This window comes from Acidihalobacter sp., assembly GCF_037381185.1.
GTDB lineage: Bacteria > Pseudomonadota > Gammaproteobacteria > DSM-5130 > Acidihalobacteraceae > Acidihalobacter_A.
On the sequence record NZ_JARRQY010000015.1, the window covers coordinates 1 to 52709 of the forward strand.

Consider the following 52709-nt stretch of genomic DNA (forward strand, 5'->3'; position numbering starts at 1 on the left):
CAGGACGATCCCTTGGCGAAGAACGTTGCCGCTTCGCGTAAAAAATTGCGTTCCTTCTTCACCCGAACCAACTCGCGCTTGAGCGCAGCCAGCTCCTGGTCACAGGTTATGCCGGAGCCTCCAAACGCCTGACCGGATGCCTTATCGGCCTCACGCTTCCACCGACTTAGCGGGTTCGGGTTCATGCCGATCTCCAAGGCGATCTGGCGGCAACTCACACCGGATTGGCGGGTCAGGGCCACCGCTTCACGCTTGAACTCCGGGCTGAACTTCCTTCTCTTGGACATAGACACTCCTTCGGCACAGTGTGCACTCTTTCAAAAGAGTCCGCGGTATCGGGGTAGATACCCCCACAGCAAGGTCCTCAAAGCGGACGCTATGCTAACATTCGCCGCGTCGTGCGCTGCACCGCCAGTGGGCCCCGATAAAGAACCTGTTGTCGCTCAGAGGAATAACATGGCAGAGATGTCCGGGCTGGAGCGTGAAGTCGCCGCTCTCATCGTCGACTCGCTCAATCTTGAAGATGTCAGCGTCGAGGAAATCGACCCCGAACAGCCGCTGTTTCGCGACGGCCTGGGCCTGGACTCCATCGACGCGCTGGAACTCGCGCTGGCAATCTCGAAGCGCTACGGCTTCCAGCTCAAGTCGGACGACAGCCAGAACCAGCAGATATTCGCCTCCCTGCGCGCCCTCTCCCAGCACATCGAGCAGAACCGGCGCGACTGACGCGAGTACACTCGATGCGACTCTGGCCGTTGCTGCTGGTTGCCTACGCACTCACTGCGCATCTCAGCGTCACCTATGACTATCCGCTTCCCGCGGCCCTGCTGCTGACGACCCTGCTCGCGTTGAGCTTGCTGCAGGCACTGCGCACGCGCGATACCGGCAGCCTGCTGTTCTTGGGCATCTACGGGCTCGCCACGCTGGCGATGTTCGAATTCGCCGGCCTCTACGGCATGCTCTTCCTGCCCCCGGTCGCCATCAACCTTGCCGCCGCGATGTTCTTCGGCCGCACGCTGCTGCCTGGACGGACCGACCTGATCACCCGCATCGCCCTGCACGTACGCGCCGCCCCTTCCGAACGCGCACTGCGCTATACCCGCCGCGTCAGCTGGTCGTGGATGTGGTTCTGCCTGATCATGGCGCTGCTGTCGGCCGTGCTGGCGGTGGACGCTCCACTGGAAGTCTGGTCACTGTTCGCCAATTTCCTCAACTATGTGCTGTTGGCGTTGTTTTTCCTGGCCGAAGTGGCACTGCGCCGCGTTGTGCTGCGCGACGAACCCGAATCAGGCCTGCGCGACACCCTGCGTGCCATGCGCCAAATGGATTTGCGGCGAGTGTTCATGGAGCCCATTGACACAACCAAACGTCATGTCAATGACCCCTGACGCAGACAGTCTGCCCCTGCTCGCCGCTGCCGATTCCGATTCGCCGCTGGCCTGGTACAAGGGCCGCCTCATTGGCCGCCGCGAATATCTCGGCCACGTGGCCCGAACCGCGGCCCGCCTCCCCGAACGCGGCTACGCCGTGAACCTGTGCGCCGACCGTTACCATTTCATGGTGGCGCTCTCCGCGCTGCAACTGCGCGGACAGGTGTGTCTGCTGCCGCCCAGCCATGCCCCGCAGGTGATCGACGAGATCGCCACCGATTACGACGCCTATTGCCTGAGCGACCATTCAAGCGACATCGTCTGCCCGGAACAGCACCGCCTCGACCTGTCCGACATCGCTCCGCCGGAGGCCGACGACGAGCGTCCCCTTGTGCCGTCAGCGCAGGCCGGCATCGTCCTATTCACCTCGGGTAGCAGCGGCAAGGCCCAGCCCAGCCCAAAGAGCTGGCAGCGGCTCGCCGCCGGCGCTCGGCTCGACATGCGGCGCTTCGGTCTGGACGAACAGCGCCATCAGCTGGTCGCCACGGTCCCGCCACAGCATATGTTCGGCCTGGAGTTCAGCATTCTCCAGCCACTGCTCGGCCCCTGCGTAGTGCACAGCGGTCGCCCCTTCTACCCCGAGGACGTCCGCGGCGCGCTGACCGAGATGCAGGAGCCGCGCGTACTGCTGACCACGCCACTACACCTGCACGCCTGCGCCGAAGCGGAGCTGCAGTGGCCCGAAACAGCCTTTATCATCAGCTCCACCACCCACCTGGAGCCCGCGCTCGCGGCCCGTACCGAAGACGTCTTCGGCTGCCCGGTCTACGAAGTCTACGGCAGCAGCGAGACCGGCGCGGTCGCCAGCCGGCGCCCCGCCCGCGAAACCTCATGGAACGTCCTGGATGGCATCACCGTCGATACCGTGGCGGACGAACTGCTGCGCGTGGACGGACCGCAACTGGAGGCCCCGCACGTCATGGGCGATTACGTCACCCTGCATCAGGACGGGCGCTTCGAACTGCGCGGACGCAAGAGCGAGTTGGTCAACATCGCCGGCAAGCGAATCGACCTGGGCGACCTCAACAGTCGTCTGCAGGGCATAGAAGGCGTGGAAGACGGTGTCTTCCTGGTGCCCGACGAAGATCATCGTCCGCGCTTGAGCGCGGTTGTCGTCGCTCCGAGCCTGAGCGAAGCGCAGATCCTCCAGGCACTCGCGCGCGCGCTGGACCCGGTGTTCCTGCCGCGCCCGCTGCTCAAGGTCGACGCGCTGCCGCGCAACGCCACCGGCAAGCTGCCGAGGCAGGCGCTGCTCGACCTCCTCGCCCAGCATAGAAACGCCTGAAACCCTGCTTGCGGCCGGCGTCCGCAGCCCGGATACTGCGGCATTCCCCTGCCCCGACCGACTTCATGCAGCGTAGCCCCACAGCCACCCGCGGCCTCCTCTTCGCTCTCAGCGCCGCCGCGCTCAACGGCAGCATCGGCGTGCTCAGCAAAAGCCTCATGGCCGCCGGCCTCGGCGCGGCCGCCATCGCTTTCTACAAAAGTCTCATCGGCGGCCTCGCGCTCGTAGCGTTCGTGCGCGGCGCAGGCACACCCAGCGCCTCGCTGCGCACCGCTGCGGTGTGCGCCCTGTTCGGCATCTTCGTGCTGTTCTTCTGCGAAACCCAGGCCTACCGCTACGAAATCGCCGCCAACGTGGTTCTCGCACTCATGGCCAGCGCCGCGCTCACGGCCCTGCTGCTCGGCTGGGTGCTGCTGGGCGACCGCCCCGGCCTCCACCACTGGTTCGCGCTTGCGCTGGGCTGCACCGGCCTCGCCGTATTGCTCGGCGTCGCCACGCCGGGAAGCTGGGTCGGCATTGGCTTCGCCGCGCTCGCCGGCGCCGGCTACGGGCTGTTTTCGGTACTCGCCAAACGCCTCCAACTGGGCGGCGGACTCGCCGTCACCCGGCGTCTGCTGCTGTTCGGTGCGCTTTATCTGAGCGTGCCGTACCTGGCCGACGGAGCTCCGCTGCCGCACCTGGATCCGGCCGGCTGGCTGCTGCTCGGAGGACTCGCGCTGCTGCCCTCGATCGGCGGTTTCTACTGCACCACGCAGGCCATCGTCCACGCGCCGCCCGCGCAGGTGCAGATGGTCGAGCTGAGCGAACCCCTGTTCGCCGCGCTGTTCGCCGCCATCTGGCTGCACGAGCGCCCCACCTACGCAACCTGGATAGGCGGCGCACTCATCCTGCTCGCCCTGCTGGTCATGCAGCGCGGCAGTACGCCGGCCGCCTGCACCGAGGAAGTCTGACTCCATGCCCGAATTGCCCGAAGTCGAGACCACGCGCCGAGGCATCGAGCCGTATCTTCTCGGCCACCGCGTGGAGCGCGTGGTGGTGCGCGACCCGCGGCTGCGCTGGCCGATACCCGCCGAACTGCCGGACACGCTGCGCGGACAATGCATCGAAGCCGTGGAACGCCGAGCCAAGTACCTGCTGCTGCGCACACGCGCCGGCACCGCGATCCTGCATCTGGGCATGTCCGGCAGCCTGCGGGTGTTGCCTGCGCAGACCCCTGCCGAACGCCACGATCACGTCGACATCGTGCTCGACAGCGGACTGACCCTGCGCCTGCGCGATCCGCGCCGCTTCGGCGCCGTGCTGTGGACGGGAGAGGACCCGCTGCGCCACCCGCTGCTGGCCAAACTCGGCCCCGAGCCGCTGACGGACGCCTTCGACGGCGAGCGTATCTACCGCCTCTCGCGTGGGCGGCGCGGGCCGGTGAAGAACTTCATCATGGACAACCACGTCGTCGTCGGGCTGGGCAACATCTACGCTAACGAAGCGCTGTTTCGCGCCCGCATCCATCCTTCACGGGCGGCCGGAAGAATCGCCAGGGAACGCTATGCGAAACTGGCCGAAACGGCCAAGACGGTACTCACCGAAGCCATCGCCGCCGGTGGCACCACGCTGCGCGACTTCACCCGCGAGGACGGCAATCCGGGCTACTTCCGCATCGAGCTGAAGGTCTACGGCCATGCCGGAGAACCCTGTCCGGAGTGCGGCGCGACGATCCGCCAGACGGTGATCGGACAGCGTTCGAGCTACTACTGCCCGCATTGCCAGCGCTGAATGCGCCGACCGGCGTACCTCAGCCCTGCGCCATCAGCACTTCGTACTTGTCCATCAGCTGCTCGCGCGTCTCCTCGTGCTCGGGATCCACTAAAATGCAGTCGACGGGGCAGACTTCCTTGCACTGCGGCGTGTCGTAGTGTCCCACGCATTCGGTGCACAGCTTGGGATCGATGACGTAGATCTCCTCGCCGGGGGAAATCGCCTCGTTCGGGCACTCCGGCTCGCACACGTCGCAGTTGATGCATTCGTCGGTGATGAAAAGGGCCATGTCTGACTCGAGAATAACTGAGTAAAGGAGTCTGGATTTTACCGCAGCCGGCTGCGCAGCGCAGCCTCTACGCCGGGCGCGACGAAGCCTGAAACGTCACCGCCCAGGCGGGCGATCTCACGCACCAGACTGGAGGAGATGAAGCCGTAGGCCTCGTCCGGCGTCAGGAAGATGCTCTCGACCTCGGGCGCAAGCTTGCGGTTCATACTGGAGAGCTGGAACTCATGCTCGAAATCCGACACCGCGCGCAGCCCGCGCAAGATCAGGTTGGCTCCCTGTTCACGCGCAAATTCCACCAGAAGGCCGCGAAATCCCACCACTTCGACACCTGGCAGATCCTTCAACACCTCGCGCGCCATCGCCACGCGCTCATCCAGGTTGAAGGTCGTGCCCTTGGCCGGATTCTCCGCCACCGCCACCACCAGACGGTCGAACAGCCGGCAGCCACGTCGCACCAGATCGGTATGGCCATTGGTGATCGGATCGAACGTACCCGGATAGACGACGCTGAGTTTCATGGAATCCATTCCCTCCCGAAAGGAGCGGGAAAGATTGCCGTAAAGCCCGCCAAAGGGCAAATGTCCCCGCCGCTATCCGGTGCGCGGCGCCCCCACACCCAACAGGTATTGCTCGAAATCGTCGGCAGGCAAGGGTTTCGAAAACAGGTAACCCTGACCGTAGTCACACCCGATATCCGCCAGCCGGCGCCGCTGCACCTCGGTCTCCACGCCTTCGGCCACGACCTGGAGACCGAGCTTGTGGGCCATGCTCACGATGGCCTCGGACAGCGCCAGATCATGGGAATCGTGCTCCAGATTGTGGACGAACGACCGGTCGATCTTCAGGTAGTCGATGTCGAAACGCTTGAGGTAGGACAACGCCGAATAGCCGGTACCGAAATCGTCGATGGCGACCTGAATGCCCGCATCGCGAAAGGCCAGCAGCTTGTCGGTCACGGTCGGCAGGGCGTTGAGCAGCAGTCCCTCGGTGATCTCGACGCTGATGCAGCTCTCGCTGACGCCAAGCGTCTGCAAATGACCCAGCCAATCCGAGACCAACGGGGTGTCGCTATGGAACTGCACCGGCGACATGTTCACCGATACCTGCAGATCGTGGCTACCCAGTCCCGCCCAACGCTTGGCCCAGCGGGCCGCTTCGCGGAACACCCAATCGCCGATCGACAGAATCAGGCCGGTTTCCTCAGCCAGCGGAATGAATTCCTGTGGGTCGATGATGCCCAGTTCGGGATGTTCCCAGCGCAGCAATGCCTCGGCCTTTACCACCCGCCCGCCGACCAACTCGAGGATCGGCTGGAAATAAACGGAGAACTGCCGCTCCTGCAGCGCACCGCGCAGGTCGTTGACCAGGCGCAGGCGGTATCGCGCGGACTCCTGTAGCGCCGGCGTGAAGTAGCTCAGGCGGTTACGCCCCGCGTTCTTGGCCGCGTACATGGCCTGGTCCGCATTGCGCAGCAACTGCTCGATATCGGCCGAATCCTGCGGATACAAGGTGATGCCAATGCTGGCCGTCACGTAAGCAAAGTCGGTCTCGAACACATAGGGTTCGGCCAGCGCCGCGATGACCTGAAGGGCGACGCGCTCGACATCGCTGGTGTCGGCGAGTTGGGTCAGGATCACCGTGAACTCGTCGCCGCCAAGGCGCGCCACGGTATCGGACTCGCGGACGCAGCGGCTGATGCGCGCCGCCGCCTCGACCAGCAAGCGGTCGCCAATCTGATGCCCCAGCGTGTCGTTCACCTCCTTGAAGCGGTCCAGATCGATGAACAGCAGCGCCAGCAGCGACCGTTCGCGATGGGACTTGCGCAGTTCCTGCTCCAGGCGGTCATGAAACATGTAGCGGTTGGGCAGGTCGGTCAGGAAGTCGAAGTTGGCCTGGCGCCAGATCAGCTCGTCAGAGCGCACCTTGTCGGTAATGTCCGAACTCAGCGCTACATAGCGCAGCACCTCGCCGTTGGAGTCGCGCACCGTGTTCAGCGTGAGCCACTCGGGAAAGATTTAGCCGTTTTTGCGCCGATTCCATATCTGCCCCTGCCAGAAGCCGGTCTTATTCACATCCTCCCACAGCTCGCGGTAAAACTCCTCGCCGTGTCTGCCCGAGCGCAGAAAGGCGGGATCCTTGCCGCGAATTTCATCGATCTCGTTTCCCGTGACCCGGGTGAACGCCGGATTGATGGCGACCACGCGATTCTGCGCATCCGTGACCAGCATCGCCTCGCTGCTGCCGCGGTAGATCAGCGAGGCCAGGTTGCGCTCCTCCTCGGCACGATGGCGCTCCAGCGCGATGCCGACCAGGTTCGCCGCATCCTCGATAAGCGCGATCTGCTGCGCGTCGGGCTTTGCCGGATGGCGGTAATAGATGGCGAAAGTACCAAGCACCAGACCGGCCGCCGAGCGGATGGGCTCCGACCAGGACGCCGCCAGACCCGCCCTGGCGGCGAGCACTCGGAAGGACTCCGGCCAGAACGGATGCGTGGCGATTTCCTCGGCTACGGTGCGCTCACCGGTATAGGCCGCCGTGCCGCAGGACCCGACGCCGGGGCCGATCTCCAGCCCGTTCACCCCCTCGTTGTAATAGGCCGGCAGGCTTGGCGCCGCACCGGTCTTCAGGTGTCTTCGCTCCTCGTCAAGCACCAGGATCGAACACACCATCGCCGAATCGGTCGCCTCTACGCTGTGAATGACCTCGTTCATGACATTCTGCAGCTCCGCCCCCCTGGCTACGGCCTCCAGCGCACGGCGGCGCATGCGATCGCGCACCTCGGCCTGCTTGCGCAGCGTGATGTCCTCGATCAGCACAACCAGATAGGCCAGGCTGCCGTCGGCATTGCGCACGCCGCGAGCGGCCAGATAGACGTTCACCACGCCGCCGTCCTTGCGCAGGAACCGTTTCTCGAAATTGAATTCGTTGATCTCGCCGCGCAGCAGGCGCCCGAATATCTCTCCGTTGTCGGCAAGATCGTCCGGATGCGTGATCTCAGCCCAGGTGCGCGCCATGAGTTCCTCGCGCGTGTAGCCGAGCATCCCGCACAGGGCGTCATTCACCTCCATCCAGCTCTTGTCGGGCAGGGTCGCCGCCATGCCCACCATCGAACGCTCGAAATAGGCGCGAAAGTGCCGCTCGCTGGTCTGCAGCGCCTCCAGCGCTTCGCGGCGCTGACGCTCGCGGTCGAAATTATCCAGCGCGAAACCGATGTCGCCGCACATTTCCTCGAACAGGGTGACGGTCTGGACATCGAAGAAATCCTCGGCCGTATGGTAGACGCCGAGCACGGCATACGACCTTCCGCCGCGTGTGATCGGAAACGCCCCCCCGCTGTTCCAACCGAAGCGCTGCTCCTGTTCGCGCCACGAATCGGTGATCGGGCTGCGCATGTAGTGATTGACATAAACCGCGTGATTCTCGCGGAAGGCGGTGGCGGAGGGTCCGCGTCCTTCGGGTAGATCTTCCCGGATGGAGATACGTATGCCATCGAGATACTCGATGCCGCTGCCGTAGGACTCCACAGGAACGATGAGGTCCGTGTCCGCCCCGTGAACACCGACCCAGGCCATACGCGCGCCGCCGAACTTGACCGCCACCCGGCAGATCAGCGGAAACAACTCCGCCTCGTCGCTCATACGGACAATGGCCTGGTTGACCTCGCTAAGCGCCTTGTAGATCTGGGTCAGGCGCTGCAAGTCATTCTGAGACTCAAGATCAGGACCGTTCACTTGCCCGGCCAAATTGGTTCCCCCTCAATCGCACCGTAGGACGGCGCGCACAGACAGTTTCCCTGTTTTGCCTGTATGTGCAAGTCGGGCGTGCACTCCGGGGCTGCCAAGTATCCGCCCGAAGCGTCTGTTACGGTTCAGAGAGACGCTTCGTGCCGCATCAGACTGGGGCCTGGCCCGCCCGTCAGTCGTCCCCTGGCGCCCCGGCGGCCGGCACCGCCAGCGAATGGAACCTCTCGCCCATCGCCACGAACGTACGGAAGCGCCGTACATTCGCGTCCTCGAAGAACAACCGCCGCGTCATGGCCTCGAAATGATTCATGCCCCGGGCCAGTACCACAAGCACGCAATCCCCCTCGCCGGTGACGTAGTAGCACTACTGCACCAGCGGCTCCTTCATCGCCTTGCTCCGAAACGCGTCGACCCGATCAGCGCGCTCGCGCTCCAGTTCGACGATGACGATGAACGTCATACCCAAGCCGACCGCCGCGGGGTCGATCTCGATCACGTCGCGCAGGAGGTACTGGCTTTCATCACGGAAGAACCGGAGGTGGCGACGTGAACGACAGACTGCTTTCCGACAGCGAGCTTACAGCGCTGGTCCGGCTGCTCCATTGGCTGCACCAACACCCGGAAACCGGATTCGAGGTCGGCAAGGCGGCGGCCCCGGTGACCGGAATCGACGGATATTCATAAGACCTTGACCGCAACTACGCCGTCGGCCGCGCCGACGGCGTGTCACGCAGCACCTACCGCACGCTGTAACACGCCACCGAGACAGGCCTCGCCGCCGCCCGGCATGATGCTGACGCTGGAACCGAACCTGACGCTCGCGCCTGATCGAAGCATGGTGCACGAGGAAAACATCGTCCTCCACGAGGACGGCGCGCATCTGCTGAGCCGGCGTGCCCCGCCTAAGCTGCCGGAGATCATCTAGGATCTGTTCACACTTTCGAGCAATCGGAGGAACATCTGGTCACCCGCATCAGTCCGGACTCCATACGCGAAGCTCTGCTGCGAGTGGGAAAGCCCGCCGCCGGCGACGGGACCTTCGCTTCCTGCACCAACCTGCGCACGCTCGTCGTCCTGCAGGCCGACGAAGACGCACAATCCCCGCGCTTTCCAACAACCAGGCGCTGGCGTGGCACATCCTGCGCTTGGCCGGCGTGCCCGCCCCACGGTCGGGAGTGGGTACACTCATGGCAGGCCAAGGCAACGCGCACACCGACCACAGACGCCCTCGACACGGGTTTCCGGGCTTTGCGAAATCAGCTTGCACCAACGGCTTCCGTTTACTATCAACATGCAACGGAACCCGAACCACCCACGAACACAAGCAACAATGGCGGGTAGAGTCCCTGACAAACCATTGAAACAACCATATAGCCACATAAGGGACGAATATGCTTTGGGTATTGCTGTTATCGGCGGTTATCCTGGTGGCGGTTGCCGTGTTAACCGGCCTCAAAGGCAAACGTCCCGGCGGCAAGGGTGACGACCATCCCTACACGCAAACCTCCGCCTTGTTCACACCGGCGGAGCGCTCCTTTCTCGGCGTACTCGATCAAGCGGTGGGCGAGCAGTACCGCATTTTCGGCAAGGTCCGCGTCGCAGACGTCATCCAACCTCGAAAGGGCCTGGACAAAGGCAAGCGCCAGGAAGCGTTCAACAGGATTCGGTCGAAACACTTCGACTTTCTGCTCTGCGCCAAAAGCGACCTGTCGATACTGTGCGCCATCGAACTCGACGACAAATCGCACAAGCAGCGCAAACGTCAGGAGCGCGACCGTTTCCTGATCAATGCCTGCCGCGCTGCGGGCGTGCCTCTCCTGCAGGTCCCCGCACAGCACGGCTACACAGTCCACGAGTTGAGGACCCGGATTTACGATTCCCTGGAAAGCGTAACTCTGAAAGGATCGGAACAGCAGCCCAAAGCAAGCGCGAAGGAGCCGACCGTAGTAGGTTTTCCCACAGATCCAGATTTTGGGGTCACGGCTGCCTCGTCGGAACCCGACCCATCCGTATCGGAACTGCAATTCGGCGGCATTCTCGGCATGTCTGCGATCGCTGCAACCGACAAGCTATCGCAACTTGAGCCCACCCCCAGGCCCAGCGCACCAAAGACCGATAAGGGTTCCGAAGCATCACCGGCTCGATCCGCGGCAGCACCGACCTGTCCGAAGTACGGATCTCCGATGGTGCGACGCCGTGTTAAGAGTGGAAGCAGGGCGGGTTTGGTGTTCTGGGGTTGCAGTACGTATCCAAAGTGCCGTGGGGCGCTGCGCGAAAGTTCCGGCAAGTCGCCAGCGTAGCCATTTATTCAGCGTGTCCTCAGAGAATAAGTTCTATATCCAGCTCCGAAGTTCATTTGCAAGATCGCACCAGAGCTTATTTCCATTTACTTCATATGATTTTTATAGCCTCCAGTTTTCTGTTGTCTCCTGAGGCTTGACCATAAGGACGACTATCATCCTGCCCCGCCAGCCTACGCAGGTTGACACGCTACAGCGCATGCTGGATCTGCCACCCGGCTGCGTTCACGGACTTAGCCCAACGCCGCCAAACACTTTGTGGCCCAATGCCGCGTACATGCTGGGTGAAAGCAAAACAAACCATGACCGCCTTGTCCTGGGGCTGCTGTCCCAACAGCCTGCAAACCAGACGCTTGGTGAACTCTCTCTGACATACGGAAGCGAAAACACCCGCGCACTAGCGCAGTTGACGGACAGGATGAGGGGCTGGGAACCGTATGGAGTGGCTGGCGTAGGGGCAACCGCAGATGTCTATGCCAGACGCATGGAAAACTTGAAGAAGGCGGTTGAGGCGTACCAACACGCGTCCGTAGAGTATCACCGCATCTCACGATCGAGAGCGACGTCTGGTATCGCCAAGGGAGCGGCCCAGATGCGCTTGAGCGAGGCCAAGGCCAATCTGAACCGACGCTTCCGAATCGAACTCAACACGATCAAGTCGCGCTTACCAAAACGCCAGCGACGCACGCTGCGTGCCAATGATGAACGCATGTTTGAACGCATCCGGCGCACAGGTCGGATGTCCCGACTCGATTTTGGGTCCAGTGTCGAGGGCACCGATCTGGTTCGTTTCGCGCGACACGCAAAGTTCCTTGGAAACGGACTAGCGGTCATCGACTTTGGAAGTCGCGTCGGGGATATTTATGCGGGCTACAAAGAAGGTGGCAACTGGGAAAGAGAGATGTTCATTCAATCGAGTGGCTTTGCATTGAGTGTAGGCGTAGGCATCGCGGTGACGGACGCTGGGATGGGCGCCCTAGGAGCCTTGGGAGTTGCTGTCGCGGCGACCCCTCTGGGCTGGGTTCTTCTGGTCGTAGGTGGGCTTGCGGTGGCAGGTGTGGCCGCGGCAAGTTCTGTCGGCATGGACCGGCTGGCCGGGCAGCATGCCGGCAGCGTCTATGACATGATCATGCGTTGGCTGTCCAGTTTATGAGCAACGACGACATAACGAACCTGTTCGGGCTTTCCTTGCTCGCGCTGTTCGTCGCAATGATCCTGTGGGTCGTATTCGGTCAGGTCACCGTCAGGCGCTTACGCAAGAACGTCGAAACCAAGGGTCAGCTGGGTTTCGAATACATCAGCGGGGGTGACATTGTGAATGTCGCGCAGACCCTGGCTTGGCCACGGCGGCTTGCCCGGCTAAGCAGCAAAGGTAAAGTAAGCCTGCTGCCCGACGTCGACCTGCTCTACAGGCACACAACCACACTGGACCGCATTATTGCACGGCTGTTTTATTGGTCGCTCATAACCGCCGTCGTGGGAGCATTCGCCTGCATGTTCCTCTGGTGGCTGATTTCCTGACAGCAGGCACTCAGAGGGCAGCTGACCCTATCACTCCATCCCCAGCAGCAATCAGACCAATCAAGAGCAAAACCCGCGACCTCGCTCTCTTATTGGTCTTACGTCACTCCAACAGCTAATGAATTGCTAACTGAAGCAAAATTAGCAATTGATAGTCTGTGGAGATACCTCTAACGCCACCAAGCTTTGAATCATTGTTTTCAAAGTTATCTGCGGACGATGCGGCGACTCCTGACCTCAAACTGAACTATAAATGGTGCAATTGGTAAAGCCTGGCGACCTATTATGGCTCGGGCGCCGAGCATGGCGGCCCTGGACCGCAGGTCCCTGCGGTCAGGGTCGAGCGCCGACCGAGGCGCAGGAAGCGGGTCTAGCACCATTCGTGATCTGCCTCATCGATGGGCTGACATCTATATAAAATTTTGTATAATCCTTCAATGAAGACGTCCAAGCCCGTCGAATTTCGAGGCAGCGCACTGGACGACCTGCGGGCCTTCCCTCCTGATGCGAAGCGAGAGGCCGGCCACCAGCTCGATCAGGTACAAAACGGGCGAGACCCTGACGACTGGAAACCGATGCCCTCGATCGGAAGAGGGGTTCGGGAGATTCGCATCCGCGATGCAGCCGGTGCGTTCCGGGTAGTCTACGTCGCCAAGCTGGCCGATGCCGTATACGTGTTGCATTGCTTCCAGAAGAAGACGCAGAAGACGGCCAAGGACGACGTGGACCTGGCGGGGCGGCGGTATCGCGATCTGTTGAAGGAGTTAGGACGATGAACAACGAACGTTATGCCAGCGTGTGGGATGCCCTTGAGGATACCCCCGAGGCGGCCGAGAACATGAAGCTGCGCTCGGCGCTCATGATGGCGCTGAAGAAGCACATTGAAGCCGCCGGGCTCAGTCAGGCGCAGGCCGCCAAGCTGTTTGGCGTCACTCAGCCGCGTGTGTCCGACCTCATGCGCGGCAAGATCAACCTGTTCGGTCTCGATGCGCTGGTCAACATGGTCACAGCGGCCGGCATGCATGTCGAACTGCGAATAAAAGACGCGGCGTGACGGCAATAACCCCCGGGGAGTAGTTTCCGCTGCGAGAACCAAGATGTCCGAAAAACAGCCCGGCGCCATTCAAATGCTTTTCAGACTGGCGACCTTTGGTTGGCTCGCTTTCGCATAGGACGCATATCTGCAAATGGCTTTGCCCGGTTCAGTTCTGGCGTTGTTCGCGGGGGTAAGCTTCGTATACGCGGCCCGCATATCAGCACCCGAGAAAGATTTACCCCGGCTGTTTGGATGGAACGATGATCCGGTCACTCATGCGTTTATGCGGATGCCGGTCTATGCGTCCTTCTTTATCAGCCCGATCACCAAGCATAGTGTAGCCCGGCAGGACATAATAGATATGTGCGTCTAGCCCCAGCATAACTGGCACTTAACTGGTACGAATAGAGGGACTTGAGACAGAAAAGGCGGCATTTAGCCGCCTAATCCTTTGAATCTGATGGTGGCCAGGGACAGAATCGAACTGCCGACACGGGGATTTTCAGTCCCCTGCTCTACCAACTGAGCTACCTGGCCGAAGGATGCGAATTAAACCGGGGCGAGCGCCCTTCGTCAACCCCCCTGGGGCGGAACGTAGCCTTCCGGCTTGGCCGCATCGCCGCCGAAGAGGAACTTTTCCATCTCCTCTTCGAGGAACTGGCGCGCCTTGGGATCGATCGGGCTCAGACGGTACTCGTTGATCAGCATGGTCTGGTGGCGCACCCACGACTGCCAGGCTTCCTTGGAGATCTGCTGCCAGATCCGCTTGCCCAGCTCGCCCGGGTAGGGCGGGCGGTCAAGGCCTTCGGCTTCCTTACCCAGATAAGCACACTGCACCATTCTCGTCATTGCTTCACTCCTAGGAAAACGGTTGCGGCCGGTCCGACGCTTCGGGCAGGGACTCGACCAACTGGGCCACGGGAGCCGCGATTCCCCCGGGCGGCGACAGACCGGGTTTATACCAGACCCTGGCCTGCTCTTTCACCCCGTCGGCGGGAGGGCTTTGACACACGGCGCGCAGCGGACGGATGTTGAGGCGGAAGTGGCTGAAGGTGTGCGCAAGCGGCTCCATGGATTCCCAAACGGCGTCCTCTCCGGCCTCGACACGCAACCATGCATCGGCCTCCTCGCGCGTCGCCGCCTCCGGCAGGCTCCACAGTCCACCCCAGATCCCCGTCGGCGGCCGCCGCTCCAGCAGCACCCGGCCTTCTCCGTCGAGCAGCAGCAGGAACCAGGTTTCGCGCTCGGGCAAGGCCCGCCGCGGGCGCGGCGCCGGCAGCTCGCGCTGGCGGCCGTCGCGCAGCGCAACGCAACCCTCGGCCAAGGGGCAGCGCTCGCAGGCCGGGCGAGCGCGTGTACACAGCGTCGCCCCCAGGTCCATCATCGCCTGGGTATAGGGGCCGGCATCGCCCTCCGGCGTATGTGACTCGGCCAACGTCCATAGTCGGCGCAGCACGTCGGTCGACCCCGCCCAGCCCTCGACGCCGTGGTAGCGGCACAGTACACGCTTGACGTTGCCGTCGAGGATGGGCTGCACTTGGCCGCAAGCCAGCGACAGGATGGCGCCGGCCGTCGAGCGACCGATACCCGGCAGAGCGCACAGCGCCTCCAGATCCTGCGGCAGTTCGCCAGCGTGTTCCTCGGCGACCGCATGCGCCGCCTTGTGCAGATTGCGGGCGCGGGCGTAGTAGCCGAGGCCGGACCAGTGCTGCAGCACGTCGTCCAGCGGTGCGGCGGCGAGTTCCGGCAGGCTCGGGAAACGCGCCATGAAACGCTCGAAGTAGGGGATCACGGTGGCGACCTGGGTCTGCTGCAGCATGATCTCCGACACCCACACGCGGTAGGCGGTGGGTTCGTGCTGCCAGGGCAGGTCCTTGCGTCCGTACTCGCGCCACCACTCCAGCACACAATGGCTGAACGCGTCGCGGCTCACCGTGCGCCCTGCGTCGACGGCCGGTTGAACAGAACGGGTTTGCGGCTGCGAGCCTGCGCCTCGAGATGGCGCACGCCCTGTATGAGCTGGCTGCGCACCTTGCGCTCGACCAGGTACGGGCCCAGCAGCGGCGGTAGCCACAACGCCGGCTTGAGGCGCGCATCGAAGCTCACCAGCGTGTAGCGGCCATCGGCCTTGTACGACCAATCCATGTCACCCGCGCTGAAGTCACTCTGCGCCGGCACGGTCACCGCCCGGTAGGCACCCGGCCCGGTGCGCGTGACGTCGATGACGTTGGTCAGCGAGGTACACATGAACCACACGCAGCCGCGCACCTGCGTGCGAACGCGCTGGGCACCCGGTGCAGCGCCGACGATGCGCTGCGACTCGGTCACGATGGGCACCAGACGGGCCAGCGCATCGTAGTCGTTGAGCAACCGATCGACACGCTGCATGGGCGCCTTCACCAGCGCCCGCAGCTCGACATGCAGGCCGTTACCGTAGTGCACGTGCAGCACGCGAAAATCCACGGCCTGTGCCGACGGCGCTGCCAGGCACAAAGCCAGGATGCTCAGACAGCGCCGCTGCATTCGATGCTCAGAACAAGCCCTTGAGGCTCTTCGGCAGGTTCTTCTGCAGATCCTGCTCGAGCTTCTCGCGCTGCTTGTCCAGTTCCTTCTGGACCTGCGCCTTGGCCGCCTCGCGCGCGACGCTGGCCAGATCGACGTTGTAGCTCAGGGAATCGAAGGGCCCCTTGATCTGCAGCGGAATGACAGCGCCCTTGCCCTGCGCCTTGGCGAAACTCAGCACGTAGTCGACCTGGCGCTTGACCAAATCGGCGGTGCCGCTGCCGGTGGCCTTGAACTTGACCGCGTTGAGCAGCAGGTCGCGGTTGTCGATCACGCCGGACCGGACCTGTGCGGTAGCGGTCAGCGAAGCGAAACGGTTGTCCTTCCATTCGCCGGGCTTGGTCTGCTGCAGCGCGGCCATGAGCGTCTGGATGCGGTCGGCGAGCTGCGAGCGCTGGAACGCGCCGTCGGTGACTGCAAAGGCCAGTTGGCCGGCCAGGGCGCGCGTCAGCGCGTTGACCGTCTCGCCAGAGGTGCCCAGCTTGGCGCTCATCTTGGCCACGCCGGTCATATAGGCGTCGCCGGCATAGTCCTTGAGCAGATCGCCGAGCTGCACCTGCTGCAGGTTGGCGTCCACCGCGTACTGCGGGCGGGCGCCACGTACGTTGAGCGAGGCGTTGGCCTTGAAGCCGCCGCCGTACAGCGAGGCGGACACCGGCGCCAGCTGCAGCAGGCCGTTGCGGGCCTTCAGCACCGCCTGCACGGCGCTCAGCTTGAGCTTCTGCGCCACCAGATGAGCGACGCTGATCTCGCCGTCGACGTGCAGCTTGCGCAACGCCGCCACCGGCAGCGGAATCGGGGTGTTGCCGTTCATCGCCGGCTTGGCGGAGGCCTTGCCGCCGGCGGCCGGCGCCTTGCCGGACTCGGCCGCGCCACCCATGGTCGCCAGCAGGTGATCCAGGTTCAGCGAGGGCGAGTGCAGCTTGAACTGGATCGCCGGATTGGCGAACCCGCTCAGGCTCAGCGAACCATCGGCCTGGGTATCGTTGACGCTGACCTTGAACGGGGCAAACCGGATCTGCCCACCCTTGGCCTCGCTGACGGCCAGATCGCCGCTCAAGGCGGCCTTCAGCTCGCCCTGGGGCAGACTGTCGCCCTTGGCGTCGGCCTTGAACACGATGTTCTTCAGGGCATAGCTGCCCTTTTCAAGATCGGCGCTGAGCTGGGCGGTCATCGTCGCGTCCACACCCACCGCGGGCTTGGCGTTCTCGACGTGGAAACTGAGCTTGAGCGGCGCCGACTGCCCCGGCGCGAGTCGGCCCACGCTGAGATCCAGCGGCGCCAGCACCACGTGGCTACCGTCGACACGATCGGTCCAGGACACGCGCGCCTTGCGTATCTCCACGCCGGCCACGGCCAGCGCGAAGGGCGCGCCGGCAGCCGCCGCGGCCGGGCTGGACTCGGCCTTCTGCGACACGCTGCCGGCCGCCTTGCCGCCAGCCGCACCGCCCAGCCCAGACCAGTTGGCCACGCCCTTGGCGTTGCGTTCCAGCGCCAGATCGAGCCCGTCGATCACTACCTTGTCGACCACCAGACGACGCTGCAGCAGCGGCAACAGCTCGACGTAGAGGCTGGCCTGGCCGATCCGAGCAAAAGGCTGTTCGCCAAAACCCGGCGGATTGCTCAGGCTGACGTCATTGAGACGCAGGCCGAGGCGCGGATAGATCGCCAGATGCATGTCTCCGGCTAAGGTGAGGGTTCGGCCTGTCTTGGCCTTGACCATCTCCTCGATGCGCCCCTTGTAGGAGTTCGGATCGAAGGTCGCCACGAAAACGGCGACACCACCGACCACCAGCAGCACCAGGACTCCGAAAACCAGCAGCAGTCGTTTCAGCCATTTCATCACGCGGCTCCAGTAAATGGTCGATCAGGTGTGTATGGTAGCCTGCCTGCGCGCCCTGCGCAGCCGGCTGAGCCCCCACATGGAATATTGGGTACACTGGCCGTAAACATAATGGGGGAAACACCAGCCATGAACGCACGTCCCATCGAGGTCATGCGCCGTTTTCTTGGGGACGCTTCAAACCTCGGACGCCGCCTGCTGGGCGCCTACCACCCGCGCAGGTTCGCCGAACGCGGCCCTTGGCGCGCACTGCTGCTGATTCTTATCACGTTGACGGTGCTGCTGTTCGCCCTGGGCTGGTACTGGAGCCGCGAACCCGCACAGTTCGACGTGCAGGCCAACGCGCTGAAGATGGCCGGCGGCGACAAGTCCAAGCTGGTGACCGGCTACGTCACCACCGCCACGCTGATCCGCGTGGCGCAGACCCTGCTCGACAAACCTGGCGGCTACATCAGCAACGACATCGCTCCGCCCGGCGTGTTCATGGACAACATGCCGAACTGGGAATACGGCGTGCTGACCCAGATCCGCGACCTGGCGCTGGCCATGCGCAACGACTTCAGCCGCTCGCAGTCGCAGTCGGCCGGCGACCGCGACCTGGACGACGCGCAGACGCAGTTCAACTTTCCGAACAACTCCTGGATGTTCCCCTCCTCGGAGCGTGAGTACGGCAAGGGCATCCGCGACCTGCAGCGCTATCTGGCCCGCCTGAGCAATCCCCAGCAGCCGGACGCCCAGTTCTACGCCCGCGCCGACAATCTGAACGCCTACCTCGGCCTGGTCGACAAACGCCTCGGCGCCATCGCGCAGCGCCTCGCCGCCAGCGTCGGCGAACAGCGCATCGACACTTCGCTGGCCGGCGACAGCGCCGCCCGCCAGGCCACTCCACGCGCCGCAATCCAGATTGCCAAAACGCCGTGGCTCAAGATCGACGACGTGTTCTACGAATCGCGCGGTTCGGCCTGGGCGCTGATCGAGTTCCTCAAGGCCCTGCAGATCGACTTCCACGACGTACTCGCCAAGAAGAACGCGCTGGTCAGCATGCAGCAGACCATCAACTATCTGCAGGGCACGCAGCAGCCGATCTGGAGTCCGATCATACTCAACGGCAGTGGTTTCGGCCTGTTGCCCAACTATTCGCTGGTCATGGCATCATACATCTCGCGCGCCGAGGCCGCCCTGATCGACCTGCGCAGCCTGCTCTCCCAGGGATAAGGCAATGCGTGGAAAAGAGTCTTCGACCTTCCGCCGCCTTCCGCACGTCCTGTGCATCGACGAAGGCAACAGCGACCGTTCGCAGATGGCCGAAGGCTACCTGCGGACGCTGGCCGGCGAATTCGTCGAGACGCGGTCCGCGGGCCTGCGCAACCAGCCGCTCAGCCGCATGACCGTGCAGGTCATGCAGGAGGACGGCGTCGACATCCGCCGGCAAAGCGAAAAACTGCTGTCGCGCGAACTGCTGCTGTGGGCGGACATCATCATCGTCATCAGCGGCCCGACGGAAACGCTGCATGCGCCGATTCCCAACAGCGCGGTGGAAAAGCGCTGGCTCATTTCCCCGCCCATAGACAGCGACGACGACTCCTCCACACCGTTCAGGCGCACCCGCGACGAGGTCAAGCGCCGCGTACAGCAATTCGTCAATGCCTTGAAACTGTCCCGACTGAGCACTTCATAAGAGAGCGAGGCGCTCGACGCCGGCTATCGGTCAGTGCTGCGCCCCGGCCGCACCGAAACGCTCCTGCAGATAGGCGATGATGTCGTCGGATTCGTACATCCAGCGCACGCTGCCGTCCGCTTCGGCGATACGCAGGCACGGCACCTTGATCTCGCCACCGCCCTGCAGCAGTTCCTCGCGCCGCGCAACGTCACGCTGTGTGTCGCGCAGCTCGATCGGCAGCGACAGGCGCGTGATAGCGCGCCGCGTCTTGATGCAGAACGGGCAGGCCTGATAGTGGTACAGAGCCAGGCTCCCGACCGCCTCGTTGACCCGCGCCTGCTCCTCGGCGGAGTGCTCGATGCCGGCCGGCGTGGTCAAACGGTCGCCCAGCACCATCAGCGGCGACAGGACGACTCGAACGGTTCTGAAGAAAAGCCGGATCAAGGGTTTCATGCTGGCTGGAGCCTGTTTGCGGGGATTGGGCGCCGTAGTGTAGCAATCCCCGCGGCAAACCACATTGCCGCAGCGGCAGACTAAACTTCCGCACTCCCCCTGCCATACGACAATGCCCGAAATCGAGTCCATTAGCCTGCTTCAGGCCCGCCGCCTGGCCCTCACCGCACAGGGCTTCGGCCGCCGACGGCCGGCGCAGGTGCGCCACTGGCACCTGCGCGAACTGACCGAACGGCTCGGCGTAGTACAGATCGACTCGGTCAACGCGCTGGTGCGCTCGCATTACCTGCCAGCGTTTTCCCGGCTCGGGCACTATGCGCCCGGCGCTCTGGAGGACCTGGCCTGGGGCCGGCGCAAGCGCCGCGCGCTGTTCGAATACTGGGGCCACGAGGCCTCGCTGCTGCCACTGGAGCTTTACCCGCTGCTGCGCTGGCGCATGCGCCGAGCGGCACAGGGCAAGGGCATCTACCGGCGCCTGGCCGAGTTCGGCCGCGAGCAGCGGCCGGTGATCGAACGCGTACTGGCGGCCATACGCGAACGCGGGGCGCTGAGCGCCGGCAGCCTCAACACGCGCCGGGAAAAAGCCGGCCCGTGGTGGGACTGGAGCGCGGAGAAACACGCGCTGGAATGGCTGTTCGCCGCCGGCGAGGTGACCGTGGCCACCCGGCGCGGCTTCGAGCGCATCTACGACCTGCCGGAACACGTGCTGCCGGCCGAACTGCTCGACCGGCCCGAACTCGAGGAAAGCGAAGCGCAGAGGCGCCTGCTGCTGCGCTCGGCCGAAGCGCTGGGCGTCGCCATCGAGCAGGATCTGCGCGACTACTACCGGCTGGAGGCGCCGGACTGCCGGGCGCGGCTGAACGAACTGGTCGAAGCCGGCGAGCTGACGCCCGTACGCGTACAGGGCTGGAAGCAGACCGCCTACTGCCGCCAGACGCCCAAATCCAGACGCAGAGTCGAAGCCGGCACCCTGCTCTCGCCCTTCGACTCGCTGATCTGGGCCCGCGAGCGCACGGAGCGCCTGTTCGGCTTCCGCTACCGCCTGGAGATCTACACGCCGGCGCAGCAGCGTACCTACGGCTACTACGTGCTGCCTTTCCTGCATGGCGAGCGGCTGGCGGGCCGCGTCGACCTGCGCAGCGAGCGCCGCCACGGACGCCTGGCGGTGCACGCCGTACACGCCGAAGTTCCCGGCCTGGACGACGAGACGCTGGCCGCGCTGGCGCTGCAGCTCAGGGAACTGGCGGACTGGCTGGAGCTGACGGACATCGCGCTGCACTGCACCTCGGCAGAAGCGGCGCGGCTGCGCGCCTGGCTGTAGCGAGCGCCGCCCCTCAGTTTCCGGAGGACGACTCCGCCGACGCCTGCAGACGCATGGCCTCCTGCCACAAGCGGCGCGGCACATGCGCCTGCAGACGCTGGACCAACACCTCGATCATCTCCGCCGTGATCTCATGATCGACGAAGGGCAGCACGTCGGCCGTCACGTCACCCTCGCGCGCGACGATGTATTCGGCTGCGGTAACGGTGTAGCCGTACGGGATCACCGGATCGCTCTTGCCGTGCAGCAGATACAGGGTCACGGCATCGTCGACCGGCTCCGGCAGGTGCACGAAGCGCCCGGCCAGGGAAGCCACGCGCGCGGCGGGGCGGGGCGCCTCGTGAGTCGACTCCAGGGCCATGATCGCGCCCTGCGAAAAACCGACCAGCGCAGTACGCTCGGCATCCGTGTCCGTGGCCTGCTGCCAATGGCGCACGGTCTGCAGAAACGCCGGCATCGCCTCGGCGATGCGCGCCGGCCGGTTCTCCTCGGTCGCGCCGCGGAGCGAATACCACTGGTAGCCGCTCCCCTGATCCGAGGGCAACGGCGCACATACGCTGACGACGCAGGCCTGCGGATACGCGGCCGCCAGACGCTCACCGAGCGGCGCCATGTCCTGCGGCGTCCCACCGACGCCATGGAACAGCAACATGAGTTGCGCAGCAGCGCCTTCGGGGCATGCCACGACAATGGATTCGTTCAGGGTGGTTGAGGAAAGACCTTCGTTCATCACAGACTCGCTTTGCATATCGTTCGAACATTGAGACATCATCGTTACTACAACACATCGCCGAACTTCGGCGAGAGCAATTATTCGCAGGACTCCGTCGAAAAATCGGACCGAAGCCCGATCACTTCCGCCGCGAGCCGAACGCCGTAGAGTCCGTCCTATGGAATCCTTAGGCCACTTTCTCCTCACACGCAGCGCACCTGTCGGTGCCCGAGCCGTGTGCGTGGCCGTCAAAGCGAAAAAACAGCTGCTCATCTGACCGGGGCGCCGTTCCGTCAGATGAGTGACGGAGCGGCCTTGCGGTAAGCAATACTCCCCCAGCGCTTTCCTTCACCTCTGCACGGCATTGATGCGGTCGATGTTATGGAGGTGATTCATGTCGGTTTTTTCCGGAATCTGGATTCCGCTGATCACGCCCTTCTCAGACGGGGCGGTCGATCACGCGGCCCTGCGCACGCTGGTGAAGATATATGCCGACGCGGGGGTAGCCGGCCTGGTGGCGCTCGGCACCACCGGCGAGCCGGCGGCCCTGAATGCCGATGAAAGGCGGGCCGTGCTGGAAACGGTGCTCGAAGCGAGCCGGCGAGCTTCCCGTCATCGTCGGCCTCGCGGACGAGAACGTAGCGCATCTGCACGCCGCGCTGGAGCGGGTCAACGCGCTGCCGGTCGCGGGCGTCCTGACGCCGGCGCCGTATTACGTCAGGCCGTCGCAAGCGGCTCTCGTTCGCCATTTCCTCGACCTGGCCGACGCCAGCGCCAGGCCGCTGGTGATCTACGACATCCCCTACCGGACCGGCGTGCAGCTCGAGCTGCAGACCCTGCTGGCCCTGGCCGCCCACCCCCGCATCCAGGCGGTGAAGGACTGCGCCGGCTCGCAGGAACAGACCCTGGCTCTGATACTGGACGGCCGGCTGCGCGTCCTGGCCGGCGACGACATCAACATCCTCTCGACGCTGTGCCTCGGCGGCAGCGGCGCGATCGCGGCTTCCGCGCATGTCGCCCCGCCGGAATACGTCGGTGTCTGCCGGGCCATTGCCGATGGACGGCTGGCCGAGGCACGTACGCGCTTCCACACTCTGGTGCCGGCCATCACGGCCCTGTTTTCAGAGCCGAACCCGGCGCCGGTCAAGGCCGCTCTCGCGGACGCGGGCTTGATCCGCAACGAATTGCGCCCGCCGATGATGCCGACAAGTGCGCAGTTCTACGCCGGCTGGCAGACGCTCAGGCCAAGCCTGCCGCCCCTGCTCCGCGCTCAGTTCGAACCGGGCGCGACGTCCGCATCGGGATCGTTACCGAACAGTTCGCCCTGACCGCTCAGCCGCGCCGCTTCGATCGCCAGCAGCCGCCGCTTGGTGACGACCCCTCCGGGCGCGGAAAAACCGCCGTCCTTGCCTCCCGCGGCGAGCACCCGGTGACAGGGCACGACCAGCGGAAACGGGTTGCGTCCCAGCGCCTGCCCCACGGCGCGCACCGCGCCGGGCTGGCCCAACTGCGCCGCCACCTCGCCGTAGGTCAGCGTGGCGCCGGCCGGAATGGCGCGGGTCGCCTCGTAGACCCTGCGCTCGAACGCCGACACGCGTTCCATATCGAGTTCGGCGAACGCCAGGTCGCTGTCCTCGCCGCGCAACAGCACGACCAGCGCATCGACCACCGCCCGCACCTCGGACGGCGGCGACGCCTCGTGCGCCGAGGGCAATGCCGCAAGAATGCGCCCGCGCGTTTGCAGCTCGTCCGCTTCGGGCAGCCACACGCCGACGATGCCATCGCCGCCCCAGGCGATACCACAGCTGCCGATCTCGGTGGGGAAAAGCGTGAAGCCGGTCACCATGTCGTCGTTCGCCATACGCTCGCCCCATCCTCCTGCGCGGCCCGCTACCGTCCCAGATGGTTCAGCGGTAGCGGGCTGGCCGGCTTGACCGTCCGGATGGCGAAATTGCTGCGGATGTCGCTGACACCGGGCAGCTTGAGCAGCGTACCGGTCAGAAAGCGCTCGTAGTCCTTCAGATCGGGCACCACCACCTGCAGCAGAAAATCCGATTCACCGGACACCAGATGAGCCGACACGACTTCCGGCAACTCGGACGCCGCAGCGCAAAACGCCTCGGCCTGCTCGTCGCGATGCCGCTCGACCTTGACGTTGACGAACACCGTCAGCCCCAGGCCGATGCGATCACGGTCCAGCCTGGCCCCATAGCCCTGAATCGCCCCCGACTCTTCCAGCATCCGCACCCGGCGCAGGCAGGGGGAGGGCGAAAGACCGATCCTGTCGGCCAGCTCGATGTTGCTCAGGCGCCCATCCCGCTGCAGCAGCTCCAGAATCCTCCTGTCATATCCATCCATCTTTGGATTTGGCATAACCAACTCGTAAAATTCCTGTTTCCGACAACATATGCCAATTTAATGTAATTTAATAGCTCATTTGGCAAGCACCCACTACGGCCCTCAGCGCTAGAATCCGCTCTTGTACCTACCGAGCGAAAGAGAACGATGGGCGGACTGGAAGTATTTCTGGCGGCGCTGGCCGTGGTCTATCTGATCCCCGGTCCCGACATGATCCTGCTGCTGGAGACGGCGGCCGTACGCGGAAGAATTCACGCGCTTGCCACGGCACTCGGCCTGGCCATGGCCCGGGCCGCGCACGTGACACTGGCTGCAGTGGGATTGGCCGCGTTATTCAAGGCCTCGCCCTGGGTGTTCGATGCGGTGCGTCTGATCGGCGCCGGCTATCTGATCCTGCTGGGAATCCGGGTGCTGCGGGCACCGACGGCGCCGACCGATCCGGCGCACGGCGAGACCCGACGACAGGCGCCAACGCCGGCAGCGTCGCTGCGCCGCGGCCTGCTGACCAATCTGCTGAATCCGAAGGCACTGCTGTTCTGTTCGGTATTGCTGCCGCAGTTCGTGCATCCGGGGCAAGGCACCGTATTCGTCCAGTTCGGCCTGCTGGGAACGCTACTCGTCGCGCTCGGTCTGGGCTTCGATGTCGTCTACGCCTTGGCCGGCGGCGCCATAGGCCGCGTGGCCGCCCGCAGCAGAACGCTGCAACGCTTGCGCAACGGCCTCTTCGCTTCCCTGCTGATCGGTTTCGGCCTACGCCTCGCGCTGGCCGGCAATGCACTGTGACGACGGCGGACTACTCGCCGCCGGCCGCCCAGTCTCCGCTCTTGCCGCCGGACTTGCGCAGCAGGCGCACCCCGTCGATCTGCATCGCGCGGTCGACCGCCTTGCACATGTCGTAGACGGTCAACAGCGCCACCTGCACCGCGGTCAGCGCCTCCATCTCAACGCCGGTACGCCCGCGGGTCTCGGCGCGCGCGCGGCAGTACACCGCCGGTGGCGAAGTCTCGGCGCGCAGGTCCAGTTCCAGGTGCGTCAGACCGATCGGATGGCATAGCGGAATCAGCTCGGAGGTGCGCTTGGCGCCCATGATGCCGGCGATACGCGCGATACCGAGCACATCGCCCTTGCGGTGTCCGCCGCGGCGCACCAGATCCAGCGTTTCCACGCGCATGTGGATGCGCCCTTCGGCAACGGCGACTCGCAGGGTCTCGTCCTTGCTTCCTACATCGACCATGTGGGCTTCGCCGTTGCGGTCGAAGTGAGTCAATTCGCTCATGGTCGAACACCCTCCTGGGCTAGAATCTCGGAAACGGCGTTAGAGACTAACAGAAACATGAGCATCACCATCCGCTATTTCGCCAGCCTGCGCGAACAGGTCGGGCGCGGCGAGGACATCCTCGACGCAGGCGACGCCACTACGGTCGGCGAGGCCTGGAAGCACCTGCACGGCGCGGACATGCCGCCGCGCGTGCTCGCGGCCGTCAATCAGGAATACGTCGCCGGCGACCACGTCCTCGCCGACGGCGACGAAGTGGCCTTTTTCCCCCCGGTGACCGGGGGCTGAATGACACGAATCCAACACGGCCGCACGCTGGTACGCCTGGAAGAGACGCATTTCGAACCGTGGTCGGAATTGGCCGCCTTCGAGCGCGCGGCGGCTCTGGACGACGGCAAGACGGGAGCTGCCTCGGTATTCGTCGGCACCATGCGCGACTTCAACGCCGGCGACGACGTGGAACAGCTCTTTCTGGAACACTACCCGGGCATGACCGAACGCGAGCTGGAGCACATCGCCGCCGAAGCGCTGGAACGCTGGCCCGTGAACGCCGCCCTGATCGTGCACCGCGTGGGCCTCATCCGCCCCGGAGACCCCATCGTCCTGACCGCCGCCTGGTCGGCGCACCGCGGCGCCGCCTTCGAGGCCTGCCGTCACCTGATCGAAGCGCTCAAGCACCGCGCACCGTTCTGGAAGCGCGAGGACCTGCGCGACGGCAGCCAGCGCTGGGTAGCGGAAAATACCCCCGCCTAGCGAACCGTCACTCAGGCGAGATGTGCGCGCGGATCGAACGGCAGTTCACGGCGCATGCGTTCGTAGAACTCGCGGTGCTCCTCGGTCTCCGCCGGCGGCGTCTCGATCTTGAGCACGACATACAGATCGCCCGGCGTCTTGCCCGGCATGCCGCGCCCTTTGAGACGCATCTTGCGCCCAGTGCGCGAACCTGCCGGAATCTTCAGCTCGACCTTGCCGGCCAGCGTCGGCACGGTCACCGTCGCGCCCAGCGCGGCCTCCCAGGGCGTCAGCGGCAGATCGAGATAAATGTCGCGCCCATCGACGCGGTACAGCGAGTGCGGACGTATGTGCACGCTCAGATACAGATCGCCGGCCGGGCCGCCGCCCATGCCGGCTGCGCCCTGGCCGGACAGCCTGATACGCTGCCCATCGCCCACGCCGGCGGGAATGTTCACCGACAGGGTCCGGCCGTTCCCCATGCGCAGACTCTGACGGCCACCGTGGAAGGCGGCTTCCAGGTCCAGAGACAACTCGGCCTCCTGATCCTGTCCGCGCGCCCGAAATCCAGCCGCACCGGCATGCCCGCCACCCGCTCCGGCCTGGCGGAAGCCGCCGCCGAACAGGGCGTCGAAGAAATCGCTGAAACCGCTGGCGTTGAACTGCGCGCCACCGAAACCGTGGCCCGCGCCGAAGTCCGCCGCCTGTTCCCAACCGGGCGGCGGCCGAAAATCCTGTCCCGCCTTCCAGTTGGCGCCGAGACGATCGTAGGCTGAACGCTTCTCCGAGTCGCTAAGCACCTCGTAGGCCTCGTTGACCTCCTTGAAACGCGCTTCCGCATCAGGCTCCTTGCTTACATCCGGATGGTACTTGCGCGCCAGACGGCGATAGGCCTTCTTGATCGCGTCCGGCTCCGCGTCGCGCGGTACGCCGAGCAGTTCGTAGTAGTCCTTGAACTCCATGGGTTCCACCTGCCTCAGGTGTTACGGGGCGCCGCGCAAACGGCGCCCCGGCCACCGTCAGCCTTCAACGGTGATGCGGCGTGGCCGCACGCGTTCCTGCTTGGGAATGCGCACTTCCAGCACGCCCTTCTCCACCCGCGCGGAAATATTCTCCGCATCGGCGGTATCCGGCAGCGTGAATCGGCGGAAGAAGCTGCCGCGCACGCGTTCGACGCGCTTGTAGCCTTCCTTCTCTTCCTCGCTGTCGAACTTGCGCTCGCCGCGGATACTGAGCACACCGTCTTCCATATGCACTTCGATGTCCTTGGGCTCGACGCCGGGCACATCGGCATGGATCACGAATGCGTTTTCCTCTTCCTTGATGTCCACCGCGGGCAGCCAATCGCTGGTGGCCGCCTCCTCGCCACGTTCCGGCAAAGCGAACGCGCGATCCATTTCATGGTACAACTGATTGAGCACTCCAAAGGGCTGATAGCGAACCATAGACATGGGACACCTCCTTGAAATCACTTGGTTTATCGCTGTCCCTTATGTATGGCCGAATGACGCGATATCAAGCCCCCGAAGGCAGTTGCAAAAAAGGTTTTGCACGAGCCGATGCGACCCCAGACCTACTCCGGGCGCTGCGTGCCGCAGCGCCAGCACTCGGTGAACTGCCCCTCGTTGCACTCGCCGCAGTTCGGGCAGGTCCAGGCCGGCCCCGGCGCGGCCTCAACCTGCGAAAGCTCGGCCAGCAACGCCAGCGCACGCATCTCGTCCGCGTCGTCCACCCAGACCTCGGGCCAGCACTCGTTGACCGGCAGATCGCCGACACCGCCGCCGAGGTAGAGGTTGCGCATTTGCGCCTCTATGCCGGACTGCTGGAGCAGATTGAGCACGTGGCCGGCACGGAGCGAATCGGGGGCCGCGTAGACCTTCTTCATGATCCCGTCTCCTCAGACCTTGTTTCCATACTCCCCCTAGGCAACGCTCTGGGACCGCCTATTCGATGTTCTGTATCTGCTCGCGCATCTGCTCGATCAGCACCTTGAGTTCCATCGCCGCCTGCGTGGTCTCGATATCCGAGGACTTGGAACCCAGCGTATTGGCCTCGCGGTTGAACTCCTGCATCAGGAAGTCCAGGCGCCGCCCGATCGGCTCGTCTCTGCCCAGAACCGACGCCAACTCGGCGAGATGACTGTCCAGGCGGTCCAGCTCTTCGTCCACGTCCAGCCGCTGCGCAGCGATCGCCAGTTCCTGCTCCAGTCGACCCGGATCAGCCTCCACGCCGAGATCGGCCAGACGCGCACGGTATTTGTCGCGCAGGCCGGCCACCAGATCCTGGCGCCGCGCACGCACGCGCAGCACCTGTTCGGTCACCACCTCGGCACGCTGGCGGATGAGTACCGTCAGACGCTCGCCCTCGGCCTGGCGCGCGGCGGCGAAGTCCTTGAGCGTCTCGCCGACCAACGCCGTCGCCGCCTTCTGCAAGGGCGCGAGATCCCGGCTGGCCTCGCGCACCACGCCCGGCCAGCGCAACACATCCAGCGCATTGAACTGGGTCGATGCGCCCATCAGACCCTCGACCTGCTCGCAGGCCTCCAGCAACGCCTGCACCTGGGCGTGATCGACCTCCACGCCGACGCTGGCCGTACTGGGCGCCTGATAGCGCAGGGCGCACTCCACCTTGCCGCGTCCAAGCTTTGCCTGCAGCCGCTCGCGCACCGCACCCTCGGTCGCCCGCAGCTCTTCCGGCATGCGAAAGCTGATATCCAGGTAGCGGTGGTTCACGCTGCGCAATTCGCAAATCAGCGTGCCCCAATCGCCCTGCGTCTCACGGCGCGCAAACGCCGTCATGCTCTGTACCATGCCGATCTCCTTGAATTCGTGTGGCGCCATTCTACGCGCCATCCCCGCACGCATGGCCTGTCGTCGCTCACGCGCCTATAATGCGGCGCCTCTGCTAAAGACCAGGAGTCATGCATGCGACCGAGCGGCCGAGCCCCCGACGAACTGCGCCAGATCAACTTCGAGCGCCACTACACGCGCCACGCGGAAGGCTCCGTGCTGGTCAGTTTCGGCGACACGAAAGTGATCTGCACGGCCACCGTCGAGGAACGCCTGCCGCCCTGGCTCAAGGGCTCCAATCAGGGCTGGGTCACCGCCGAATACGGCATGCTGCCGCGTTCCACCGGCTCGCGCATGGCGCGCGAAGCCAGCCGCGGCAAGCAGGGCGGACGCACCATGGAGATCCAGCGCCTGATCGGCCGTTCGCTACGCGCGGCCGTGGACCTGGAAGCTCTCGGCGCACGCCAGATCACCGTCGACTGCGACGTCATCCAGGCCGACGGCGGTACCCGCACCGCCTCCATCAGCGGCGCCTGGGTCGCGCTTTGCGACGCCGTCGCAAAGCTGCGCAAGAAGGGCCAGCTCAAGCGCGACCCGCTGCACGGCATGGTCGCCTCGGTGTCGGTCGGCATCCACTCGGGCACGCCCGTACTCGACCTCGACTACGCCGAGGACTCCTCCGCCGAAACCGATATGAACGTGGTCATGAACGACGCCGGGCACTTCATCGAAGTGCAGGGCACCGCCGAGGGCCACGCTTTCCGCCGCGACGAATTCGACGCCATGCTCGAGCTGGCGGAGAAGGGCATCGGCGAGATCATCGCCGCGCAGCGCGCCGCGCTGGAGGGCTAGGGCCAACGGCGGAGGAACTCCGGCACGCCGGTTGGGATCGAACGTGCACGCACGGCGGATGCGCGCCGTTCACCGACCCACGCTCTGGATCTCCCCATGCCCAGCACGACCGACACGCCCAGCCGAACCTGGGGCATGCGCCTGCTGCTCGTGCTGGCCATGGCCCTGCCCAACGCGCTGCTCTATGCGATCAGCGCGCTCGGCCCACAGCTCGTCCATGAGCTGACGATCACCCCCGCGTCGCTGGGCTACTTCACCATGGCGTCCTACGGTACGGCCGCCGCGCTGTCGCCTTGGGCGGGACTGCTGGTCAACCGCCTCGGCGTACGCCACTCGCTGCTCCTGCTGTTCGCCATGGTCGCGCTCACCTTCGGCCTGACCGTGGGGCTTCCCGGCTTCTACACGCTGCTGCTGGCGACCGCACCGCTGGGGCTGGCACAGGCGCTGTCCAATCCGGCCACCAACCTGCTCATCGCCCGTCGCGTCGCGCCCCAGCGCCGGGCCTTCGTGGTCGGGCTCAAACAGGCCGGCATCTCCTTCGCCGCCCTGTTCTCCGGCCTCGTGTTGCCGATCTGCGCCCTGCATATCGGCTGGCGCGGCGCCTTCGCGCTGTTGTTGCTCCTCGCGCTGCTGGCACTGGCGCTTGGACTCGCCGTGCTGAAACGCTCCGAACACCCGGCCGGCAGCGTGGCGAGCTGGCGGGCGCCACGCCCGAACGGCCTGCTGGCGCTGCTGATGGGCACGCAGTTCTGCGTCGGCAGCGCCATCGCCACCTTCGTCACCTATCTGCCCGCATACGGGACGGATCTCGGCATGGCAAAAACCACCGCCGGCCTGCTGCTGGCGCTGTTCGGCGTCGCCGGCGCTGTTTCGCGCCTGCTGGCAACGCCGCTGAGCGCCAGACTGCGTGAGGAGGCCCTGCTGCTCGGCGGCCTGCTGCTGGGCGCCTCGGCTTCGGTCGCCGTGGCGCTGCACAGCGCGGCACATACCCCCGCGCTGCTCTGGCTCGCCGCTGCCGGCTTCGGCCTGAGCGCCGTGCCGGCAAGCGCCATCGCCATGAGCATGCTGATTCGCGACGCCGCCTTCGGCGAAGTCGCCGTCACGGCCGGCATGGTGTCGGGCACCTTCTTCGCCGGTCTCGCCATCGGCCCCGCCTGCGCCGGCCTGCTCGCCCGCTTCAGCGGCTCCCTGAGCAGCGCCTGGGAACTGGCGCTGGCCATGGTCCTCACGGCGACCGCCTTGACCCTGCTGCTGGCGCGGGCGCGCAGCCGCGCCGGCAGTGCGATCTAGGCCTGTTCACACACGCGCATCCATTCATGCTGCGTACCCTTGGGTACAATCACGCTTTTTCGCCCACACGGATGCATCACCCATGGACCGACTGACCGGAATCGACCGCATCGTCCTCGCCACCGGCAACCTCGGCAAGGTGCGGGAACTGGGCGCCATACTCGCCGATCTTGGCGTGCACGTGCTGCCGCAATCCGATTTCGGCGTGCCCGAGGCCGATGAAACCGGCCTGAGCTTCGTCGAGAACGCCATCCTCAAGGCGCGCAACGCCGCCGCCCACACCGGCCTGCCGGCCATCGCGGACGACTCCGGCATCGAGGTCGACGCGCTCAACGGCGCGCCCGGCATCTATTCAGCGCGCTACGCCGGCGCGGACGGTGACGATGCGGCCAACAACGCCAAGCTGCTGGCCGCCCTCGCCGAGCTGCCGCCCGCGGCGCGCAGCGCACGCTTTCGCAGCGTGGTCGTGTTCATGCGCCACGCCGAAGACCCCTCGCCGCTGATCGCCGAAGGCGCCTGGGAGGGCCGCATTCTCGACGCGTCTCGGGGCAGCGGCGGCTTCGGCTACGACCCGCTGTTCCAGGTCGCCGGCCGCGACGTGAGCGCCGCCGAACTGCCCGCCGAGGAGAAGAACCGCCTCAGCCACCGCGGCCAGGCGCTGCGTCGGTTGCTCGCCGAGCTGACCGGGCAGTGAACGCAGCGATGGGCTTCGATCAGGCCATCCCGCTATCGGTCTACGTGCATCTGCCCTGGTGCGTGCGCAAGTGCCCGTACTGCGACTTCAACTCGTTCCAGAACGACGGCGAGCTGCCCGAGCACGACTATGTCGACGCGCTGCTGACCGACCTCGAGGAGGAGCTGCCGCGCGTCTGGGGTCGGCGCATCGAGAGCGTGTTCATCGGCGGCGGCACGCCCAGCCTGTTCTCCGCCGCCGCGATGGAGCGCCTGCTCGACGGCCTGCGCATGCGCCTGCCGCTGCGCCCGGACCTGGAAGTCACCCTGGAAGCCAACCCCGGCACCTTCGAGCAGGCCCGCTTCGCCGACTACCGCAGTCTCGGCATCAACCGCCTGTCCATCGGCATCCAGAGCTTCGACGCCGACACGCTCAAGCGCCTGGGCCGCATCCACGACGGCGACGAAGCCCGCCGCGCGGCCGACATCGCCCGCCGCGCCGGCTTCGACAACCTCAACCTCGACCTCATGTTCGGCCTGCCGGGGCAGGATTCCGCCGCCGCGCGCGCCGACCTCGACACGGCGCTGGCCTTCGCCCCCGAACACCTGTCCTACTACCAGCTCACGCTGGAGCCGAACACGCTGTTCCACGCCAACCCGCCCGAGCTGCCCGACGACGACCTGATCGCCGCCATGCAGCAGGAGGCGCAGGAACGGCTCGACGCCGCCGGCTACGCGCAGTACGAAGTCTCCGCCTACGCGCAGCCGGGCCGGCGCTGCCGCCACAACCTCAACTACTGGACCTTCGGCGACTACCTCGGCCTCGGCGCCGGCGCGCACGGCAAGCTCACCCACCCGGCCGACGGCAGCATCGTGCGCCGCTGGAAGCTGCGCCAGCCGGCGCAGTACATGGCCGGTGTCAAGGCCGGCAAGGCCTGGGGTGGGGAGAGCCGCATCGAGGCGGATGCGCGCGTATTCGAGTTCATGCTCAACGCGCTGCGCCTGCGCGACGGCTTCGACATCGCCCTGTTCGAGGCACGCACCGGGCTGCCCCGCGAACACCTGGCGGCGGGTATCGAGCAGGCCGTCGCGCGCGAGCTGCTGGAAGCGGAAGGCGAGCGGCTGCGCCCCAGCCGGCTCGGCTGGCACTTCCTCAACGACCTGATCGAGACTTTCCTGCCGGAGTAGGGCGCATGAGCCGGCCGGTCACTCCCCCGGCCAGCCCGGCGCGGACATGTTCGGCGCCCAGCCGGTGACCTCGTAGCGCGCGACACCGGCCGCATGAAACGGATCTTCCGCCACCCATTGCCTAACCGTCTCGAGCGATTCGGCCTGCGCGAGGATGATGCCGCCGGTGCGCGGTTCCTTGGGGCCGGACATCAGAAAATGCCCCTGCGCATAGTGGCGCCTCAGGAACTCGCGATGTTCTTCCAGATGCCTTTCGACTTCGGCCAATGGGGCGATGTACTCAAGATCGATAACGTAAATCATGATGGCTTCCTTGCTTGGGGACGTAACAGAATGGATCCCGCAGAGTTACGGGATTCGAGACGCCGGTGGGCCCCGGCCGCATCTCCGTAAGCCCGGATGCCGACCTGTACCGAAACGCTTTTACCGAACTGCATGGCTGCTCCCCTGACTCAAGCTGTTGGATGCATAGCCTAAGCCGCCCGAAGGCAATAGGAAATTGGCAAACGGCACACAGTCTATGTGTGAAATTGCACATATATGGCGATGCTAATTTCCTTCTTATTTTTAGAAATTGAAAGGGATTTGCGTTTGAGGAATCGCAATGACTCCATCAGAATCGACTGTTCATCGTAAAAAAACGCATCGACTTTGCAAAAACGAACAGATATCGATATCGCCCTGGCGAGGAGGTTGCAGTGGGACGACGTCCGCTACTTCCTGATTCTCAGCCGAACAGAAAGCCTGTCAGGCGCTGCACGGCAGCTGAGGGTGGAGCATTCGACGGTCGCCCGGCGTGTCGACGCACTCGAACAAACACTGGGCCTGAGGTTGTTCGAACGGCTGCCACGGGGCTGGACGCTGACCGCCGAAGGCCAGGCTCTCGCCGCCCGCGCAACACGACTTGACGACGAAGCGCTGGCGTTCGCCCGCGCCGCCGTAGGGGCCAGCGCCTTCGAAGGGACGGTCAGGATTTCGGCCCCGCCGGTGCCGGCCAGCCATCTGCTGGTACCCAGTCTGGCGAAACGCCAGTCCGAGTGGCGCGACATCAACCTGGACGTCGTTGGCGAAAGCCGGGAAGCGAATCTGGCGCGCGGAGAGGCGGACATCGCTATCCGCATGTCCCGGCCCACCGCCCCTGGACTGGTGGTCCGGCGTGTGGGACGGATGCGCTACGGGTTGTATGGAACGCCGCAGTGGCTCTCCAGGCCGGAAGCCGACTGGCGCTTCGTCGGATACGATGACAGCCTGCGCGCGGTTCCGCAGCAGCGCTGGCTCGAGCAGGTCGCCCAGGGCCGCCCCTTCGTTCTGCGCAGCAACGATTTGACCTCCTTGTTGCACGCTGCCCGCTCAGGGCTGGGCATTACCATCTTGCCGCGTTTTCTCGCCGCCGATACTTCTGAACTGATGGCAATTCCCGATCACGACGAACCTGCGCCGCGCACGATCTGGCTGGTGATGCATCCCGACTTGAAGCGTGCGCCGCGCATCCGTCTCATCACGGATCTGCTGGCGTACATACTGAAGGACACCTCGGCAACATGCTGATGCGCACAGGGACAGAGAAAGGACACTCGGCAAGTTTGGCTATCCGGCCGAAGCAGCATCGTTCACAGCCGGAGCAGGGCGCATGAGCCGCCCCGTCGAATACGTCAGCATCGACTGCCCGAGCTGTGGCGAGCCCTTCGAGGTGGAAATCGACCTGAGCGCCGGCTGTCAAACGCTGATCGAGGACTGCCGCGTGTGCTGCTCGCCGGCGGAACTACGCATCGAGATCGACACGGATGGCGCCATCGCCGCCGTCGAGGCCACTCCCGCAAACGGCTGAAAGGCCGTATCGGGACAACTCGCCAAAGCGCCGCACATTCCTCACACATGAAACTGGCGCAGCGGCTTTGCTGCGGAGCCACGCGGGCAATGCCAGTCCCGAATATAACCAATTAATAATAAACAGATATAAATCCTGAAAATGGGGAAACGAAAGTTTTGATGAAACGCGCCAGGGCACAGACAGTCTGACTTGCTGCCTCGAATAGACAGGAGTCGGACATAAAGATGGATACTTCCAAGACACTTAGACTCATCGCACTCAGCGCCTCAGTTATGTCACTGAGCGCGCCTCTGTACGCCTTTGCCAACACGGCGACGCAAAACCCGGCGTCTTCGACCTGGACGGGAACGCTGCCGATCGCTGCACACGGTCCATTTCAGCGCGTCTACATGCCCCAGAACGCCCCCTCCGCGGCCAACCGAGATGGATTCCCCCGCGAATGGACTTCGGCGTACGCGAATGCCCGGCACAACGCCGCTTTCCCTGTCGGCAACGACGCCCCGAAGTGGCTGCGCCAAGGTGTGGGCTGGAATTTCGCCGAAGCGCGCGCCTGGCCACTGAGCGACAAGATTCCATTCGGAAACGGCGTATACGGTGAACGCGAGGCATTGCCGGTGCAGACGCAGTTCATGGGCAATGCGCTCGGGGTGACCGCCGTAGATGGCACCATCTACGGCGAAAGCGACGATATGTTCGCCTATGCGGTGAACGCGCGAACCGGTCAGTTGATCTGGCGCACCAGTCCGGTGCAGAACAACCTGATGGGCGATCCGGTAGTCGCCGGCAGGAGCGTATATCTCTCGGCCGGCAGCGTGTCGTTCAACTTCGCTCACGTGGTCAAGTATGCGCAGACCGGCAAAACCTCGCGCGGCGAGGACGAAAGCTTCAATGGCGTGATCTCCCTGAACAGGAACACCGGGAAATTCCAGTGGATGTTCCTCACCAAGGGCGAAGCAATGCCGACGCCGGCCTATGCGCATGGCAAGCTCTACGTTTCGACCGGCGCCGGCAACATCTTCGCCATCAACGCCAAGGACGGCAAAAAGATCTGGAAGACCCACGTGGGCGGCATCGCCAACATGTCCGATCCCGCGGTCTACGACGGACGCGTCTACGTCAGCATGTCGGTCGTGCCCTATATCTACTGCCTGAACGCCAAAACTGGAAAAGTGCTCTGGAAACAAGGCATAAAAGGCGCGGTGAACACCGGCCTGGGCGATGTGGCGCCAGCCGTGGCCAACGGTATCGTGGTGCAGGACACCGTGGTCGACAAGCGGGTCAAGAACGGTCACAAGACCGTGAATACCACCGTACAGGCCATGTCGGCCAAGACAGGCAAGATTCTGTGGAGCCACAACATGGGGCGCGGTCCGTTGCCACCGGCCTTCAAGGGCGGCATGCCGATGATCCACGGCGGTGTGGTCTACGTCGGTACGCCGGTCAACAGCGTCTACCAGGCTCGCAATCTCAAAACCGGCAAGCTGCTGTGGACCTGGAGCGTGCCGGACGCCGGTCCGGCCGGCGCCGGGCGCGGCGCCGCCACCTACTACGATGGCGCGCTATACGTTTCCACCGGACCCTACGTCTACGCGCTAAACTCCGTGACCGGCACCGAACTGGGCAAGCACTATGTCGGCGGTCGCTTCGGCATCGTCAATCCGACTATCGTCGGCGGTACCATCTACCTGGGCAACTCCTGGGATTGGATCAACGCATTGCCCGTCGACGCCGTCAACCCGCATTACAAAGGCTAGTTGATACGGTCGCAGGTGCGTCCGGCAGCACCTGCGACCACTCATAGACACGCCCGGACGCGCAGTAGCGGCCGCCGCCCTATTCCAGCAGCGCCCTCGTCAAAGGATTTTCCCGCACCTCGCGGTACAGCGGATCGCCCATGGCGTCGATCAGCAAACGCCCAAGCACGTCCGATTTGACGTATTCCACGGCCAGCAGGCTGAGCACCGCGTTGTTGGTGACCACCGCCTCGTCCCCGCCTGCCGTACCGAATTCGGTGATGATCGCGTCGCGAAAATCCGCCACGACCACCGACAGGCGCCGCCCGCCGAGACGCTGACGCGCGCTCTCCCCACAATCGGCGAGGTCATAACTGACCGGCCCGTGCAGCGTCTCGGTACCGTAGACGGCCACGTGCACATCCACGCCGCGCGCGCTGGCCTGCTCCAGGGCAGCGCGCAGCTCCGGTATCTCCTCGTCCCACACCGCCGCGAACAGCGAGCGCTCGGCGGCTTCGATGTGTGCCTGACACGCCGCGAGAATCGCCGCCCGGTCCCGTAGCGACCACACCAGCCCCGCCTCGCGCGGCGCCGGCAGCGTAGACAGCTGTTCGCCCGCCAAATCCAGGTCGCTCTCGATGCGACGGCGAATGCCGCCCAGCACTTCGCGGTAGGGCACCGCGGCATAGCGCACCGGCTCCGAGCGCTGCACCAGCACGGCGCCCTTGGTTTCCAGCCGCTGCAGGGTCTCGTAGATCTTGGACGGCGGCACCTGCGCCAGTTTGCCCACCTCGTGGCCGTTCAACGGCGACTGCTGCAACAGTGCGTAATAGGCACGCGCCTCGTATTGCGTGAAACCCAGGCGGACCAGGGCTGCGAGCAGATCGTCGGACAGGGAGGAACTCATGGCGAGAAGTTATCACACGTCGCCAAAAATATTTGCACTACTTCAGTAGTTAATATATACACTACCCAAGTAGTTAATAATAACCCGCCCAAGGAGATACCCATGCGCAAGCTTCATTCGTCCGGTTCCAGCTACGAACAGACGCTCGGTTACTCGCGAGCCGTGCAGGTCGACGACATGCTCTTCGTTTCGGCGACGGCCGCCGGAGGACCCGACGGCAAGATCGTCGGCGACGACCTGTACTCACAGACGCGCTATATCCTGCAAAAGCTGGAAGGCGTGCTGCAGGAGGCCGGATTCGCCCTGGCCGACGTCGTGCAAAGCCGGCTCTACGTAACGGATGTGGCGCAATGGCAGGAGGCCGGTCGCGCGCACGGCGAAGCGTTCGGCGACATCCGTCCGGCGCTGACGCTGCTGCACGTATTGCCGTTCGTCGACCCGGCGATGCTGGTCGAGGTGGAGATCACCGCGCGCAAGAGCGCGTCGGCATAGGCGACCACCCGGCATGGACGCGAACGCCGAACACAGCGCCATGCCGCTCTCCCGCCGCCCGGCGACGACCCTCTTCGTCGCCGCGGCGGCTGGCATCGCCATCGCCAACAACTACGCCCTGCCGGCCGTCGCGCAGACGCTGCACGCACCCTTGGCCGCCACGGGACTGATCGCCGGGTGCCTGCAGTTCGGCTATATGGCGGGGATTCTGCTGCTGGTCCCGCTAGGCGACAGGATCGCGCCGGCACGGCTGGTCTGCATGCAGTTCTTCGCGCTCGGGGCGGCACTGCTCGCGGCCGCGCTAGCTCCCTCGCTGACCGCATTGGCCGTTGCCTGCTGCATCGTCGGTGCTTTTGTGTCCTGTTTTACCCTTGGAAGCACATTCAGCGTGTCGCTGACCGGTCAGATGCAAGACGTGCTTGTGCGGGAATGGCTAGCCCTTTCAAGCAAGCACAACGCCGCAGATGGCCGGTCAGCAACACGCCCGAAGGGAGCCCCCCGAAAGCGCCGGAACCGCGTTGCAGCGCTTGATAAGGGGTAAACCATTGCCTGCGCACTGCGCCTTGTTCCGACACTTTCGAGGGGCTCTGCATGAGCTTCCAAGGGTAAAACAGGACACAACAACCAATGCGGTACATCTCGCCTCGGCGGCCTTCCATCTGGCGCCGGCCGCAGCGCGCGGCAAGGCGTTGGGCACCGTGGCGAGCGGCATCTCCGCCGGCATTCTGCTCAGTCGATTCGCGGGCGGAGTCCTCACTCAGCACGCCGGCTGGCGCGGCATGCTGCTGTGTTTCGGCGCCGCCGCCGTCCTGCTCGGGATCGCCTCCATGCGCGCGATCCCCGCGGTACGCGAAGCGCATTCCGACAGCGCAGGCTACTGGGCACTGCTGCGCTCGATGCCGGGACTATTGCTGCGCCATCGGCTGTTGCGGGAAGGAATCCTGGTCGGCGCCTGCTGGTTCTTCGTGTTCAGCGCACTGTGGGTGACGCTCGCCTTGAGCCTGTCCGATGCGCCGCTGCGCCTCAATCCGACGCAAGTCGGTCTGTTCGGCTTTGCAGGCCTGCTCGGGCTGCTGACGACGCGACCGGCGGGAAGTCTTGCCGACCGCGTCGGATTCCGTCCGGTCATCGCGCTCGGACTGGCGACCGCGCTGGCCGGCTGCGCCGTGCTCTACGCGGCGGCCACGTCGATCCCGGCCATCGCGCTGGGCGTCGTGTTGTTCGATACGGGCTGCTTCGCCGCCCAGGTCGCGAATCAGACCCGTCTGCTGGCGCTGGAGCCAAGCGCACGCAATCACATCTACGGCACGTACATGTTCGCGTACTACGCCGCCGGCGCGCTGGGCTCCGTGTTGGGACCGGTGCTTTTCGCGCGCGCAGGATGGCTGCCCGTCTGCGCGGTGAGCGCCGCCATCGCCGCAGGCGGGCTGCTGCTGACGCTTCTGGCGCACTACGCCGAACGCGACGCCGCCGCCTCCCGGGCATAAACACCAAGCCAGGCGCAAAAACAGCGAACACCTGCTAAAGCATAGGGGCTCGCCACGCACTGCGGCGGCATCCATCCCCAGGAGGACAACCATGCCCACGACTCTTCGCCCCAACGCCTTTCTGCGACTGCTCGCCGGCCTCGTGCTGGCGCTCGGACTGACCGGCTACGCCGGCGCCGCCCCGCTCAATGATCAGCAAGCGCTCAGCGGCCTCCACGAGGCCAAGGCCGTGTTTCTCGTTTCGGTCAACAATCCCGGCCGCGTCGATCATGTGCTCAGGGTCATCGGCATGACGGAAAAAGGTCTGCGCGAACAACACGTCACGCCCCATCTCATCGTCGTGTTCGTCGGCCCTGACGTGGCATTCCTGACCCGCGACCGCCGAGGCATAAGCTACATGGACCAGCGCGCCGTGGCGGGCATCCAGAAGCAGATCGGGCAACTGCACAAAACCGGGATCGGGTTCCAGGCCTGCGGCATCGCCATGAAGGGCATGGACGTGACGCCGGACATGCTGATCCCCGGCGTGCAGGCCGTGGGCAACGGCTACATCTCGGCCGTCGGCTATGAGGCCAAGGGGTATTCCCTGGTGCCCGTCTACTGAGTCGCGTCGGGCACGAACGCCGTGCCCAAACCCTCGCGCACCAGCGCGGCGATGCGCTCGGCTTCGTCCTGCGAGTAGGCCTCACGCTGCTGCGCGCCCCACACCACGCCGGGCCAGCAGAAGTCGTCCGCACGACGACCGACGACGTGGACATGCAACTGGGACACGACGTTGCCGATAGCGGCCACGTTGGTCTTCTGCGCGGCAAGCCGCTGCTTGAGCAGACCGGACAGCGCATTGACGGCGGCGAGCACGGCGCTCTGCTGCGCCGCCGGCAGCTCGTAGAACTCCGTGTGCGGCGTGTCCGGAACCAGGATGAACCACGGCACCAGCGCGTTGTTCATCAGCAGCAGGCGGCTGCCGTGCAGCGTTCCGAGCTGAATGCAGTCGGCGGCCAGACGGAGATCGAGCGGCCGCACGATCAGACCTTGGGCGAGAAAGCGATGCAGTAGCCGCGCGGGCTGATGCTGCCGGCGACCACCGAACACGTGCCCGGCGCAGCGGCGTTCGCTCCGGGCTGGAAGTAGATGCAGCCGGAACACGACTGTCCGCCATTCGGGCTGTTGCGGTAGGCCATGGCCGACTTGGACACTTTCCCGGCTTCGGCGCCGCCGCTCCAAAGCAGCGGCACCGCCGTGCCCAGCGCCGCGCCGACGCTGCGCCGCAGGAAATGCCGCCGTGCTATCCGCTTATTCCGGTCCATATCGTCTCTTGCCGTCCCATGCGCCCGAGCTTCGAAGTATAGGCCCAGCCGCCGGATCAATCAGTCCGCAGGCGCGCCCACAGATCGTGCTCGTCGGCGTCGGTCACCTCGACTTCGAGGAAATCGCCCGGCTGCACGTCGATCGCTCCGTCCACATAGACCAGGCCGTCGATCTCCGGAGCGTCGGCCGCGCTGCGCGCCGTCGCGCCTTCCTCGCCGACCTCGTCCACCAGCACGCGCAACCGCCGTCCGATCTTGGCCTGCAGGCGAGCGGTGCTGATTTCCGCCTGGCGGGCCATGAAGCGCTCAAGGCGTTCCTGCTTGAGTTCTTCCGGCACGGCGCCCGGCAGTTCATTCGCCGTCGCACCCTCGACCGGCGAATACGCGAAGGCGCCGACACGGTCCAGCCCGGCCTCGCCGATGAACTCGAGCAGCGTCTCGAAATCCTCTTCCGTCTCACCGGGGAAACCGACGATGAAGGTGCTGCGCAGCGTCAGATCGGGGCACTGCGCGCGCCAGTTGTGAATGCGTTCGAGCACCTTCTCGGCCGCGGCCGGGCGGCGCATCGCCTTGAGAATGCGCGGGCTGCCGTGCTGCAGCGGGATGTCGAGGTAGGGCAGGATCTTGCCCTCGGCCATCAGCGGAATCAGCGCATCGACGTGCGGGTAGGGGTACACATAGTGCAGGCGCACCCAGGCCCCCAGTTCGCCGAGCGCCTCGGCCAGCGTCTGCACGTGCGTCTTGAGCGGGCGCCCACGCCAGAAACCGGTGCGGTAGCGCACGTCCACCCCGTAGGCGGAGGTGTCCTGCGAAATCACCAGCAGCTCGCGCACGCCCGCATCGACCAGATTCTCCGCTTCCTGCATCACCTCGCCGATCGGGCGGCTGACCAGGTCGCCGCGCATGCTCGGGATGATGCAGAACGAACAGCGGTGGTTGCAGCCCTCGGAAATCTTGAGATAGGCGTAATGGCGCGGGGTGAGCTTCACGCCCTGTGGCGGCACCAGACTGGTGTACGGATCGTGCGGCGGGGGCAGGTTCTCGTGCACCGCGCCCATGACCTCTTCATAGGCGTGCGGACCAGTCACGGCCAACACCTGCGGATGCGCCTCCAGCACGCGCTCCGAATCGGCGCCCAGGCAGCCGGTGACGATGACACGGCCGTTCTCGGCCAGCGCCTCGCCGATGGCGTCCAGCGACTCCTCGACTGCCGCGTCGATGAACCCGCAGGTATTGACCACCACGAGGTCCGCCGCCTCATAGCTGGGCGAGATGTCATACCCTTCCGCCCGCAACTGGGTGAGGATACGTTCGGAATCTACCAGCGCCTTTGGGCAACCAAGGCTGACGAAGCCCACTTGGGGCGTTGCAGACGACATCATCTGAGACCTGTTCATAAGCTTTCCGGGCGCCCTTATACACATACGCACGACGCGGCGCAAACCCCGATGCACGGGATTGACGGCATTCCGCGCCGCCCCTCTTGACGAAACTTTTTTACAGCAATTTCATCATGTTACATGATATGATCAAAAAATGAACAACTTAATGCAAACGTAACATTGAAGCCACTGCTACGCAGTTGACCTCAGCTCATCCACAAAGTTATCCACAGACAATGTGGAAAACGGCTCAACCCTTTTCAGGACAAGCATTTGGCGCACCGAACGAAAAAACTTCAGAACATCGCCAAGTTTTTTTCTCGGTCATTGGGGGATTGCCCCGCGCGCCGTCTATCTGTAAAATCCCGCTCCCTTTGGCAGCCTTTCGAAATAACCGCCCGCGCGCGACACGCCGGGGTCATGGGCAGGCCAGGCGCATGCATGCATTTGAGGACGCCTCGATGAAGACCGATATCCACCCCGATTACCATGACATCAAGGTAAGCTGCAGCTGCGGCAACACCTTCGTGACCCGCTCCACGTTCAGCAAGCCGGACCTGCAGGTCGAAGTCTGCTCGCAGTGCCACCCGTTCTACACCGGCAAGCAGAAGATCGTCGACACCGCCGGCCAAGTGGACAAGTTCCGTCGCCGCTACGGCATGTAAAATGCCTCGCATCCGCTGGATGCAAGGGGCGCTCCTGGCGGGCGCCCTTTTTTGTTCGGCCACATACGCCACGGCCGACTGCTCCAGCGGACGCATCGACAGCCATGCTCGAGTCGCCCATGTCATAGACGGCGACACGATCATCCTGGCGGACGGGCGCCATGTGCGTCTGATCGGCATCGACACTCCCGAACTGGGACATGGCGGCAAGGCCTCGCAACCCTTTGCCCGGGCCGCCCGCCGCGCGCTGGTGCGCTTGCTCGCCGGCAACAGCGATAGCGTGGCACTGCGCTACGGACGCGTCCGGCATGACCACTACGGCCGCACCCTGGCGCATCTCTACCTCGCCGACGGCAGCAGCATCAACGCCGCCCTGCTGCGCGAAGGCTACGCCACCGCGCTCGTGGTACCGCCCAATCTCTGGGACGCGGCCTGCTACGGGCAAACCGAATCCTCGGCCCGCAGCAGACATGCAGGCATCTGGGCGCTACCACGCTACCAGCCGGTTTCCACCCGAACGCTGGCGGCCAGGACCGAGGGCTTTCACATCCTTCGCGGGCGCGTGGTCCACGTTGGCCGCAGCCGCAACGCGCAATGGATCGACCTGGAAGGAAAAGTCGCCCTGCGCATCGACCGCAAGGATCTGCCGTACTTCGAGAGCGTCGACTTCGAATCTCTGCGCGGCGCCGAGATCACCGTCCGCGGCTGGGTCCACTCACGACGCGGCGAGCACCTCATCAGCGTACGTCATCCTCTAGCGTTGACTATCCTTCAGTAACGGTAACGCTTGCTGCAGGATGCCGCGCCCGCACAGGACCCAATAAACCGGACTCAAGAAAAACACTGCTTCGAACTCTGCAGAAGAGCCCCTCGATAATGTCCAGCAAGTTCCTCGAAGAAGCTCTCGAAACCGATCTCAGCGAGTTCAAACAGGAGTTCGCAGCCGACACCGATCTACGCACGCTGAACCGAAGCCTGCGCGGGAACGGACGTGTTCATCGGTGTCTCCGGCCCGGATCTATTCACCGCGGCCATGCTGCGCAGCATGGCCGACAGCCCCATCGTGTTCGCGCTGGCGGAACTGGCGCACGAGCCCGTGCCGCAGTCGGTGCTCGACGCCTATGAACTCGACGCACTCGAATTCGACCCCGAGTACATCATCCCCAACCCCTTCGATCCGCGCCTGATCGAGATCCTTCCGCCAACCATTGCCGAAGCGGTGCGACGCAGCGGGGTTGCACGCCTATAGCCGGCGCACGCAGCATCCCAGGATGACCCTATAATGGGTCATCTTCGCACAACCGCACGGTTTCATGTCGCCTCCGATCCTGCTCGTCGACTCCAGCATCTACGTCTTCCGCGCCTGGTTCACACTGCCGGGCAATCTACTCGACGCCCAGGGCCGGCCGGCCAACGCCGTACTCGGCTTTCTCGATTTCGCCCAGCGGCTATTCGCCGAACGCGCACCCTCGCGCATCGCCTTCGCCTTCGACCAGTCGGTAAGCTCCAATTTCCGCAACGACATCTACCCGGACTACAAGGCCAATCGCCCGCCAGCGCCCGACGAACTCCGCCAGCAGTTCGCCCAGGTCCGCGTCTTCCTGCGCGCCGCCGGACTGTGCGAACTCAGCAGCCCACGCTTCGAAGCCGACGATCTGATCGGCACGCTGGCGGCGCGCGAGCGGGCCAAGGGCGAGCGTCTGTTGCTGATCACCGCCGACAAGGACCTCGCCCAACTGATCGGGGCGGACGACCACTGGTGGGACTTCCCGCGCGGCGAGCCCCTCGACCCGCGTGCCGTGGCGCGCAAGTTCGGCGTGCGCCCCGATCAGATCGCCGATCAGCTCGCCCTGGCCGGCGACAAGGTCGACAACATTCCCGGCGTGCCCGGCGTGGGCATGGCGACCGCCGCAAAACTGCTCCACCGCTTCGGCAGCCTCGAGGCGCTGCTGACGGACATTCCGGCCATCGGGCAAATGAAGATCCGCGGCGCCAAGCGCCTCATGCTGCTCATCGACGAGCATCAGGACACCGTCCGGCTGGCTCGCCGACTCACCGGCATCGAATGCGCCGCCGAACTCCCGGAACACGGCCCGCTCGAACGTCGGCCGCCGGACCCTGACGCGCTGCAGGCCTGGTTCGAGCTGATGGGCTTGAGCGAACGGCGCCGCGACAACTGGCTGGCGCTGCTGTCGGGCGAAGCCGCCGGCACGCCGTCATGAGCCGGCTGCTGCTGTTCAACAAGCCCTACGGCGTACTCACGCAGTTCACCGACGCCGAACAGCGCGCCACGCTGGCAGACTATATCGACGTGCCGGGCGTCTACGCCGCCGGCAGGCTCGACCGCGACAGCGAGGGACTGTTGCTGCTCACCGACGACGGCCGGCTGCAGCAGCGCGTCGCCGATCCCAAGCATGCCATGAGCAAGACCTACTGGGTCCAGGTCGAGGGCGAGCCGGCGGATTCCGCCCTCCAGGCCCTGCGCGAAGGCGTCCAGCTCAAGGACGGCCTCACCCGGCCCGCCAAGGTCCACCACATCGAAGAGCCGCACGCGCTGTGGACGCGCGATCCGCCGGTGCGCTATCGCAAGACCGTACCCACCAGCTGGCTGGCGCTCACGATCAGCGAAGGCCGCAACCGTCAGGTACGGCGCATGACCGCGGCCGTCGGCCATCCGACCCTGCGCCTGATCCGCTACCGCATCGGTTCCTGGACACTGGACGGCCTCGCCCCCGGGCAATGGAACCTGCTGGATCCGTAGTGACAGACTTAACCAAAGGAGCCGAATCATGATTCAGGCCGACCAAGACCACATGCACGGCGAACATCGCGACTGGAGCAGGCAGCACGCGTCCTGGTTGCTCGATACCGCCCGCTGGCAACGCGACAATGAACAGGCCCAGCGCCAGCTCGACAACATCGCCCTGAACCTGCGCGAGCGCGATGCCCAGCTCAAGGCGCACATACAGCGCATCCGCGCACATGAAGCGCTGGCGCGCAACCACGAACGCGCCATCGCCGAACAAAGGGAAGGAGCGGAGGAGGGACGCCGAGGCGTACTCGATCGAGCCATGGCTGCACGGCACGTGCATGAAAGCTCGGCACACGCGAACATCGCCGCCGACCATGCCGAGTACGGCAAGCGGCACGCAGAGATCATGACCCTGATTGGGCGACTGCAAACGCTGCTGCAAGCCTGAAAACCCTGGGTCCGGGGACACGCGGGCAGGATGAAGCGTGTGGAGCGTAGGGCGAACTCAGTAGCCGAGCAGCCGCACACCATCCGACAGCAGGACCAGCGCCAGCACCGCCAGGCCCAGCGCCAACACGCGCAGGGTGTAGGCATAGGCGCGCCCGCGCAGCAACCCGCGGTAATGCCCAACCAGCAGCGCGAGCACCGCCTTGGCGCCTATCAGCATGACGTAGAAAGCCGCGATGAAGCCCGCCGCCGCCCACACACCCGAGGCATGCAGCGCGCCGAGCACGAACGGGCCTCCCGCAGCCACCCAGAACAGATAGGGGTGCGGGTTGAGAAAGTTGGTCAGCACCGCCTTGCGCAGCGAGCCCGCGCCAGCCTTCGAGGGCTGCATGTCCGCGGGCGAGCTGCGCCAGGTTTCCCAGGCCAGAAAACCCACGTAGACCCCGCCGAGCAGCGCGATCACGCCCAGCACGGTACGCGTCTGCGCGAAGCTGATCAGCACGGCCAGAGTCACCGCGATGATCGGCAGGTCGGACAGCAGCGGCGCGGCCGCCACCCGCAGGCCCTCGCGCAGCCCGTAACGCAGGCTTTGCGACACGGTCAGCGCCAGCATGGGCCCCGGCGCCACGCCCGCGGCCAGCCCCAGCAGCAAGCCGGCCATCAGCGCCTCGATCATCCCATCGCTGCCCGGCCCAGGCGCTCGCCGATACCCCGCGCCATGATCATCCACTGCTGCGCCAGCTCGGGTTCGAGTTCGGCGTCCAGCACCTCGCCGAACAGCACCAGCCAGCGTTCCATATCCTCCTGCCGCAGCCCCATGGGCCGGTGGATGCCGAGCATGTCGACGGGCGCCGGCTCAGCCACCTTGCCGCCCATGGCAATCCACCAGAAATCGGCGATCTGACGTTCGTGGGTCGGGAAGTCCCGGATGTGGACGAAGAACGGCGCGAGCTGCGCATCCGCGCGCAGGCGCTCATAGAACAGCGCGATCACCCGATCGACGCGCTCTCGACCGATGCGGTCGCACAAAGGACGCAGTACTCTGGACATCGCCGCATTCTAGCCCTACGCGCTACCCGGAGCACTCTTCAGCAGCATGGACATACTGACGCACATCACCGGCGAACTGGCCCGAACCCTGCAGCGTCCCGTCGAAATCCGCAGCTCCGGCGCGCTCGGCGGCGGCTCGATCAACGCCGCCTTCCTGCTCGACACCTCGGCCGGGCGGTTCTTCATCAAACTCAATCAGGCGCAGGCTGCGGAGATGTTCGCCGCCGAGGCGGCAGGCCTGGAAGAGCTGGCCGCGGCCGAGGCACTGCGGATTCCGCGCCCCATCGCCCAAGGCGTTGCCGGCGGGCGTGCCTGGCTGGCGCTGGAGCATCTGGAACTCAGCGGCCCTGCCGCGCCCGCAAGACTCGGCGGAGCGCTTGCCCGGCTGCACCGGCACAGCGCCGACGCCTTCGGCTGGACGCGCGACAACACCATCGGCAGCACCCCGCAGTGCAACACCCGACACTCGGAATGGATCGCGTTCTGGCGGGACTGCCGCCTCGGTCCGCAGTTGCGCCTGGCGGAAAGCGACGGCGCACCGCACGACCTGCTTGCCGACGGCGAGCGACTGCTGGAGGTGCTGCCCGCGTTCTTCGACGGCTACCGCCCGCAATGCTCGCTGCTACACGGCGATCTGTGGTCGGGCAACTGGGGCTACGGAAGCGGCGGCGAGCCGACGATCTTCGATCCGGCGGTGTACTACGGCGACCGCGAGGCCGACATCGCCATGACCGAACTGTTCGGCTCACCGGGCGCGGCCTTCTACGATGCCTACGATGCCGCCTGGCCGCGCGATCCGGGCTACGGCGTGCGCCGCACGCTTTACAACGTCTATCACATCCTCAACCATCATCATCTGTTCGGCGCCGGTTATGGAGCCCAGGCGGGGAGGATGATTTCCGGGTTATTGGCGGAAGTCGGCGGCTGAGCCGGCTCGACAACAGCCGGCTAAGGCGTTCGATAGGTAATCCGCCAAATCCTCCCGCGCACGGAATCCGCCACATACAGGGCCCCGTCCGGCCCCTGCGCGATGCCGCACGGCCGATAAGTCGCCTGGCCCGGTGAGTGCACCACGGTGCGCCCGGCGAAACCGTCGGCAAAAACCTCGTAACGTCCGGTCGGCATCCCCTTGGGGTCGAACGGGACGAACGCCACCAGATATCCGGCCTTCGGCTCCGGCGCCCGGTTCCACGAACCGTGGAAGGCGATGAAGGCGCCATCGCGGTAGTGCGCGGGAAACTGCGTGCCGGTATAGAACGTCATCTGCATCGGCGCCCAATGCGCAGGAAAGGCCACCACCGGATCCGGATAGCGGCCGGGCGTGGCGCGCTTGCGTCCGTCGCCCCCGAATTCGGGCGCCAGCATGCGCGCCTTGCGCTGCGGATCGTAGTAGGTATAGGGCCAGCCGTAATCGCCACCGCGGGTGATGGCGAACATCTCTTCGGCGGGCAGGCGCGCATTGTCGGCGGTCGTGTAGTACTGCGGCGCAACCGTATCGAGCTGGTCACGCCCCATCTGTACGGCAAACAGTCGACGGCTGACCGGCTGCCAGGCCAGGGCAAGCACGTTGCGCAGCCCCGTCGCATAGCGTTCGCCGCCGCGCTCCTGGAACTGATTCACGGCACCGGCAGGAAAGCGCCAGATGCCGCCCTGGCGCCGCAGCAGCGGCGCGGGATCGATGCCGCGCGCGCGCCGGGCCCTGTCCGGCTGGCCGCTCGCGTTCGACGGCGCCCCGACATCGACATAGAGATTGCCTGATCCATCGAAGGCAAAGGCCTTGGCGCTATGCTGGAACTGCACCGGAAAACCGCCGGCGACCAGTTGCGGCGCGCCGCTGGGCACCAGTTGCCCCGGCACCAGACGATAGCGGTATACCGCGGTATTGCTCGAGTAGTACAACCAACCGTTCCTGACGGCGATGCCGGTGCCCGCGCCGGAACCGAAGCGCTCGATCTGAACGGCATGGCCATCGTGCATGCGCACCGCGGTGAGGCCGTTGCCGCGACTCTTGGCGTACAGCCTGCCATCGGGCGCGAGCGCGATAAAACGTATGGGGCCAAGGCCCTCGGCCACCACCTCGGCATGGAACCCGGCCGGCAGGCGCAATTCGGTATCCGCCGCGTGCGCCATACCACCGCACAACGCCAACACCAGGAAGCTACGGAGCACTGTGCTGAAGATATGCATGGCGATCTCCCACAGCGCCTGCCGTCTTCTCTAGACTAGGTGTCTGTTCACGCGATTGCACGGCGCGCCGTCCTTGCCGAGCACGTCTTCGAATCGGCTGTTCAGGGAATAGATTATTGTTATAATATAACTTCTCTGATGCAATCGGACTCACAACTCATGCGCCAATTCGTCCTCGCCGCTTTGCTCACCCTGTTCTCGATACCCGCTCTTGCAGCGCCGCTGAACGTTGCCGTCAGCGTACTTCCGCAAAAGTACTTCGTAGAAGCGATAGGCGGCGACCATGTGCACGTGCAGGTCATGGTGCGCCCCGGATTCGAGCCCGCCACCTACGATCCCACCCCACGCCAGCTCACGGAACTGAGCCGGGACCGCCTGTATTTCGCCATCGGCGTACCGTTCGAACGCACCTGGCTGCCGCGTTTCCGCTCGGCCAATCCGAATATGCGTATCGTGGAAACACAGCACGGCATCCAGCGCAGTCCGATGATCCCGGGCCATGAAGACGACGCTGCCGCCGGTGGACTCGATCCGCATATCTGGCTGTCGCCAACCCTGGTGCGCATCCAGGCGATGAACATCATGAACGCCCTGGTCAAAGCCGACCCGGCCCATGCCGGCGACTACAGACGCGGCTACGAGCGTTTCGCCCTGACGATCAATCGCGTCGACGACGCCATCCTGAAGACGCTGGCGAGCGCCGACCTCAAGCAGAACCGCTTCATGGTCTTCCACCCGGCCTTCGGCTATTTCGCCGCCGCCTACGGCCTCAAGCAGATCCCGATCGAAGCCGAAGGCAAGGAACCGAGCCCGCAGCAACTCGCCGCGCTGATTCACACCGCGCGCCAGAACGGCATCAAGGTGGTCTTCGTCGAACCGCAGTTCTCGCAAAAGGCCGCCCGCACGATCGCCGACGCACTCGGCGGGCGCGTGGTACCCATCGACCCGCTAGCCGAAGACTGGCCCAAAGGCATGGAAGCGATCGCGACCGCCCTGCATGCGGTGCTTACCCACTAGAATCTGAAGCGCGATGACCGTCCGCCGCGTGACACGCGGTCACGCGGCGTCGACAATATGCGCATGAACGCTCCAGTCATCGAAATCGAAGGCCTGAATTTCGGCTACGAGTCCGGCCCCGTCCTGAGCGACGTCGCCCTACGCATCCGTCAGGGCGACTTCATCGCCATCGTCGGCCCCAACGGCGGCGGCAAGACCACGCTGCTACGCCTGATACAGGGTCTGCTCAGGCCGCAAAGCGGGCGGATACGCATCTTCGGCAAGGACCCGGGTGACGAACCCGCACGCATCGGCTACGTGCCGCAGCACAGTAATCTGGCACCCGGCTTCCCGGCCACCGCGGAAGAAGTCGTGCTGATGGGTCTGCCGCACGGACGCCGCCACGGCCCGCGTTTCTGGCGCGACGAGCGTGCGCGCGCGCGCGAAGCCATGCGCCGGGTGGGCGTCGAGGATCTGGCCGGCAAACGCCTGCCGGAACTGTCCGGCGGACAGCGCCAGCGCGTGCTCATCGCACGTGCCCTGATCACCCGCCCGGAACTGCTCCTGCTGGACGAACCGCTGTCCAACATCGACCCCTACGGCCGCCAGTGCATCGTCGAAACCCTGACCGGCCTGGGGCGCGAAACCACCATCGTCATGGTCAGCCACGATCTGGGCATCACTGCCAACGCCGTCACCGGCCTGGCCGCGGTCAACCGCTACCTGGTGCAGACCGGCGGGCCGCAGCTGACCCCGGCCATGCTCGAACTGATGTACGGCGTGCACGAGGCCGGCTGCCCGGTGTACGAGCACATCCACAACCTCGCCGAAACCCTGCCCAGCGGCGAGGTGCGCGCATGAGCCTGAGCGAACTGCTGGCGCAGACCTTCGTACAGCATGCGCTGCTCGCCGCGCTGCTCGTCAGCATCGCCTGCGGCGTGATCGGTGCCCTGGTGGTGGTCAACCGGCTGGTGTTCATGGCCGGCGGCATCGCCCACTCGGCGTACGGAGGTGTGGGCCTGGCGTTCTACGCCGGTCTGCCCGTGCTGCCGACCACCGGCGTATTCACCGGCGCCGCGGCCCTATTGCTCGGCCTGGTCACGCGCCGCCGGCGCGAGCGCACCGACACCCTGATCGGCGTGATCTGGGCGGGCGGCATGGCCTTCGGCATCATCCTGCTCAACCTCACGCCAGGCTACAACACGGACCTGATGAGCTACCTGTTCGGCAGCATTCTCACCGTACCGGCGCGCGACCTGTGGCTGATGTTCGGCGCCGACGCGCTGATCGTCGCGCTGACGCTGTACTATTTCCGCGACATCCTGTCGCTGTCCTTCGACCCGGACTACGCCCGCTCGCGCGGCATTCCGGTCGACGGACTGCACCTCATGCTGCTGGTGCTGGTGGCGGAAACCGTGGTCATGATGCTGCAGGTCGTCGGCCTCATCCTGGTCATCGCGCTGCTGACCATTCCGCCGTACCTGGCCGAACGCCACACCCGCAGCCTCGTCGGTATGATGCTCGGCGCCGGGCTGTGGAGCCTGGTGTTCTGCGTCGTCGGGCTGGGAGCCGCCTACGTGTTCGACATCAGCTCCGGCGCGAGCATCGTCGCCACCGCCTGCGTGATCTACCTGACGTTCGTCGCGGTGCAGAGCGCGTGGCGGAAGCTGGGGCGACGCAGCGCGCCGGAGCCGGCCTGACCACAAGGCCTAGACGATGCGGCAAACCTCATCGAAATCCAGCCGCGGATTACGCGGGAACACGCCTGCCGCATCGCCATAGCCCAGATTGACCAGGAAATTCGACTTCCAGCGCCCGTCCGGGAAGAACTCGGCATCCACCTTGGCATTGTCGAAACCCGACATCGGTCCGCAGTCCAGGCCCAGCGCGCGGGCGGCGAGGATCAGGTAGGCGCCCTGCAGCGTACCGTTGCGGAAAGCGGTCGCCTCGCGCAGCGCGTCATTGCCGGCAAACAGATCCTGCGCATTCGGGTTCGCCGGAAACAGCGTGGGCATGTACTCCTGAAACATCGTGTCGTGCGCAACGATCACGGTCACCGGCGCGCTGCGCGCCTTTTCGACGTTGCCGGGAGAAAGAGTCGGGACCAAGCGCTCCTTACCCTCCGTGCTGGTGACGAACACCAACCGCGCCGGGCTCGAATTCATGCTGGTCGGTGCCCATTTCATCAGATCGTAGAGTTCGCGCAGCACGTTGTCCCCGACCGAGCGCGGCTGCCAGGTAGTATGCGTGCGCGCCTCAAGAAACAGCGCGGCCAACGCCACGTCCTCGACCCGGAATCCCGAATTGTCCTCTTGCAGTGTTGTCTGTGACATCAAACTCTCCATTGGTTGATTGAATTGGGTCAGAGTGCGGGCAGATCGAACAGCAGCACCTCCGCTGCCTCGACGC

Annotated in this window: 67 protein-coding genes, 1 tRNA gene and 3 pseudogenes (1 of these 71 running past the window's edge); 40 read left to right on the forward strand and 31 right to left on the reverse strand. The window is 65.0% G+C overall.

The window, feature by feature from the left end:
* Positions 1–287, reverse strand: a pseudogene (locus tag P8014_RS07015) (transposase); the annotation flags it as partial.
* A 169-nt stretch (positions 288–456) separates the two neighbouring features.
* Here P8014_RS07015 and P8014_RS07020 point away from each other — a divergent pair.
* From P8014_RS07020 to mutM, 5 genes are all read left to right on the forward strand, one after another.
* The gene (locus P8014_RS07020) at positions 457–726 is read left to right on the forward strand and encodes a phosphopantetheine-binding protein (protein ID WP_337816601.1); all 270 of its coding nucleotides are present in this window, start codon (positions 457–459) and stop codon (positions 724–726) included.
* 14 nt (positions 727–740) lie between these two features.
* The gene (locus P8014_RS07025; RefSeq protein ID WP_337816602.1) at positions 741–1388 is read left to right on the forward strand and encodes a hypothetical protein; all 648 of its coding nucleotides are present in this window, start codon (positions 741–743) and stop codon (positions 1386–1388) included.
* A complete protein-coding gene (locus tag P8014_RS07030; RefSeq protein ID WP_337816603.1) occupies positions 1378–2715 on the forward strand; it encodes an AMP-binding protein in 1338 nt (445 codons plus the stop codon). The genes P8014_RS07025 and P8014_RS07030 overlap by 11 nt, the downstream gene beginning before the upstream one ends.
* Before the next feature lie 65 nt (positions 2716–2780).
* Positions 2781–3665: a DMT family transporter gene (locus P8014_RS07035; RefSeq protein ID WP_337816604.1), complete on the forward strand. Its 885-nt coding sequence runs from the start codon at positions 2781–2783 to the stop codon at positions 3663–3665.
* A gap of 4 nt (positions 3666–3669) precedes the next feature.
* Positions 3670–4485, forward strand: coding sequence for a bifunctional DNA-formamidopyrimidine glycosylase/DNA-(apurinic or apyrimidinic site) lyase (gene mutM, locus P8014_RS07040; RefSeq protein ID WP_337816605.1), 816 nt, complete (start codon positions 3670–3672; stop codon positions 4483–4485).
* A gap of 19 nt (positions 4486–4504) precedes the next feature.
* Here the strand turns inward: mutM and P8014_RS07045 are convergent, their stop codons facing one another.
* The 6 genes and pseudogenes from P8014_RS07045 to P8014_RS07070 form a co-directional block, all read right to left on the reverse strand.
* Complete coding sequence (locus P8014_RS07045) at positions 4505–4756, reverse strand: YfhL family 4Fe-4S dicluster ferredoxin (protein WP_337816606.1); 252 nt, start codon at positions 4754–4756, stop codon at positions 4505–4507.
* A gap of 38 nt (positions 4757–4794) precedes the next feature.
* The gene (gene coaD / locus P8014_RS07050) at positions 4795–5274 is read right to left on the reverse strand and encodes a pantetheine-phosphate adenylyltransferase (RefSeq protein ID WP_337816607.1); all 480 of its coding nucleotides are present in this window, start codon (positions 5272–5274) and stop codon (positions 4795–4797) included.
* A gap of 72 nt (positions 5275–5346) precedes the next feature.
* Complete coding sequence (locus tag P8014_RS07055) at positions 5347–6741, reverse strand: EAL domain-containing protein (protein ID WP_337816608.1); 1395 nt, start codon at positions 6739–6741, stop codon at positions 5347–5349.
* A gap of 30 nt (positions 6742–6771) precedes the next feature.
* Positions 6772–8454 carry a GAF domain-containing protein gene (locus tag P8014_RS07060; protein WP_337816609.1) on the reverse strand — a complete coding sequence of 561 codons (1683 nt, stop codon included), beginning with the start codon at positions 8452–8454 and terminating at the stop codon, positions 6772–6774.
* Between the two features lie 217 nt (positions 8455–8671).
* Positions 8672–8851, reverse strand: a pseudogene (locus P8014_RS07065) (Lrp/AsnC ligand binding domain-containing protein); the annotation flags it as partial.
* Between the two features lie 12 nt (positions 8852–8863).
* Positions 8864–8995 carry a hypothetical protein gene (locus tag P8014_RS07070; RefSeq protein ID WP_337816610.1) on the reverse strand — a complete coding sequence of 44 codons (132 nt, stop codon included), beginning with the start codon at positions 8993–8995 and terminating at the stop codon, positions 8864–8866.
* Between the two features lie 50 nt (positions 8996–9045).
* Between P8014_RS07070 and P8014_RS07075 the strand changes: the two genes are divergently transcribed.
* The 7 genes from P8014_RS07075 to P8014_RS07105 all read left to right on the forward strand — a co-directional run bounded on the left by P8014_RS07075 (position 9046) and on the right by P8014_RS07105 (position 13374).
* On the forward strand, positions 9046–9183 hold the full coding sequence (locus P8014_RS07075) for a hypothetical protein (RefSeq protein ID WP_337816611.1): 138 nt from the start codon (positions 9046–9048) through the stop codon (positions 9181–9183).
* Positions 9184–9286: 103 nt separating this feature from the next.
* Positions 9287–9424, forward strand: a complete 138-nt coding sequence (locus tag P8014_RS07080) for a hypothetical protein (RefSeq protein WP_337816612.1) — start codon at positions 9287–9289, stop codon at positions 9422–9424.
* Positions 9425–9890: 466 nt separating this feature from the next.
* The gene (locus tag P8014_RS07085; protein WP_337816613.1) at positions 9891–10799 is read left to right on the forward strand and encodes a DUF2726 domain-containing protein; all 909 of its coding nucleotides are present in this window, start codon (positions 9891–9893) and stop codon (positions 10797–10799) included.
* Between the two features lie 199 nt (positions 10800–10998).
* On the forward strand, positions 10999–11952 hold the full coding sequence (locus tag P8014_RS07090; protein ID WP_337816614.1) for a hypothetical protein: 954 nt from the start codon (positions 10999–11001) through the stop codon (positions 11950–11952).
* Entirely contained in the window at positions 11949–12320 is a 372-nt protein-coding gene (locus tag P8014_RS07095; protein ID WP_337816615.1) for a hypothetical protein, read from the forward strand. Before P8014_RS07090 ends, P8014_RS07095 begins: the two co-directional genes overlap by 4 nt.
* 437 nt (positions 12321–12757) lie before the next feature.
* The gene (locus P8014_RS07100; RefSeq protein WP_337816616.1) at positions 12758–13096 is read left to right on the forward strand and encodes a type II toxin-antitoxin system RelE/ParE family toxin; all 339 of its coding nucleotides are present in this window, start codon (positions 12758–12760) and stop codon (positions 13094–13096) included.
* Complete coding sequence (locus P8014_RS07105; RefSeq protein ID WP_337816617.1) at positions 13093–13374, forward strand: helix-turn-helix domain-containing protein; 282 nt, start codon at positions 13093–13095, stop codon at positions 13372–13374. The genes P8014_RS07100 and P8014_RS07105 overlap by 4 nt, the downstream gene beginning before the upstream one ends.
* A gap of 443 nt (positions 13375–13817) precedes the next feature.
* Here the strand turns inward: P8014_RS07105 and P8014_RS07110 are convergent.
* From P8014_RS07110 to P8014_RS07130, 5 genes are all read right to left on the reverse strand, one after another.
* Positions 13818–13893 (reverse strand) — tRNA-Phe (locus P8014_RS07110).
* Between the two features lie 36 nt (positions 13894–13929).
* Positions 13930–14205 (reverse strand): oxidative damage protection protein, encoded by a 276-nt coding sequence (locus tag P8014_RS07115; protein ID WP_337816618.1) that lies wholly within the window; start codon positions 14203–14205, stop codon positions 13930–13932.
* 10 nt (positions 14206–14215) lie between these two features.
* Positions 14216–15289, reverse strand: coding sequence for an A/G-specific adenine glycosylase (gene mutY, locus P8014_RS07120; protein ID WP_337816619.1), 1074 nt, complete (start codon positions 15287–15289; stop codon positions 14216–14218).
* The gene (locus P8014_RS07125; RefSeq protein WP_337816620.1) at positions 15286–15879 is read right to left on the reverse strand and encodes an SRPBCC family protein; all 594 of its coding nucleotides are present in this window, start codon (positions 15877–15879) and stop codon (positions 15286–15288) included. The genes mutY and P8014_RS07125 overlap by 4 nt, the downstream gene beginning before the upstream one ends.
* A gap of 7 nt (positions 15880–15886) precedes the next feature.
* Positions 15887–17761 carry an AsmA family protein gene (locus P8014_RS07130; protein ID WP_337816621.1) on the reverse strand — a complete coding sequence of 625 codons (1875 nt, stop codon included), beginning with the start codon at positions 17759–17761 and terminating at the stop codon, positions 15887–15889.
* 129 nt (positions 17762–17890) lie between these two features.
* On the opposite strand from P8014_RS07130, the gene P8014_RS07135 reads away from it, so the two are divergent.
* A complete protein-coding gene (locus P8014_RS07135; RefSeq protein ID WP_337816622.1) occupies positions 17891–18976 on the forward strand; it encodes a DUF2333 family protein in 1086 nt (361 codons plus the stop codon).
* A 4-nt stretch (positions 18977–18980) separates the two neighbouring features.
* Positions 18981–19439, forward strand: a complete 459-nt coding sequence (locus P8014_RS07140; protein WP_337816623.1) for a hypothetical protein — start codon at positions 18981–18983, stop codon at positions 19437–19439.
* Between the two features lie 30 nt (positions 19440–19469).
* Here P8014_RS07140 and P8014_RS07145 read toward each other — a convergent pair whose 3' ends face one another.
* Positions 19470–19874 (reverse strand): glutathione S-transferase N-terminal domain-containing protein, encoded by a 405-nt coding sequence (locus P8014_RS07145; RefSeq protein ID WP_337816624.1) that lies wholly within the window; start codon positions 19872–19874, stop codon positions 19470–19472.
* Between the two features lie 112 nt (positions 19875–19986).
* On the opposite strand from P8014_RS07145, the gene P8014_RS07150 reads away from it, so the two are divergent.
* On the forward strand, positions 19987–21195 hold the full coding sequence (locus P8014_RS07150) for a crosslink repair DNA glycosylase YcaQ family protein (protein WP_337816625.1): 1209 nt from the start codon (positions 19987–19989) through the stop codon (positions 21193–21195).
* Between the two features lie 13 nt (positions 21196–21208).
* On the opposite strand, the gene ypfH is transcribed toward P8014_RS07150, so the two are convergent.
* The gene (ypfH, locus tag P8014_RS07155; protein ID WP_337816626.1) at positions 21209–21925 is read right to left on the reverse strand and encodes an esterase; all 717 of its coding nucleotides are present in this window, start codon (positions 21923–21925) and stop codon (positions 21209–21211) included.
* Positions 21926–22458: 533 nt separating this feature from the next.
* On the opposite strand from ypfH, the gene P8014_RS07160 reads away from it, so the two are divergent.
* Complete coding sequence (locus P8014_RS07160; RefSeq protein ID WP_337816627.1) at positions 22459–23235, forward strand: dihydrodipicolinate synthase family protein; 777 nt, start codon at positions 22459–22461, stop codon at positions 23233–23235.
* Here the strand turns inward: P8014_RS07160 and P8014_RS07165 are convergent.
* Positions 23178–23768 carry a methylated-DNA--[protein]-cysteine S-methyltransferase gene (locus tag P8014_RS07165; RefSeq protein ID WP_337816628.1) on the reverse strand — a complete coding sequence of 197 codons (591 nt, stop codon included), beginning with the start codon at positions 23766–23768 and terminating at the stop codon, positions 23178–23180. The genes P8014_RS07160 and P8014_RS07165 overlap by 58 nt on opposite strands.
* 29 nt (positions 23769–23797) lie before the next feature.
* Positions 23798–24280, reverse strand: a complete 483-nt coding sequence (locus tag P8014_RS07170) for an Lrp/AsnC family transcriptional regulator (protein ID WP_337816629.1) — start codon at positions 24278–24280, stop codon at positions 23798–23800.
* Between the two features lie 132 nt (positions 24281–24412).
* On the opposite strand from P8014_RS07170, the gene P8014_RS07175 reads away from it, so the two are divergent.
* Positions 24413–25048, forward strand: coding sequence for a LysE family translocator (locus P8014_RS07175; RefSeq protein ID WP_337816630.1), 636 nt, complete (start codon positions 24413–24415; stop codon positions 25046–25048).
* A 10-nt stretch (positions 25049–25058) separates the two neighbouring features.
* On the opposite strand, the gene moaC is transcribed toward P8014_RS07175, so the two are convergent.
* Positions 25059–25541, reverse strand: a complete 483-nt coding sequence (moaC, locus tag P8014_RS07180) for a cyclic pyranopterin monophosphate synthase MoaC (protein WP_337816631.1) — start codon at positions 25539–25541, stop codon at positions 25059–25061.
* Between the two features lie 57 nt (positions 25542–25598).
* On the opposite strand from moaC, the gene moaD reads away from it, so the two are divergent.
* Both moaD and P8014_RS07190 read left to right on the forward strand, forming a co-directional pair.
* On the forward strand, positions 25599–25829 hold the full coding sequence (moaD, locus tag P8014_RS07185) for a molybdopterin converting factor subunit 1 (RefSeq protein WP_337816632.1): 231 nt from the start codon (positions 25599–25601) through the stop codon (positions 25827–25829).
* Entirely contained in the window at positions 25830–26294 is a 465-nt protein-coding gene (locus P8014_RS07190; protein ID WP_337816633.1) for a molybdenum cofactor biosynthesis protein MoaE, read from the forward strand. It abuts the gene before it with no gap.
* 11 nt (positions 26295–26305) lie between these two features.
* Here the strand turns inward: P8014_RS07190 and P8014_RS07195 are convergent, their stop codons facing one another.
* The 4 genes from P8014_RS07195 to P8014_RS07210 all read right to left on the reverse strand — a co-directional run bounded on the left by P8014_RS07195 (position 26306) and on the right by P8014_RS07210 (position 29113).
* Positions 26306–27235 (reverse strand): DnaJ C-terminal domain-containing protein, encoded by a 930-nt coding sequence (locus P8014_RS07195; RefSeq protein WP_337816634.1) that lies wholly within the window; start codon positions 27233–27235, stop codon positions 26306–26308.
* Between the two features lie 57 nt (positions 27236–27292).
* Entirely contained in the window at positions 27293–27724 is a 432-nt protein-coding gene (locus tag P8014_RS07200; protein ID WP_337816635.1) for an Hsp20/alpha crystallin family protein, read from the reverse strand.
* A gap of 122 nt (positions 27725–27846) precedes the next feature.
* Positions 27847–28158 carry a DUF2007 domain-containing protein gene (locus tag P8014_RS07205; RefSeq protein WP_337816636.1) on the reverse strand — a complete coding sequence of 104 codons (312 nt, stop codon included), beginning with the start codon at positions 28156–28158 and terminating at the stop codon, positions 27847–27849.
* Between the two features lie 58 nt (positions 28159–28216).
* Positions 28217–29113 carry a YicC/YloC family endoribonuclease gene (locus P8014_RS07210; RefSeq protein ID WP_337816637.1) on the reverse strand — a complete coding sequence of 299 codons (897 nt, stop codon included), beginning with the start codon at positions 29111–29113 and terminating at the stop codon, positions 28217–28219.
* Between the two features lie 84 nt (positions 29114–29197).
* On the opposite strand from P8014_RS07210, the gene rph reads away from it, so the two are divergent.
* The 4 genes from rph to hemW all read left to right on the forward strand — a co-directional run bounded on the left by rph (position 29198) and on the right by hemW (position 33064).
* A complete protein-coding gene (gene rph, locus P8014_RS07215; RefSeq protein WP_337816638.1) occupies positions 29198–29914 on the forward strand; it encodes a ribonuclease PH in 717 nt (238 codons plus the stop codon).
* A gap of 96 nt (positions 29915–30010) precedes the next feature.
* Complete coding sequence (locus P8014_RS07220; RefSeq protein WP_337816639.1) at positions 30011–31204, forward strand: MFS transporter; 1194 nt, start codon at positions 30011–30013, stop codon at positions 31202–31204.
* An 82-nt stretch (positions 31205–31286) separates the two neighbouring features.
* The gene (gene rdgB, locus P8014_RS07225) at positions 31287–31898 is read left to right on the forward strand and encodes an RdgB/HAM1 family non-canonical purine NTP pyrophosphatase (RefSeq protein ID WP_337816640.1); all 612 of its coding nucleotides are present in this window, start codon (positions 31287–31289) and stop codon (positions 31896–31898) included.
* A gap of 8 nt (positions 31899–31906) precedes the next feature.
* Entirely contained in the window at positions 31907–33064 is a 1158-nt protein-coding gene (gene hemW / locus P8014_RS07230; protein WP_337816667.1) for a radical SAM family heme chaperone HemW, read from the forward strand.
* Positions 33065–33082: 18 nt separating this feature from the next.
* On the opposite strand, the gene P8014_RS07235 is transcribed toward hemW, so the two are convergent.
* Positions 33083–33367 (reverse strand): YciI family protein, encoded by a 285-nt coding sequence (locus tag P8014_RS07235; RefSeq protein WP_337816641.1) that lies wholly within the window; start codon positions 33365–33367, stop codon positions 33083–33085.
* A 390-nt stretch (positions 33368–33757) separates the two neighbouring features.
* On the opposite strand from P8014_RS07235, the gene P8014_RS07240 reads away from it, so the two are divergent.
* From P8014_RS07240 to P8014_RS07250, 3 genes are all read left to right on the forward strand, one after another.
* Positions 33758–34612, forward strand: coding sequence for a LysR family transcriptional regulator (locus P8014_RS07240; RefSeq protein ID WP_337816642.1), 855 nt, complete (start codon positions 33758–33760; stop codon positions 34610–34612).
* Positions 34613–34694: 82 nt separating this feature from the next.
* Entirely contained in the window at positions 34695–34892 is a 198-nt protein-coding gene (locus P8014_RS07245) for a CPXCG motif-containing cysteine-rich protein (RefSeq protein ID WP_337816643.1), read from the forward strand.
* Between the two features lie 227 nt (positions 34893–35119).
* Complete coding sequence (locus P8014_RS07250) at positions 35120–36649, forward strand: PQQ-binding-like beta-propeller repeat protein (RefSeq protein WP_337816644.1); 1530 nt, start codon at positions 35120–35122, stop codon at positions 36647–36649.
* 79 nt (positions 36650–36728) lie between these two features.
* On the opposite strand, the gene P8014_RS07255 is transcribed toward P8014_RS07250, so the two are convergent.
* Positions 36729–37535, reverse strand: a complete 807-nt coding sequence (locus tag P8014_RS07255) for a helix-turn-helix domain-containing protein (protein ID WP_337816645.1) — start codon at positions 37533–37535, stop codon at positions 36729–36731.
* Positions 37536–37637: 102 nt separating this feature from the next.
* Between P8014_RS07255 and P8014_RS07260 the strand changes: the two genes are divergently transcribed.
* The 4 genes from P8014_RS07260 to P8014_RS07275 all read left to right on the forward strand — a co-directional run bounded on the left by P8014_RS07260 (position 37638) and on the right by P8014_RS07275 (position 40118).
* Positions 37638–38027, forward strand: a complete 390-nt coding sequence (locus tag P8014_RS07260) for a RidA family protein (protein ID WP_337816646.1) — start codon at positions 37638–37640, stop codon at positions 38025–38027.
* 13 nt (positions 38028–38040) lie between these two features.
* Positions 38041–38568, forward strand: a complete 528-nt coding sequence (locus tag P8014_RS07265) for a hypothetical protein (RefSeq protein ID WP_337816647.1) — start codon at positions 38041–38043, stop codon at positions 38566–38568.
* A gap of 4 nt (positions 38569–38572) precedes the next feature.
* Complete coding sequence (locus P8014_RS07270) at positions 38573–39514, forward strand: MFS transporter (RefSeq protein WP_337816648.1); 942 nt, start codon at positions 38573–38575, stop codon at positions 39512–39514.
* Positions 39515–39605: 91 nt separating this feature from the next.
* Positions 39606–40118: a hypothetical protein gene (locus P8014_RS07275; protein ID WP_337816649.1), complete on the forward strand. Its 513-nt coding sequence runs from the start codon at positions 39606–39608 to the stop codon at positions 40116–40118.
* On the opposite strand, the gene P8014_RS07280 is transcribed toward P8014_RS07275, so the two are convergent.
* Genes P8014_RS07280 through rimO form a run of 3 tightly spaced genes read right to left on the reverse strand, consistent with a single transcriptional unit; the run spans position 40112 to position 42218 of the window.
* A complete protein-coding gene (locus tag P8014_RS07280) occupies positions 40112–40537 on the reverse strand; it encodes an HIT family protein (protein WP_337816650.1) in 426 nt (141 codons plus the stop codon). The two genes, P8014_RS07275 and P8014_RS07280, sit on opposite strands and share 7 nt — an antisense overlap.
* A 2-nt stretch (positions 40538–40539) precedes the next feature.
* The gene (locus P8014_RS07285) at positions 40540–40821 is read right to left on the reverse strand and encodes a hypothetical protein (protein ID WP_337816651.1); all 282 of its coding nucleotides are present in this window, start codon (positions 40819–40821) and stop codon (positions 40540–40542) included.
* A 56-nt stretch (positions 40822–40877) separates the two neighbouring features.
* A complete protein-coding gene (rimO, locus tag P8014_RS07290) occupies positions 40878–42218 on the reverse strand; it encodes a 30S ribosomal protein S12 methylthiotransferase RimO (protein WP_337816652.1) in 1341 nt (446 codons plus the stop codon).
* 446 nt (positions 42219–42664) lie between these two features.
* Here rimO and rpmE point away from each other — a divergent pair, with 446 nt between their 5' ends.
* The 6 genes and pseudogenes from rpmE (at position 42665) to P8014_RS07320 (ending at position 46068) form a co-directional block, all read left to right on the forward strand.
* A complete protein-coding gene (gene rpmE, locus P8014_RS07295) occupies positions 42665–42868 on the forward strand; it encodes a 50S ribosomal protein L31 (RefSeq protein WP_337816653.1) in 204 nt (67 codons plus the stop codon).
* Between the two features lie 19 nt (positions 42869–42887).
* Positions 42888–43646 carry a thermonuclease family protein gene (locus P8014_RS07300; RefSeq protein ID WP_337816654.1) on the forward strand — a complete coding sequence of 253 codons (759 nt, stop codon included), beginning with the start codon at positions 42888–42890 and terminating at the stop codon, positions 43644–43646.
* A 134-nt stretch (positions 43647–43780) separates the two neighbouring features.
* Positions 43781–44117, forward strand: a pseudogene (locus tag P8014_RS07305) (malate dehydrogenase); the annotation flags it as partial.
* A gap of 64 nt (positions 44118–44181) precedes the next feature.
* Positions 44182–45090, forward strand: coding sequence for a 5'-3' exonuclease H3TH domain-containing protein (locus P8014_RS07310; RefSeq protein WP_337816655.1), 909 nt, complete (start codon positions 44182–44184; stop codon positions 45088–45090).
* Entirely contained in the window at positions 45087–45629 is a 543-nt protein-coding gene (locus tag P8014_RS07315; protein ID WP_337816656.1) for a pseudouridine synthase, read from the forward strand. The genes P8014_RS07310 and P8014_RS07315 overlap by 4 nt, the downstream gene beginning before the upstream one ends.
* Positions 45630–45657: 28 nt before the next feature.
* Complete coding sequence (locus P8014_RS07320; protein WP_337816657.1) at positions 45658–46068, forward strand: hypothetical protein; 411 nt, start codon at positions 45658–45660, stop codon at positions 46066–46068.
* Positions 46069–46125: 57 nt separating this feature from the next.
* Here the strand turns inward: P8014_RS07320 and P8014_RS07325 are convergent, their stop codons facing one another.
* On the reverse strand, positions 46126–46743 hold the full coding sequence (locus tag P8014_RS07325; protein ID WP_337816658.1) for a LysE family transporter: 618 nt from the start codon (positions 46741–46743) through the stop codon (positions 46126–46128).
* Positions 46740–47117, reverse strand: a complete 378-nt coding sequence (locus tag P8014_RS07330) for a group III truncated hemoglobin (protein ID WP_337816659.1) — start codon at positions 47115–47117, stop codon at positions 46740–46742. The genes P8014_RS07325 and P8014_RS07330 overlap by 4 nt, the downstream gene beginning before the upstream one ends.
* A gap of 46 nt (positions 47118–47163) precedes the next feature.
* Between P8014_RS07330 and P8014_RS07335 the strand changes: the two genes are divergently transcribed.
* The gene (locus P8014_RS07335; protein WP_337816660.1) at positions 47164–48045 is read left to right on the forward strand and encodes a fructosamine kinase family protein; all 882 of its coding nucleotides are present in this window, start codon (positions 47164–47166) and stop codon (positions 48043–48045) included.
* A gap of 20 nt (positions 48046–48065) precedes the next feature.
* On the opposite strand, the gene P8014_RS07340 is transcribed toward P8014_RS07335, so the two are convergent.
* Positions 48066–49304 (reverse strand): PQQ-dependent sugar dehydrogenase, encoded by a 1239-nt coding sequence (locus P8014_RS07340; protein WP_337816661.1) that lies wholly within the window; start codon positions 49302–49304, stop codon positions 48066–48068.
* Between the two features lie 159 nt (positions 49305–49463).
* On the opposite strand from P8014_RS07340, the gene P8014_RS07345 reads away from it, so the two are divergent.
* From P8014_RS07345 to P8014_RS07355, 3 genes are all read left to right on the forward strand, one after another.
* Positions 49464–50321, forward strand: a complete 858-nt coding sequence (locus tag P8014_RS07345) for a zinc ABC transporter substrate-binding protein (RefSeq protein ID WP_337816662.1) — start codon at positions 49464–49466, stop codon at positions 50319–50321.
* A 63-nt stretch (positions 50322–50384) separates the two neighbouring features.
* Positions 50385–51161, forward strand: a complete 777-nt coding sequence (locus tag P8014_RS07350; RefSeq protein WP_337816663.1) for an ATP-binding cassette domain-containing protein — start codon at positions 50385–50387, stop codon at positions 51159–51161.
* Positions 51158–52000, forward strand: coding sequence for a metal ABC transporter permease (locus P8014_RS07355; RefSeq protein ID WP_337816664.1), 843 nt, complete (start codon positions 51158–51160; stop codon positions 51998–52000). The genes P8014_RS07350 and P8014_RS07355 overlap by 4 nt, the downstream gene beginning before the upstream one ends.
* Positions 52001–52009: 9 nt before the next feature.
* Here the strand turns inward: P8014_RS07355 and P8014_RS07360 are convergent, their stop codons facing one another.
* Together P8014_RS07360 and P8014_RS07365 are read right to left on the reverse strand one after the other, a co-directional pair.
* Positions 52010–52633 carry a malonic semialdehyde reductase gene (locus P8014_RS07360; RefSeq protein ID WP_337816665.1) on the reverse strand — a complete coding sequence of 208 codons (624 nt, stop codon included), beginning with the start codon at positions 52631–52633 and terminating at the stop codon, positions 52010–52012.
* Positions 52634–52662: 29 nt separating this feature from the next.
* Positions 52663–52709, reverse strand: the end of a protein-coding gene (locus tag P8014_RS07365; protein WP_337816666.1) for a pirin family protein. The gene runs 658 nt beyond the window's last position; the window shows 47 of its 705 coding nt (coding positions 659–705); its start codon lies beyond the right edge, outside the window; it ends in the stop codon at positions 52663–52665.

Excerpts from the sequence above, each read along its gene's own strand:
- P8014_RS07130 (WP_337816621.1), bottom strand. The coding sequence starts at position 17,761 with ATGAAATGGCTGAAACGACTGCTGCTGGTTTTCGGAGTCCTGGTGCTG.
- P8014_RS07165 (WP_337816628.1), bottom strand. The coding sequence starts at position 23,768 with ATGGCGAACGACGACATGGTGACCGGCTTCACGCTTTTCCCCACCGAG.
- P8014_RS07105 (WP_337816617.1), top strand. The coding sequence starts at position 13,093 with ATGAACAACGAACGTTATGCCAGCGTGTGGGATGCCCTTGAGGATACC.
- P8014_RS07235 (WP_337816641.1), bottom strand. The coding sequence starts at position 33,367 with ATGATTTACGTTATCGATCTTGAGTACATCGCCCCATTGGCCGAAGTC.
- rph (WP_337816638.1), top strand. The coding sequence starts at position 29,198 with ATGCGACCGAGCGGCCGAGCCCCCGACGAACTGCGCCAGATCAACTTC.
- P8014_RS07150 (WP_337816625.1), top strand. The coding sequence starts at position 19,987 with ATGCCCGAAATCGAGTCCATTAGCCTGCTTCAGGCCCGCCGCCTGGCC.
- P8014_RS07325 (WP_337816658.1), bottom strand. The coding sequence starts at position 46,743 with ATGATCGAGGCGCTGATGGCCGGCTTGCTGCTGGGGCTGGCCGCGGGC.
- P8014_RS07145 (WP_337816624.1), bottom strand. The coding sequence starts at position 19,874 with ATGAAACCCTTGATCCGGCTTTTCTTCAGAACCGTTCGAGTCGTCCTG.
- moaD (WP_337816632.1), top strand. The coding sequence starts at position 25,599 with ATGAGCATCACCATCCGCTATTTCGCCAGCCTGCGCGAACAGGTCGGG.
- P8014_RS07035 (WP_337816604.1), top strand. The coding sequence starts at position 2,781 with ATGCAGCGTAGCCCCACAGCCACCCGCGGCCTCCTCTTCGCTCTCAGC.
- P8014_RS07090 (WP_337816614.1), top strand. The coding sequence starts at position 10,999 with ATGCTGGATCTGCCACCCGGCTGCGTTCACGGACTTAGCCCAACGCCG.
- P8014_RS07360 (WP_337816665.1), bottom strand. The coding sequence starts at position 52,633 with ATGTCACAGACAACACTGCAAGAGGACAATTCGGGATTCCGGGTCGAG.
- P8014_RS07285 (WP_337816651.1), bottom strand. The coding sequence starts at position 40,821 with ATGGACCGGAATAAGCGGATAGCACGGCGGCATTTCCTGCGGCGCAGC.
- P8014_RS07170 (WP_337816629.1), bottom strand. The coding sequence starts at position 24,280 with ATGCCAAATCCAAAGATGGATGGATATGACAGGAGGATTCTGGAGCTG.
- P8014_RS07045 (WP_337816606.1), bottom strand. The coding sequence starts at position 4,756 with ATGGCCCTTTTCATCACCGACGAATGCATCAACTGCGACGTGTGCGAG.
- P8014_RS07330 (WP_337816659.1), bottom strand. The coding sequence starts at position 47,117 with ATGTCCAGAGTACTGCGTCCTTTGTGCGACCGCATCGGTCGAGAGCGC.
- P8014_RS07115 (WP_337816618.1), bottom strand. The coding sequence starts at position 14,205 with ATGACGAGAATGGTGCAGTGTGCTTATCTGGGTAAGGAAGCCGAAGGC.
- moaC (WP_337816631.1), bottom strand. The coding sequence starts at position 25,541 with ATGAGCGAATTGACTCACTTCGACCGCAACGGCGAAGCCCACATGGTC.
- P8014_RS07175 (WP_337816630.1), top strand. The coding sequence starts at position 24,413 with ATGGGCGGACTGGAAGTATTTCTGGCGGCGCTGGCCGTGGTCTATCTG.
- P8014_RS07095 (WP_337816615.1), top strand. The coding sequence starts at position 11,949 with ATGAGCAACGACGACATAACGAACCTGTTCGGGCTTTCCTTGCTCGCG.
- P8014_RS07250 (WP_337816644.1), top strand. The coding sequence starts at position 35,120 with ATGGATACTTCCAAGACACTTAGACTCATCGCACTCAGCGCCTCAGTT.
- rimO (WP_337816652.1), bottom strand. The coding sequence starts at position 42,218 with ATGAACAGGTCTCAGATGATGTCGTCTGCAACGCCCCAAGTGGGCTTC.
- P8014_RS07200 (WP_337816635.1), bottom strand. The coding sequence starts at position 27,724 with ATGTCTATGGTTCGCTATCAGCCCTTTGGAGTGCTCAATCAGTTGTAC.
- hemW (WP_337816667.1), top strand. The coding sequence starts at position 31,907 with ATGGGCTTCGATCAGGCCATCCCGCTATCGGTCTACGTGCATCTGCCC.
- P8014_RS07255 (WP_337816645.1), bottom strand. The coding sequence starts at position 37,535 with ATGAGTTCCTCCCTGTCCGACGATCTGCTCGCAGCCCTGGTCCGCCTG.
- P8014_RS07100 (WP_337816616.1), top strand. The coding sequence starts at position 12,758 with ATGAAGACGTCCAAGCCCGTCGAATTTCGAGGCAGCGCACTGGACGAC.
- P8014_RS07345 (WP_337816662.1), top strand. The coding sequence starts at position 49,464 with ATGCGCCAATTCGTCCTCGCCGCTTTGCTCACCCTGTTCTCGATACCC.
- P8014_RS07220 (WP_337816639.1), top strand. The coding sequence starts at position 30,011 with ATGCCCAGCACGACCGACACGCCCAGCCGAACCTGGGGCATGCGCCTG.
- P8014_RS07355 (WP_337816664.1), top strand. The coding sequence starts at position 51,158 with ATGAGCCTGAGCGAACTGCTGGCGCAGACCTTCGTACAGCATGCGCTG.
- P8014_RS07020 (WP_337816601.1), top strand. The coding sequence starts at position 457 with ATGGCAGAGATGTCCGGGCTGGAGCGTGAAGTCGCCGCTCTCATCGTC.
- P8014_RS07315 (WP_337816656.1), top strand. The coding sequence starts at position 45,087 with ATGAGCCGGCTGCTGCTGTTCAACAAGCCCTACGGCGTACTCACGCAG.
- rpmE (WP_337816653.1), top strand. The coding sequence starts at position 42,665 with ATGAAGACCGATATCCACCCCGATTACCATGACATCAAGGTAAGCTGC.
- P8014_RS07030 (WP_337816603.1), top strand. The coding sequence starts at position 1,378 with ATGACCCCTGACGCAGACAGTCTGCCCCTGCTCGCCGCTGCCGATTCC.
- P8014_RS07260 (WP_337816646.1), top strand. The coding sequence starts at position 37,638 with ATGCGCAAGCTTCATTCGTCCGGTTCCAGCTACGAACAGACGCTCGGT.
- P8014_RS07160 (WP_337816627.1), top strand. The coding sequence starts at position 22,459 with ATGCCGATGAAAGGCGGGCCGTGCTGGAAACGGTGCTCGAAGCGAGCC.
- mutM (WP_337816605.1), top strand. The coding sequence starts at position 3,670 with ATGCCCGAATTGCCCGAAGTCGAGACCACGCGCCGAGGCATCGAGCCG.
- P8014_RS07025 (WP_337816602.1), top strand. The coding sequence starts at position 741 with ATGCGACTCTGGCCGTTGCTGCTGGTTGCCTACGCACTCACTGCGCAT.
- P8014_RS07125 (WP_337816620.1), bottom strand. The coding sequence starts at position 15,879 with ATGCAGCGGCGCTGTCTGAGCATCCTGGCTTTGTGCCTGGCAGCGCCG.
- P8014_RS07265 (WP_337816647.1), top strand. The coding sequence starts at position 38,041 with ATGGACGCGAACGCCGAACACAGCGCCATGCCGCTCTCCCGCCGCCCG.
- P8014_RS07335 (WP_337816660.1), top strand. The coding sequence starts at position 47,164 with ATGGACATACTGACGCACATCACCGGCGAACTGGCCCGAACCCTGCAG.
- P8014_RS07140 (WP_337816623.1), top strand. The coding sequence starts at position 18,981 with ATGCGTGGAAAAGAGTCTTCGACCTTCCGCCGCCTTCCGCACGTCCTG.
- P8014_RS07340 (WP_337816661.1), bottom strand. The coding sequence starts at position 49,304 with ATGCATATCTTCAGCACAGTGCTCCGTAGCTTCCTGGTGTTGGCGTTG.
- P8014_RS07275 (WP_337816649.1), top strand. The coding sequence starts at position 39,606 with ATGCCCACGACTCTTCGCCCCAACGCCTTTCTGCGACTGCTCGCCGGC.
- ypfH (WP_337816626.1), bottom strand. The coding sequence starts at position 21,925 with ATGAACGAAGGTCTTTCCTCAACCACCCTGAACGAATCCATTGTCGTG.
- P8014_RS07320 (WP_337816657.1), top strand. The coding sequence starts at position 45,658 with ATGATTCAGGCCGACCAAGACCACATGCACGGCGAACATCGCGACTGG.
- P8014_RS07310 (WP_337816655.1), top strand. The coding sequence starts at position 44,182 with ATGTCGCCTCCGATCCTGCTCGTCGACTCCAGCATCTACGTCTTCCGC.
- P8014_RS07195 (WP_337816634.1), bottom strand. The coding sequence starts at position 27,235 with ATGGAGTTCAAGGACTACTACGAACTGCTCGGCGTACCGCGCGACGCG.
- coaD (WP_337816607.1), bottom strand. The coding sequence starts at position 5,274 with ATGAAACTCAGCGTCGTCTATCCGGGTACGTTCGATCCGATCACCAAT.
- P8014_RS07085 (WP_337816613.1), top strand. The coding sequence starts at position 9,891 with ATGCTTTGGGTATTGCTGTTATCGGCGGTTATCCTGGTGGCGGTTGCC.
- P8014_RS07135 (WP_337816622.1), top strand. The coding sequence starts at position 17,891 with ATGAACGCACGTCCCATCGAGGTCATGCGCCGTTTTCTTGGGGACGCT.
- P8014_RS07350 (WP_337816663.1), top strand. The coding sequence starts at position 50,385 with ATGAACGCTCCAGTCATCGAAATCGAAGGCCTGAATTTCGGCTACGAG.
- P8014_RS07300 (WP_337816654.1), top strand. The coding sequence starts at position 42,888 with ATGCAAGGGGCGCTCCTGGCGGGCGCCCTTTTTTGTTCGGCCACATAC.
- P8014_RS07205 (WP_337816636.1), bottom strand. The coding sequence starts at position 28,158 with ATGAAGAAGGTCTACGCGGCCCCCGATTCGCTCCGTGCCGGCCACGTG.
- P8014_RS07245 (WP_337816643.1), top strand. The coding sequence starts at position 34,695 with ATGAGCCGCCCCGTCGAATACGTCAGCATCGACTGCCCGAGCTGTGGC.
- P8014_RS07210 (WP_337816637.1), bottom strand. The coding sequence starts at position 29,113 with ATGGCGCCACACGAATTCAAGGAGATCGGCATGGTACAGAGCATGACG.
- P8014_RS07080 (WP_337816612.1), top strand. The coding sequence starts at position 9,287 with ATGATGCTGACGCTGGAACCGAACCTGACGCTCGCGCCTGATCGAAGC.
- rdgB (WP_337816640.1), top strand. The coding sequence starts at position 31,287 with ATGGACCGACTGACCGGAATCGACCGCATCGTCCTCGCCACCGGCAAC.
- P8014_RS07190 (WP_337816633.1), top strand. The coding sequence starts at position 25,830 with ATGACACGAATCCAACACGGCCGCACGCTGGTACGCCTGGAAGAGACG.